Origin of the sequence: Mannheimia kashgarensis, assembly GCF_041807705.1 — a bacterium.
Classification (GTDB): Bacteria; Pseudomonadota; Gammaproteobacteria; order Enterobacterales; family Pasteurellaceae; genus Mannheimia.
This window is the reverse complement of sequence record NZ_JBGTYY010000012.1, coordinates 1-56,245: the sequence shown is the minus strand read 5'-3', so window position 1 is coordinate 56,245 and position 56,245 is coordinate 1. Positions and strand designations below refer to the sequence as shown.

The window sequence follows — 56,245 nt, the reverse complement described above, 5'->3', positions numbered from 1 at the left end:
CGAGCGGTTACGCCTGCTACAAACAGCTCTATGAGTTTATGTTGTTTGTACTGACTTAGACGACTTTTTCTCATAGGGTTATCTTAACCTAAATGGAAGTTTTAGTCGTTATCTAGGACAGCCCCCAATTTTTTGCAAATTAAAGGAAACAACGATGCTGAAATTTACAGGTGCAGGCTTAGGCTACCGCCGTGATTTGGCGGACGGATTTTTATCACTGACAGACCACAAAATTATTAACTTTATGGAAGTGTCGCCGGAGAACTGGCTGAAAATGGGTGGTCAGGCTCGTTATAACTTCGATAAAGCGGCTGAAAAAATCCCGGTGATTATTCACGGGTTATCTCTCTCACTCGGCGGCCAGGCTCCGTTGGATATGGAATTGCTGAAAGGGATTAAAACGATGCAACAGCAGTACAATTCGTTCTTCTTCTCAGACCATTTAAGCTACTGCGAATGCGAAGGTCATCTATACGACTTACTGCCAATGCCGTTTACCGATGAAGCGGTACATCACGTTGCAAATCGGATCAAACAGGTGCAAGATTATCTCGGTATGCAAATTTCGCTGGAAAATACCTCCTACTATCTGCATTCGCCAACCAGCACAATGAATGAAGTCGAGTTCTTAAATGCAATTGCCCAAGAAGCGGATTGCGGTATTCACCTCGATGTGAATAACATCTATGTTAATGGCGTAAATCACGGCTTGTTAGATCCGTTCGTATTCATCGATAAAGTAGATAAAAAACGGGTGAATTACATTCACATTGCCGGCCACGATGAAGATCACGGTGCGGCGGAAGAGGTGAAAATCACCGAAGGCGAATCCTTTAATATGGTGAAAGGCGAACTGCGTCATCTGCCGACTTTACTGGTTGATACACACGGTGAAGCGGTGCAAAAAACCGTGTGGGACTTGCTGGAATACACCTACGAACGCTTACCACATATTCCACCAACACTGCTTGAACGGGATTTTAACTTCCCTCCGTTCCAAGAGCTGATTGATGAAGTTCAGCACATTGCGAGCTTACAGCAAAAATATGCAAAAACGGGGCTACAAAATGCCGCTTAAATTGGTTGAAGAACATAAACCTTCACTCAAAGAGACCCAAGCGGAATTTGCCAACGCCATTCGCCACAACGATGTGAGCTTAATGAGCGGTAACATTTCGCCACAGCGATTAGGTGTCTATTCCCGTCTTGTGCGTAATAACACACTCGGTTTTATTGACCGCTGTTATGTGGAACTACCGCAACACATCAGCCGTGAAGAATGGACGGAAGTCAAAGAAAAATTTGTGCGGGAGGGCAAAGCTCACTCGCCGTTTTTCCAAGACATCGCCGGCGAATTTCTGCTGTTCTGCCGAGAAAATGGCTGTTTCGCCCCGCATCTGTTGGAGCTGATGGACTTTGAAAATGCTCAACTGCTGGCGGAAGTCTCAATGGCAACCGTGCCAAGTGAATTTGAGTGGGATAATGACACCGTAATGCAATTCTCTGGCACAGCCGAACTGCGTCAATATGCTACTAATTTTTTGCGTAGCGATTTCAAGCAGTTTGAAGAGGGCGAGACCAATGTGTTAGTCTGGCGGGACGCAGAGTTTGGGATTTACTACAACACGCTGGAAGAGCTGGATTTCTTCTTACTCAGCTCCTTGCAAGAGGGCGAAAATTCCCTCAATGGCTTGTTCGCCGAACTCAGTGAATTTCTCGACCAAAACCCCAGTTTGAAAGCCGTCTTGCGTCAGATTTGGGAAAAATGGGTGAATGCGGAAGTGATTTATCCAATCTCCCATTCAGAAGGCGAATTTGAAGATTAAGATGAGTGGATTTCCCTCTTTAAGAAAAGCGAGTTTAAGTTCTAAATAAATGAATAATGTTCGTGTGTAGGGGCGGGTCCAGTGCCCGCCCGTAAATTAATATCGTTTGTGGGTACTATATCTGTCCCTACTGGTATGATAGAACTTGACATCTTGCTTTACTAAAAGGGGAAGTTTTTTATACCTTATGATTACAAGCGGTTAATTTCCCCAAAATTTTTACAAAAGGACAACAATGACCGAACCCGTTTTACGGCAAATCCCACCGCAACAGTTGGAAGAAATTCGTCTGCAAATGGTGAAATTTGCCTTTTTACATTTAAAGCAAAGCGATCTCGCCGAAGATGTGGTGCAGGAAGCCTTTGTCAATGCGTATAAATATGCCGAAAGTTTTAAGGGCGACAGTGCATTAAAAACTTGGCTGTTTGCGATTTTGAAAAACAAGATTGTTGATCTACTGAAAGCCAAAGGCAAAATGGTGGCAGTTTCCGAACTGGTTGAGCAAGAAGAACAAGATCTCAGTGAAAAACTATTCCACGAGAACGGTATATGGGATCGTGATGCTTACGAATCTTCCGAATGGAAAAACACCGACAGTCAAGCCTATTCCGAGCAGTTCTGGCAAGTGTTCGACCTCTGTTTAAACCACCTGCCACCGAGCCAAGCCCGTGTATTTATGATGCGAACCCATTTGGAGATGGAGACAGAAGGGATCTGTCGAGAGTGCGAGATTTCCAGTGCCAACCTACATACCCTGCTCTATCGGGCGAGGTTACAACTGCAAGTCTGCTTAACGCAAAAATGGTTTGGAGAAAAATAAGATGTTAAATTGTAAGAAACATACCGAATTGATTTCGCTCTCTTGCGAACAAAAATTGACTTTTAAACAGCAATTACAGCTCAAAATTCATTTAATGATGTGTACTTGCTGTCGGGGATTTCAGAAGAATTGTCAAACGCTTGAAAAGATGATGAAAGAGTTTAAATAATATTGTGCGGTCAGAACTTAGCAAAGTTTGACCGCACTTTTTTATTTATTCTAAGATAGTTCCTTTACGGAAAGATGCTGAACTTTTCAAGGCTTTCATTAAAATGTAATAGCTTAAACCAGAAGGAATTAGACTTACATACCAAGAAAGATCAACTACGATTAATGAGCAAAGTGATCCGATTGCAATCGCAATTACCGCTGCCCAGTTGATACCTTTGAAAATCCCCTCTTTGTTATATAAATCATTCACGTTTAAGGTGCGTTTTCTTAAGATGTAGTAATCCACCACCATTACCGCAAAAATTGGGCCTAAGAACGCAGAGTAAATTTTTATGAAGAGTGATAATCCATCTGCTGATTCTGCTGTTACCAATTTCCAAGGCATTACACACATAGAAAGAATACCAACTAAAATTGTTGCGTGCGACCATTTCATTTTAAAGGCGTCCATTAAAATATATGATGGAGGAACAATATTATTCAACACATTTGTGGTTACCTGTGCGAAAGCGATGAATAATAAAGTGATGACGGTTAAGAATTTATTATCCATTGCGGTGGCAAATACTTCAATTGGGTCGCTATTACCTGTGGCTGCGGTAACTAATAAGCCGATTAAGCCCATAAATAGGGTCACAGGGAGAATCGATAGCACATAAATTACCCCTGTTGTGGTTGAGCTTGTGCCTTTTTTAACGTGACGTGAATAGTCTGAGGCATTTAATATCATTGTTGAATAAATACCCAAGAAAGCCGTCGTTGCCGCCCATAATGGCATTCCCCAAGAGCCCTCAATATTGGCAAAACGGTCGCCAATTTCAACTGAGAATTTGGTATTTACCACATATAGCATATAGGCAAGAATACCGATTAGGAACACGACCGAAACATTTTCTAGCCATTTAATCCCTTTAAAGCCATTAATAGATAGACCTACTTGTAATAAGGTGAATAGCACATAAATAACAGGTAAGTTATCAAAACCAAATAGCAGCTTTAAGCACATATTGATTGCACCTGCACCCACCCAGCTTTGGAAACCAAACCAAACGATTGCGGGAACGCCACGCAAAATCCCCGGAATTTTTACCCCAGTTACACCAAAAGAGCTACGCAGTTGAATCGGGAACGGAATACCATATTTATGACCGCCATTCCCAATCAGCACTAAGCCAATAACAATCACAATACAACCTATCGCCATCGCCAGAATAGCTTGGCTTACGGTCAAAGCCCCAATCAGACTTGCTCCCATTGAGAATGTACCGATAGACACACAACCGCCCAAGAAGCTTGCCCAATAGGAGAAGTTATCCATAATACGCTCTTGGGTTGGCTGAAGATCGACATTGACCTCTTTTGCCAGCTCAGGGCTGAGTTCTTTGTTATCCAACATAATTATGCTCCTTCTGTTTTACGAATGAATTTACCAAAACCTTTGCTATCGGTGAGCCTGCCATCTTGGGCGATCACTTTTCCTCTTACAATGGTATAAACAGGTAAACCTTTTCCTTTTTTGCCGATATACGCCGAGATTTTATTTACATATTGCAAATCTTCTGCTTTGATTTCCCACTCTTTGTTTGGATCGATAATGGTAAAATCTGCATCAAAACCCACTTGGATATCGCCTTTTTGACCGTAAATTCCGAATGCTTTAGCTGGCAGTTTCGCCATTGCATTAGCAAGCACGGTTGGCGATACACCACGTTCTACACAGCCTTCATAGAACGCCACTTGTACGCAGCTTTGAATGCCACTAATTCCGCCCCACACATCAAACACATTTTCAATTTTTTGACCTAAAATTTCATTGTACTTTTCATCGTAAGAACAAGGAGAATGGTCGCTGCCAATACCGCTGAATGTGCCATCAACCACATAATCCCATAAACGATCGACATCTGCTTTGCTCCGAAGTGGTGGAGCACATTTGAATAACGCACCTTTTTCAATCACATCATCTTCACTAAAACAGAGATAGTGGGCACAGGTTTCTGCGGTAATATCGTAGCCTTCTTGTTGGGCTTCTTTGATTTTTTGAGCAACGTCTGGGTGGCTAACGTGGCAGATGTGAGCTTTACAGCCGGTGGCTTTCGCAATTTCGATAATATTAATAGTGGCAAGCATTTCTGCAATAAGTGGGCGGGAGTCAAGGAAAGCTCTCCAGTCTAATCGACCTTCATTTTTCATTCGTTGCTCTTGCCATTTGATGGTAGAAAAATCTTCACAATGGAAGCCAGCACGTCCGCCGAATTTTTGGATAATTTCCATTGCTTCAACGGTTTGACCATAGTTGAGCGAAGCATAATCAGGCGAAACAGGGCCAATAAAGGATTTTAACGCCACACAGCCTTTATCATTTAATTCACTTAAATGCTCAAAATTACTTGGCACTAAGCCGCCCCAAAAGCAGTAATCCACATAAGCATTTGGCGATACTTTCGCAATTTTGGCATCAAAAATTTTACCGTCTGTTAAAGCTGGCTCATTTTGCAATGGCATATCAATAATGGTGGTATAGCCACCTACTGCAGCGGCTGCTGTGCCGTGAGCATAATCTTCACGCCATTCATAACCCGGATCGTTTAAGTGAGCGTGGGTATCTATCGCCCCCGGAAAAATGAAGTTGCCTTTCACATCAATTACTTCCTTGGCTTCAGGAACAGTGCCGTCTTCCAAAATCGCGGCAATTTTTCCTGCTTTGACCGCAATATTGCCGTCAAATACGGCATCGGATAAAGCTATCTTCCCATTTTTAAGAACGAGATCGTACATAGTCGAATACTCCTTGTAGTTATGGTTTTAGTAAAATTCTAAGCTCGTTAAACAGGAACAAGCGGTCAATTTTTTATAAAATTTTGCAACTTGTTCCTGTTTCACAACATTATTCGTCTAATAGTTTTTCCACCAACTCTTGTTGCAATACGGCAGCTTTGGCGAAGTAGTGATACTCGGTAAACTCGACCGGCGTATGGCTTCTGCCCTCTTTGCTTGGTACGAAAATCATTACCGTTGGGATTTTTTGCCCGATTTCTAATGAATCGTGCCCTGCTCCACTCGGCAAGCGTTTATAGCTAAATTGATATGCTTTGGTTGATTCTTCTAAAATATCCAGCATTTTTTCAGAGAGCTTGACCGGTTGAATAATCAATTTTGTCTCTTTATCAAAGGTTGAACCAATTTTTGCGGTTTCTTCGGCTAATGCAGCATCAATTTTTTCAGCAATATCTTCAATATTTGCCATATTTAATGAGCGGATATCCACACTAAAGATCACTTTTTCTGCCACAATGTTAATACCCCCCGGTAGAACGCTCATATAACCAACCGTTGCTACTGTGCCATCATCTTTCTCTCTTGCCCAATCTGCAATTTTAGAGATAACTTTGGTGGCAACATCAACCGCATCTAAACGCATATCCATTGGGGTTGTGCCAGCGTGATCCGCTCGCCCGTGAACGGTAAACATATGGCGGTGTAAGCCTACAATACCTGTTACTAAACCAATTTCAAGACCGTGATTTTCTAACACAGGGCCTTGCTCAATATGGGTTTCAATAAAATGACCGATTGAGCCCTCTTCCCATTTCGCATTTTGCACTTTTTCTGGATCTAAGCCGTAGTTACGCATTGCCTCGTAAATTGAGATGCCATCTTTATCTAAGAATTTTTTGCAATAATCCGCATCACGAAGCCCGAGCATTGCCCCCGAGCCGAAATACCCTGTGCCAAAACGCATACCTTCTTCATCATTAAAGCCTGCAACTACAAAGTTACGTTTAAATTTTTTACCGCTGTCTTTTAATAAACGAGCCGTTTCAAGTGCCGTAATTACACCTGCAATACCATCATAATCGCCACCGTGAAGTACACTATCATAGTGAGAGCCTGACATCACACAGGGTAAATCAGGTTGCTCCCCTTCTAATACCCCAAAAATATTGCCGGCTTCATCTTCTCTTACACGAAGCCCGGCTTCCACCATTAAATCTCTTAAATAATTGACCGCATTTCTTGCCTCAGGTGTAAAGGGTAAACGGGTACAACCATTACCCGGTGTAGCGGTAAATTGTTTTAATGTTTCTAAATTTTGCGTAATACGTTCTGTAATTTTTTCCATTTTATATTCCTTTTTTGATAGGCGAATAACAATTCGCGCTACGTTATTTTTTTCGATTGAGGATAAAAACATCAATAGGCGAATAAACCATCGCTGCCACCATTACTACAAATCCGATATGGATAAAGGTGTTATTAGCTTGGTCAATACCTAACATAATTAAGAAAAATGCCAATAGCGTTGCAATAAAAGCTAAGGTCATTTTGCCTGCTTTGGTTTTTAAAAATGAGTTTGCCATTTTTTATCCTCTCCTAAAGTGAAGCAAAATAGGCTACAACACCAATTAATAAAGTTGGTAGTAAGGTGATCCAGATGATCGTTTTCATTACATCGCCTTCTTTACCTAAAATATTCGCCGTTGTTGTTCCTAAAATAATTTTACTTGGGCTAATCGCACTCCCGATTGCGCCACCTGTGGTTTGAGCCCCCAAAATTGCCGCTGAATTTGCATTAAGTAATTTTGCTGTTGTCATTTGGAAATCACCAAATAAGATGTTTGAGCTCATATTACTGCCTGTCATAAATGTACCTAAGAAGCCTATAAATGGCGATAAAATCACATAAGATTTGCCTAATACGCTCGCCATTCCTTGAGCTAACACCGCCGTTTGCCCTGTTCCGCCCATAATTTTAGACATAATCACTAAGCCTACTACCGCAATGCCTGATGGCATTGTCATCGAGATAGATTTTGCAAAAATTGCTCTTGTTCCTGCTTTGGCTATCCAGCCCTTACGTTGGTAATAAATCAAGCCAATAATCGATGATACAAATAAGAATATACTTGCGTGAGTGAAAATAGCAATTGGTGAGTAAGATTCGTACGCCTTATTCACAAAACCATAACCTGTTACTGTTTCAGGGAATGCAAAGCCAAATTTAAATTGTGATAAGAACTGATTCACTGGCGTAATAACAAGAATTGCCAATGTCATTACTGATAGCACAATATACGGAATAAAGGCTTGCAGTAAATTCATATTTGGCAAGGATTCTTCATTTTCAGTGGTTTTGGTTCTATCCATAATTGGGCTATCTTCCACACGCCAGACTTCTTTATACATACTCATTTTGCTGATAAGCACAATCGCTAAAATCGACAAACACGCAGGAATAAAGGCAGAAATTGTGGTATTCACTTGGCTAAGTAACAATTCGCCACCACCTTGAATAGTGGCAATAATTAAGGTGGCTACTAAGCCTTTTTTCAGCGCTTTGCCTCTACCATAGAACCACGCAATGGCTAAGCCTGTTACTACAATCCAGAACCATAAAAAGGCAGCAGACCAAAGTGCGGTGAGGAAATAATCATCACTGCCAACTTCTAAACCTGCTGAAACGGCTAATGCGTCCCACGCTGCCGCTAAAGTACCGAAAGTATTACCCCAAGCCTGACCGAACAATGGCAATACTACCGCCCATAATGGACGAACACCAATCCCAATTAATAGTGGAGCACCCACCGCAACAGGCACACCAAAACCTGTGATACCTTGTAGGAAACTTTCAAAAATCCAGCCCATTGTCATCACAAGCAAGAGTTCATTTGGGAACAATTTACTCATTCCAGCACGAATGACTAAAAAAGCTTTTGCCCCATCGCTGACTTGGTACATCAGCACAGCCGTCCAGACGATCAAGAGAATCACTAATGCATTCCAAATGCCTTTTGCTGATTCAATAGCGATTAATGGAATATCCGCTTGATAAAGAAATAACCCCGTAAAAATGGTAATAAGCAAGCCAACAGGAGCAGCTTCTGTTGCTCCCCATTGGAATTTAACCATTAAAATAACCAATGTAATAATCGGCAATAACGCCATAAACCACATAAAAAAATTCACTGGAATATCCATTTTGTTTAAAACAACCTAATTACAAAAAAATTGAAAAAAATTACCGCTTGTTAATTGGAAATAGCACAAATTGCCGTAACAGGTAACAGTACCGTATCTGCAACTAAACTAAAAGGCATATCAACTATACCTAATGCAGTAAGAGCTGGACCATCTGGGCCAGGTTCAGACATCAGTTCAGCATTCGCTCTCACGCCTGAATAAGGGAAGCAATCTCCTACGCCGAATGATAAAAGTGTTCCACAGCCTGATAGAGAAGTCGCTAATAATGTGATTACCGCTAATTTTGTTAATTTCATAGTTGAACTCCAATGTTCTTATGTTTAAACAAGCTAATTGCAAAAAAAATGAAGAAAAATGACCGCTTGTCATTATATTTTGTAGGGGGCTAATTGCAATTAACCCCTACAAATTCATTCAAATTTACGAATAAATCACCGTACCTGTTTCGCCTGCAATACCTTCTGCCGCTTTATCTAACAATGTGATTAATGCTCTACGCCCTTCGCCACTTTCTGCGAATTTCAATGCAGCTTCCACCTTCGGCAGCATTGAGCCTTTCGCAAATTGTTCTTCTGCAATATATTGACGAGCCTGTTCCGTGCTTAAATCAGAAAGCCACTCTTGGTTTGGTTTACCCCAATTGATAGCCACTTTTTCCACAGCAGTTAAGATAACTAAATAGTCGGCATTAAGTTTTTCAGCCAATAGCGAGCTGGCGTTGTCTTTATCAATAACAGCATTTACACCCACTAATCGACCATTTTCATCAGCAACGACAGGAATACCGCCACCGCCACAAGTAATTACAATATGCCCTGCTTCCACTAATGTTTTAATAGTTTCCAGCTCACGGATACGTTTTGGTTTTGGCGAAGGCACCACAATACGATAGCCACGCCCAGCGTCTTCCATTGTGCGAATACCTTTTGCTTCTAGCTCGTCAGCTTCTTCTTTAGTTAAAAATCTGCCTATTGGTTTGTCTGGATTTTGGAATGCAGCATCTTTTGGATCAACCTCAATTTGCGACAAAATTGTACTGACTTTCTGCTCAATACCACGAGTAACCAATTCATACTTAATCGCATTTTGTAAATCAATGCCAATGTAACCTTGACTCATTGCAACACTGGTGGGTAATGGAATTTCATCGCCTGAACTCTTGGCGAAATCATCCATTGCTCGCTGGATCATCCCCACTTGCGGTCCATTACCGTGGGTAATCACAATATTTTTACCCTGTTGTAAGATATCCACAATCACTTTCGCTGTTTTTGCAACGGCTTCACGCTGCTCTACTAAATTATTGCCTAATGCATTACCGCCTAAGGCTAATACGATGGTTTGTTTTGACATTATTTCTCCTTTTTATCCCTACTACCCCATACGAGCCGTATGGGGTTCTATTATCCGAGCCACTTTGCGTCTCTAAAGTCCTGGAGGGACTTGGTTTATTAAACCTAGTACGGCTCGTGCTAGGTTAATACCAGATACTAGCCGTTAAACCCTAACTTTCTTGCATAGGCAAGCACAGCTTTTTCAAAACAAGCTAGTGGTGGGCGTACTGTGCCTGCACCTATTTGACCGAAACCAGCCACTTTGTGGGCAATACCTGTGTTGATTACAGGGGTAATGCCTTTTTCAACCACTAATCTTGCATCAATACCTAAGCAAGCCCCTTGGAAGTTCCAGTTCGGCACAATGTAGTTAGGGTTACGGTCGATACAAATTTCCATCATATCGTTACTGGTGCGAAGAGCATCTTCATAACCGCCAGCCCCCACAAAACGAGTTACCGCTGGTGCGGCGATCATAGCCAAACCACCCACACCTAAGGTTTCAGTAATGGCTGAGTCGCCAATATCCGGGCAAGCATCTTCGCCATCATAACCTGTGAAATATAAGCCTTGTGGTGTATTCACAGGGCCAACAAACCATTCATCGCCCATACCTGCAATACGAATACCAAAATGCACACCATTACGGCACATTGCGGTAACAATAGTCCCTTCAGTAATGGTTCTTGCACCGTCCATAATCGCTTTACTGGTTGCCATTATAATATTAAGGAAGAATTGGTCGGTATCCGCTAAGAATTTAATGACTTCATATTTATCATTTTCCGCTAAATCGCTCATTGCCGTAATGCGTGGAGCAACTTCTTTGAAGAATGACATTGAAGCCGCAATATTACGTTGATGGAATTCATCACCCATAGCAATTGCTTTTGCCACTAATGGATTAACCGCTAAGCCATTTTCCATTGAGCGGATTGCTTTACCAAGCGCTGGGCCTAGCACATCACGCATCCACTCTAAACGTTTAACCACCTCATCAGAATAAGCACCGAAACGCAATACCTTACCGATACCTTCGTTCATCGTACAGTAAGCAAAGTTACCGTCAGTTGCGTTCTCAACCATCCAAACAGGCATATTGGCGGTAGTAATACCGCCCATCGGGCCTACTGCATTAACGTGGTGGCACGGCATAAATTTAATTTCGCCACTTTCTAATAAGGCACGAGCTGAGGCTTCATCTGTTGCCCATTTTTCAAATAGTACCGCCCCAACGCAAGAACCTTGTACTGTGTTTGGCATATCTTTATATTGAATTGGTGGGCCAGCGTGTAAGATCACTTTGCCTTCATTAAGTTCTTTGATAACCGTTTTCGCTAATACGTTATCACGAATAATTGGTGCTGCAGCTACCACTTTTGCAATTACTTTACGGTTCGCTTCATCAATATCAACTGCTTCATATTCATTTAAGAAATTTAATGCTTTGATAAGTTGAATGTTACCGCCTGCCGGTGGTTGCCAGTTAAATTGCACCACTTGGCAGCCAAATTGTTCTGCCACATCTGCAAAACTCTTTAAGCCAATGTTGATGATCTTTGGTTTTTCTGACAATAAACGTAATAGCTGTTCAGAAGCAGGACGATTTTCACCTTGTACCACAGTTTTTGGCTGAACTGGTTTGGTTGGTTCATCAAATTGTAAACCTAATAATGCTAGGGATTTTTCTACTGCAATTTTATTGGTTTCGCACACGTCCACACCAGCTTCAACTAATTTACGCACGGTTTCATCATAGCCTTGATAATCTTTGCGTGTGCCACAAACTGTGGCGACAAATGCCACATCACGGTTTTGCGCTTTGGCTTTTTGTTGAAGCTCAGCAATAGTTGGAATTAAGGCTGACGCCATATCTTCGTGCGAGCCATAACTTAATACGATGTCGAATAAAATAACGCCTGTGCTTTCATCATCTACGGCTTCACGCATTGATTCAATACGTTTAGCAGGATCGATCATTGGGTGCGGTTTGCCTTGTGTATAAACATCATCGCCTAAATCGACCACAATGTGTCCGTCTTGCTTAAACATAAAGCCGTCAGCTTTTGCACCGCTGCCTTCAATGTTTAACGCATCTTTTAGCAACATTGCCGCTTCGCCTGCAAGCGTACCACCTGAATAATAGGCTTTTAAAGTTTTACCACAAGCGGTCGAATTTACACTATTTTTTGCAAATGCAGGAATTGGCTCATTACGCACTAAGGCAACGGCTAAGCGAGCAGCTTCATCTAGCGTGTAAGCGTGATAGAAATTCTCTTCGTGGAACTCAGGTTTTTCGCCTAAGAATAGCGTAATCACAGGCTTGGTGTAGCGGCTTAAACGAGCAGAAATTTTTTCACGCACTGCTTTTGCAGGTGGTTTAGAGATCACGATCAGCACTTTTACTTTCTCATTTTGCTCCATCGCCTCGATAGTATCTAGCATTGTGATACCACCGATATCTTCATAGAGATCACGACCACCTGTGCCAATCGCATTTTCAACACCTTCGCCTAAACGATCAATGATAGTTGTCAGTTCTTGAATACCCGTACCAGATGCACCAATAATGCCGATTGAACCCGGTGTTACGCTATTTGTAAAGGCAACTGGAACACCTTGAATAATCCCCGTTCCGCAGTCTGGGCCCATTACCACTAAACCTTTGCTATGCGCTTTTTCTTTGAGGGCTTTTTCATCTTCAACGCTGACATTATCACTAAACATAAACACATTTAAGCCTTCATCTAACGCTCGATTTGCTTCTAGTGCAGCATAAGCCCCGGGAATAGAAATTACTGCTAAATTGGCATCAGGCAATGCAGCGGTTGCTTTACTCCAAGATTTTACGGCTTCTTTTCCTGCTTGAGCTGAAGCTGCTTGCGATTTCTGTTTTAAAAATTCTTCTACTTTTTCCATTACTACGTTGATCACGTCTTCTTGCTCAACGTCTGCAACCACCACCATATCATTAGCCGTTGCTTCTAATAATTCTGGGGTATCTAACCCACTTTGGGCGAAAATATCTTTATTCGCAGGCGTTGCCATCATCACAGATACTTTTTTTACGCCTTCAAGCCCTGAAATTGCATTAGTAAGTAGCATCAATACCACAGAATCGTGGTAACTACCCTTTTTTACGACAGTTTTTAACATCTTTTATCCTTCCTATCTACAATCCCATACAAGCCATATGGGGTTCTATTATCCTAGCCGCTCTGCGACTACATAAGCCCCAAAGGGGCTTGATTTATTTAACCTAGCACGGCTTGTGCTAGGCAACAAGATTAATCCGCAAAACGGTTTTTGTGATCGTAACGGTCAAAATGGATATCATCGCTGATTAAATATTCATAGACCTTATCTACAATTTCAATGCCACCATTTGCGTAATATTTATCACGACGCATTTCTGCACGCTGTCCCGGATAATATACTTTATCATTGCCTGCAGCAGGCTGCATTGCATTAAGCTCATCGATAGATTGAGCCATATTTTCACGGAATTGCTCTGCTCCGCAGAAACGTGCCGGGTCAATCACTATGTGCATTTGCCCCAAGCGTCGGCCTTCTGATAAATCGTGGTACATTGAAGAAACGTGTTTGCCGAATGGAACGCCTAATAAGATACCGGAGAAAATATCCACCATCATCATTAAGCCGTAACCTTTCGCCCCTGCAATCGGCACTAAGGCATTCACTTTGTTCGGATCGGTTACCGGATTACCTTCAACATCTACCGCCCAATCTGGAGGAATAGATTCACCACGAGAACGTTTATCCAAAATTTTCCCCCAAGCTTGAACGGTGGTTGCCATATCAAATACCACATTTCTGCCTTCATCAGCAGGAGCAGCAAAAGAAATCGGGTTTGTACCGTAATAAGGCTCAGAACCGCCATAAGGCACAGCCATTGGGTCTGATTGGCAGAATGAAATAGAGAGTAATCCTTCTTTCGCAGCCATTTCTGTGTAATAACCAATCGCCCCACTATGCGAAATGTTACGAATACCAACAATCGCAATACCTGATTTTTTCGCCATTTCAATCGCTTTTTCCATTGCGAAAGTTGCCGCTACATAACCGCAGCCGTTATCCCCTTCAAAAACCGCTGAAGCAGGGCCTGTCTCTTTCCACTCAAATTTAGGATCGTGCGTAATACCGCCTTTAAAAATACGTTCGCAGTAATATTCCATACGAACTGCACCGTGAGAGTGATAGCCACGTTCATCAGACCACGTCAGAATTTCAGCGGTAATATCTGCGTGTTGATCGTTTAAACCCGCTTTCATTAATTTTGCTTTCATCAAGCCTTTTAATTCATCTCTTGATAGTTTCATTGTTCATTCCTTAACGTTAAATTAAAGTTCTACATCACGGTTGCACTCTTTCGAGTAGATATACACGAAATCTTCATCACCTACTGCATAACAGGCTTGCGGGCAGTAGGAATCCATAAACACATAATCATCTTTCTTCACAGGAATCCACTCATCATCTAAACGATACATTCCTTTTCCTGAAAGGAATAGCATTCCATGTTCTTGGAAATGGGTTTCGATATAGCCGTGCGAAGCACCTGGTTTGAATAACAAGATGTGCATATTCATATCAAAACCAAAATCGGTGGCTGAAGGGAGTAAATCTTTGATGAGGCAGGTTTTCATACCCTCATATTCAATGTAGTCAATTTCATTCACATTGCCTACATAAGTGGTTGCTTGATGCCCTTCTAACGGGGTATAACGGCGACGATGAATATAAATTTTAGTTGATTGTTCAGACTTATTCACAAAACTCAACACTTGGTCGGCAGGCGAGAAAATATAACCGCCACTTTCAAGGGTAATTTCAGTATCGCCATTTTTAACCGTAAGCTCGCCACTTACCGAATAAACAAACACCTCAATACCATTACCGCCCAATTGTGTGCAACCACCATTTGGGTGAACGATTGCACTGTAATCGGCAAAAGATGCACCCAGTGCTGGGGACGATAAAATACTAATATCACAATTATGGTAATTTGGAATACTGTTTTTCACCAAGCCATCAGTTTCCAAAATCACAAAGTTATTCTTACGAATTACCGAACGTGTTTCCAGCAACCCTTTACGATAACCTGTTTGACCATTCAAATATCCCATAATATTCTCCTTCTTTATGTGAGTATGATAAGTTGAATTAATTTGTACTATAATTCATACAAAAATCGAGGTTCATTATGTTGCAAACAACACAAATCACACTAAATACTGTTAAAATTGAAGATATGCCTCTAACTATTGAGGCAACGCTCTATCAAGATGATAACATCGCACCTAAAGCCAATCTTATCTACCTACACGGCGGTGGCTTACTTTACGGCACAAAAGAGGATTTACCTCAACTGCATATTGAAACCTTTACCCAAGCCGGTTTGCAAATTTTTGCGATAAATTACCCGCTTGCACCACAGGCTCAGATTGAAAATATTGTTAGTTCGATACTTAACTCTATTCAGCAGCTACAAACTCAATCGAATTTTACAGAACTCCCCTATTTTCTATTCGGTCGCTCTGCTGGAGCTTATCTTGCATTATTAACGGCTGCTAAACTAAACCAACAAGCCGACATTAAAAAGCCACAAGGCGTTATTTCTTATTATGGTTATGGCTTTTTAACTGATAGTTGGTTTGATAGCCCAAGCCCACACTATTTAAAATTACCATTAGTCAGTGAAAGCACTTTTCAATCACTAATAGCAACTCCAAAGCAAGCAGCAGATTTAAATACCCACTTTAGTTGCTATATTTACGCTCGCCAAACAGGCAAGTGGAAATCGTTAATTTATCAAGGTAGAGATAAATTTTTCTACCTTGATTACAGCTTACGTTTGGCGGAATTAAACTTACCTGTATTCGCTGCCCACGCAACGAATGATCCTGATGTGCCGTTTGCCGAGTTTCAAGCATTATGCGAAAAATTTAATCCAACCAAATTTGTCATTTCAGCCGATCTTCACGATTTTGACCGAGATGAACAGTCTGAATATACGAAAGAATTGCTTCAAGCAACTATAGATTTTATCGAAACCACCTAGCACGAGCCGTGCTAGGCTCAATAAACTAAGCCCCTTCAGGGCTTTTAGAGAGCCACAACGTGGCTCAGATTATCTAGTCCCATACGGCTCTATGGGGTTATAAGCTTATTTCTCCAAAATCGTGCCTTTTCTGAAACGTGCACTTGATGCCATATATTTCATACCAAAGTAATAAACCAATCCTGTTGGGATTGTCGCTGTTAGGAATGAAATATCAGCATTAAATAAACCGATAACCGCACCAACAGAGATAGCTAAAATCGCAGCCCAGTTTACCCCTCTGCGATTGCCGTTTTCATCATAAAGTTCAGCAATATCTACTTTCTGTTTGCGTAAAATATAGTAATCCACCAATAACACCGCAAAGATCGGACCGAAGAATACCGTGTAAGTTAATACGAAAATATCTACGCCTTTTGATGAAGCATCTGAGGTAATTAACCAAGGGCAAGTCGCAATCGCTAATAAGCCGATAAGCACTACCGAAGTTTTGTGCTTGATTTTGAATGCATCCATTAGCGCATATGCAGGTGGTACAACGTTACTTGCAAGGTTTGTTGTCATCTGTGCAAATAAAATAAAGAGTAAGGTAATAACCACTAAGAATTTATTATCGGCTGCTTGTGCAAACGCATTAATTGGGTTTGCGATACCTGTTGCTGAGGAGATCATTAAACCGATAATCCCCATAAATACCGTTGTTGGCACCATCGCTAAGAAATAAACGACACCACGTTTAGTAGTTGAATAACCGGCTTTTAACTCACGCACATAGTCACCAACATTAAGCATTACTAATACGTTTACGCCAAAGAATGCTACAATCGCACTCACAAATGGTAAGCCCCAAGTACCTTCTTTATTAATAAGGTTTTCTTCAATACGCCCACCAAATTTAGTCATACATACATAGAACATATAGGTAAGAGAGGCAATAATCACCATCGCACCAATGTTCTCTAACCATTTTAAACCGTGGAAACCTGTAGTAGAAATCCAAATTTGTAGCGCTTGGAATAATAAGAAATAAAGCACTAAATTATCATAACCAAATAATAAAATAGAGATTTGGTTAATTGCAGAACCGCCTAACCAACTTTGCACACCATACCAAACAATAGCCGGCACACCACGCAGCATAGCAGGTAAAATACCGCCTTTTGTCCCGAATGCACTTTTTAATTGAACGGCATAAGGCACACCACTTTTATAGCTCATTTGATCGTTTAAGCATAAACAGACAATCAATAACAGCGAGCCTATCAGCATTGCCACGAATGCTTGAATGAGATTTAACCCCTTCTCTAATTGCCCTGAACCTAACGCAAATGTACCGATAGATACACAGCCACCCAGCCATAGGAAAAGGTAAGACAATAAATCCATAATCCGTTTATTTTCTGGAATGGGTTGTAAGTTGGTATTTTCAGACATTGTGTCTCTCCTGTAATAACATTGTTTTATTTTTATGATAATAAAAGAGCGGTCATTTTTTCAGATATTTTTGAAAAATTGACCGCACTTAAATTCTAGCGTTTGACTGGACGAATAAACTCTCCATAGCCTATCGCATCTTGTTTGTACATACCGTTTTCCGCAACTAAACGACCACGAATAAAGGTATGGGTTGCTGCACCTTTTCCTTCTAATCCATCAAAGCAAGTAACGTGTCCTTTGGTAAAGAGTTTTTCCTGTTCTACTTTCCACGGTTTTTCCGGATCAACAATCACAATATCCGCATCAAAACCGATTTCAAAAGCCCCTTTACGACCATATAAACCAAATAGTTTTGCTGGATTCACACCCATTACTTTGGCAATTAAACTTGGACTGAGTTTACGTTGATGCACGACCATATCAAACATCATCGGCAGGAAAAACTGAATACCATTTAAACCACCCCAAGCCTCCCAAATATCGTGAGTGTCATTATTTTTTTCTTCATCGGCTGCTGGAGAGTGATCGCTACCCACGCAAGAAAGCGTACCATCAATCACATAATCCCACAGTTTTTCCATATCCTCTTTTTTACGAAGCGGCGGCGTACATTTCGCAGGGCCACCTTTTTCAAACACAAAATCTTCGGTAAAACCTAAATAATGTGGGCAAGTTTCACCAGACACTGGCAAACCTTCGTAAATCGCATCTTTAACCAACTGAGCCACCATTGGGTGTGTAACGTGGCAAATATGCACTCGTCCACCTGTGGCACGGGACATATCAATGATATTTTTTGTTGCCACATACTCTACCCACACATCGTGAGCATCTAAAAATTCACGGATTTTTTCCTGATTTGTTAAGCCTATTTTCGCTTTTGCCTCTTTCACACGCTCTTTTACTTGACCATATTCTTCACAGTGAAAGCCCGATAAGGCATTAAACGGCTTTAAGATCTCTAACGCTTTGCGTACGTTCCCTAAATTAACAGTTGGAAATAAATCCCCATTTGGGCAGGTAAATCCTTTAAAAGCAGCTACGCCGCAAGCTTCAAGCTCAACAAGATCAGAGGAATTACTTTTAATGGAGTTCGGGCTATCATCATAATCCCCCACAATCCCGCCCCAGAGGGCAAAATCAATAAAGGAATGTTTACTAACATTGGCGTGTTTAAGTTTGAAAACGTCTTTGTTTATTAAGGAAGGATCATTATTAAGAGGCATATCAATTAAGGTTGTACAACCTGCTGCTACAGCTGCACGAGAGCCTGTTTCAAAATCTTCACGATAATCAAAACCCGGTTCATTTAAGTGAGCGTGGCAATCGATAATACCCGGATAAACCAAATGCCCCTTTGCATCAACCACTTCTTTCGCTTGGATTTCAATGTCCGGCGCTAAAAAACCGGCAAATTTACCCTCTTTTACCGCAATAGTGGCAGGATAAATTCTATCAGGTGTAACTAATTGACCGTTTTTAACGATTAAATCATACATAATAAACCTTCTTTTTATTGACTTTTAACGGTTTGAAAGGAAAATACAGAATATAAAATCGCATTTCAAATTGAACCAATACTTAATCAATAAAATAATAAAAAATCAACAGGTATTTTTTAAAATGAGCATAAATGAGCAAATAATAAACATTCCTATTTCAATAACAAGCCAATATGCCCATCAAAAAGTAGGCGAATCTCCTACGATTTCAATCCATTCCATTTATAACAAAACCATTAACCTATTGATTAATAATGAACTTTTCTCTCTACAACCAATTGTGAGCGAACTCTCCCCTATCAGCTTAATTACAAATTTCACACAAACACAATTTGAACATTTGAAATTAGAGCCACATCAAACCTATCAACTTCACTTAAATTATCAAAATTGTGCAATTTTTTGTACAAAATTGACCGCTTGTAACTCTCATTTACACCATAAATTCAATGTTTGTACTGAACTTACTCAACAAATATTACAGCATTCAGATAAAAAAGGATTAAATCTTCTGTTTCAAGCACAAAATGATGACCTAATACTATCTGCTTTTAAGCAATATTTATCCCAAGTTGAACATTTTTATGCAATAAATGATGAGGAAAATGCTTGCCATATTTTGACTAAATTGATTGGATTAGGCATAGGGCTTACCCCAAGTGGCGATGATTTTCTCTGTGGATTACTCGCTTCGTTTCAATATTTCAATGCAACACAAAGCTCTTTTTATAAAAAGCTCACACACAAAATAAAACAAAACTTAGCGAATACTAACGCCATTAGCAGCAGATTTTTAGACTGTGCATTACAACAACAATTTTCTACTCCGGTACTGACTTTCTTTAAAAATATGAATAAAAAAAATGTAGAAATAGGGCAACTGAGTAAACTATTTGAAAATATTGGGCATTCATCAGGAATGGATACACTCTTTGGGATTTATTATGGGAGTAATTTATTATTAGAAGGACTAACATAATTAATTACAAATTTTTTATAAAAATTAACCGCTTATCTATTATAATATAAATTATTTTAATTTTATAATATAAATTATTTTAATTTATAACAGTATGGAGATTCAAATTATGTCTATATACGAAGCTTATTGTATTCAACTTAATAGAGTTGTATCTATTACAGAAGCAAGAACTGAATTTTTAAATCTTTATCCCTGCAAAAGATTCCAGTTTTTATGTTCAACAGAGTCTTGTCGTATAAAAGGGGTTAAAATTACTGGGATAAACTATGATCATTTTCCAGATGAAATAAAACAATCGCCCCATTTCAAATATCTATCTAAAAATAATATTGCACACTCAGCAGATTGCCAATGGAATCAAACCAAAATTGAACCTATTGCAGGAGAAAGTGATGAAGAATATAATCTCAGAAAAGTGCGTAGTAAATTACACGATTTTATAGATGAATTTCAATTACCAGAAGATGATATTGGACTACAAAGCGAAGTAACGAATTCCTTATCAACAACATCTCAATCTAAGGTAAATAAAATAATTTCAAATCAACACAATCAGGCTAAACGAAGATATATAAAAACAAATCAATTAATAAGGTTAGTTGAAGCATATTTAGATGCCAAGAAGAATTTATCAGAAAAAGAATTTTTAAATCTACCGCTTAAGGTAGCTAATTCAAACATACGCTATCTATACCAATATTTTCGCAGAACAGAGAAAGCCATTCAAAGGAAGCAAAAATGTGTGTGTATTGCTGAAGTAGAATATACGGAAACAGATAAATGGCTATATTTTAAATTACAAAAACCTTTTAAAGAAAATGAAAACTCTCCTGAAATCCCTATTTATTTAGGTATTAAGAAAATAGATTTAGAAAACTACCACTATCGCAGAATACTTTATGCTCACATTGAAAGCAATAAATATAAGAATAAATATTTCAAAATCTATTTTATTCCACAAGAAAAAGATTTTAATATCAAAAAGATGAAAAATAAAGATGGAAAAGAAATTGAGCTATATTTTTTTGAAATAAACAACCTCAATTTATTCTGTTTATTTAACTATAACTACTTGAGAAAGAAAAAACAATCTGTTTTATAAAATTATAAGCAATTACTATACCAAGCAATCGGTTGATCTTCACCTAAAATATTAGATATTTCTCCTAAAGCAAAAGTAACCAATTAAATATTCCTTTAGAGTAACTCTTTAAAGATATTATAGCTATTAGGATTGCGGTAGCCTGGCTCTATACTTTTAACGCCTTTTGTAATCTTCCTTGATTTTGAGCTAATAAACTTTCCGCTTCAGGCTTATCTAAATTGCCTAAAATCATCATAATCGCTAATTTTGCGTTATTTTCGGCTAATTTTAGGGTATTTTCAGCCACATCTCTTTCACACTCTGTCGCTTGCATTACAATACGGATTGCACGAGCTTTTAACTTTTCATTGGTGGCTTGCACGTCCACCATTAAATTTTGGTAGCATTTGCCGATTAAAATCATTGAAGCGGTTGTCAGCATATTCAGCACAAGCTTTTGTGCCGTGCCTGATTTCATACGGCTTGAGCCTGTCAGCACTTCTGCCCCCACAACCGTATCAATCGCAATATCTGCAATTTGTGCCATTGCAGAGTTCGGGTTGCTAGCAATCGAAACTGTCGTTGCACCAAGTGAATTAGCATATTCCATCGCCCCTAGCACATAAGGCGTTCTGCCACTGGCTGCAATCCCGACTAATACATCTTTTTGCGAAAAATTGACCGCTTGTAAATCTAGTTTGCCTTGCTCTCGGTTATCTTCCGCCCCTTCAATCGGGAAACGTAACGCTCTTTCGCCACCTGCAATTAACCCTACCACCATTTCAGGTTTTACTCCATAAGTGGGTGGACATTCTGAAGCATCAAGCACACCTAAACGCCCACTTGTGCCAGCACCAACGTAAACTAAACGCCCTCCTTGCTGAAAGGCTTGCACAATTTTTTCGACTGCCTTAGCAATCTGCGGTAAACATTTTTCTACTGCAAGTGGCACTTGTTTATCTTCATTATTGATAATCTGCACAATTTCTAGTGCAGACAGGCTATCAATATTCTTCGAATGAGGATTACGCTGTTCGGTAATCATCTGCCCTAAGGCATTAAGTAAATTCTTCTCTGTCATTTTTCTTTATTCCGCTGGGTAAATCACCCCTAAACTTACCGCTTTTTTTGCTCCTGTAACACTTGGCATATTACTTGGTAAATTATTCATTCGCTGATGAGCAAGCCACGCAAATGCAGCCGCTTCCACATAATCAATATCTAAACCGAATTCTGTTGTGGTTGTAACGTTCCAGTTTGGCAGTAAATCAGCTAAGCGTTCCATTAAGAGCGGATTTCTTGCTCCACCGCCACATACTAATAGCAGGCAAGGCAATTCAGTTTGAAGTGTGATTAATTCATTGGCGATACTTTTTGCAGTAAATTCTGCAAGCGTACGCTGCACATTTTCAGGCTTGCAAGCGGTGAAATTTTCTAATTTTTTTGCAAGCCACGTTAAATTAAATAGCTCTCGACCAGTGCTTTTAGGCGGCGTTTTACTAAAAAACGGCTCATCAAGTAAGCTCTCTAACAAGGCTTCATTCACCTTACCACTTATCGCCCATTCGCCGTTTTTGTCGTATCGTTTGCCTTGATGTTGCTCGATCCAGCTATCCATAAGCGTATTGCCAGCCCCTACATCATAGCCAATGGCCGGCGAATTTGGCTTCAACACTGAAATATTGCTGATTCCGCCAATATTCAGCACCACCGTTAAACGATTAGGCTCGCTAAAAACAGCTTGGTGAAATGCCGGCACAAGCGGAGCCCCCTGCCCACTAACCGCCATATCTTTACGGCGGAAATCGCCAATGGTAGTAATGCCTGTTTTAGCAGCAACTAAATTCATATCACCAATTTGGGTGGTAAAGGGATAGACTGCATCTGGCGAATGCCAAACTGTCTGCCCGTGGCAACCAATGGCTTGAATATCTTCCACCTTTAGCTGATTTTTCACTAAAAACACATTAATGGTTTGTGCATAAAGCAAGCCTAAACGATGGTCTATCTCCCCTAGTTTTTGGAGATTGGTTTCGCCCGTTTTAAGCAACGCGGAAATATCCGCTCGTAACTCCTCCGGCATTGGGAAGAAATCACAAGTGGTCATTTTTGGCGGATTTTTTGCAAAATCCATTAAGGCGATATCAACACCATCAAGGCTCGTGCCGGACATCACTCCGATGTAGTAATTTGGGCTATATTTATTCATCACAAAAATCAAAATCTGCTCTTTGTTACTTTTCTTTGCTTTGCCAAAGAAAAGTAACCAAAAGAAAGGCAACCCGAACTTCACCGCTATCCTCGCTTAGTTTGAATTGGCTTAACGGCAAATTTACATTCGCTCCGCTCAGAGTAAATTTACCTACCAATTCAAACACACTCAGGCGGTTCAGACGGAAATAAAAACAGTGAAATCATTGACGTGCCATTCGTCGATTTTCTGGCACACTTTCAAAATTCGACCTGAACGGATTAATATCTAACCCGCCACGTCTGGTGTAGCGTGCATATATGGTTAATTTTTCAGGCTGGGCAAATTGCATTAAATCGCAGAAAATGCGTTCTACACATTGCTCGTGGAACTCGTTGTGCTCACGGAATGACACTAAGTAACGCAATAATTTTTCACGGTTTAATTTTTTACCTTTGTAGCGAATTTGCACACTGCCCCAGTCTGGTTGTGAAGTGATTAAGCAGTTAGATTTGAGCAAATGACTGACTAAGGTTTCTTCCACCATTTCATCTTCGGCTATACTCTCTAAATAGTGGGTTGAAAATGCGTAGCTGTCGATGTGAATATCTTGTTCATCGATGCAATCGCCCTCAAAATCCACAATCGGTTGTTGCGTGTAGTGCGACAATGTGTAAATTTTTACCAAAACTTGACCGCTTGCACAGGTGGCTAAATCTTTTTGGAGGGTCTTTTCCACCTCTTCAATAGAATCAAATTTAGTTTGGTTAAAACTGTTTAAATAGAGCTTGAAACTTTTGGACTCGATTAAATTTTCGCTATTGAAATCAATGGCAACATCAGCAATCGCCACTTGCGGTAAGCCGTTTTTGTTTAGCCACGAAAGTTCATAGCACGTCCACACATCAGCCCCTTGAGTAAACGGCTGAGATTGCGTAATCCCTAATCCATCACGATTCAATTTACGAGGAACAGGTTGTAAAAGTGAAGCGTCATATTCGCTTTTATATTCGGTTTTTTGCCCCAATTTTAGGGCATCAAGAGATTTATCGTTGTAGTTCATTTCAATTCTTATTTAATATATCTAACTAAATCCACAAGGCTGTCTAGTACTAAATCTGCTTTTGCTTCGCCTTCGGCTGTAACGGCCTTGCCAGTTCGCACCAATACTTTGGTTTTCACACCTGCCTTTTCGGCTGCCAGTAAGTCTTCTAATTTATCGCCTACCATATAGGATTGAGTAGAGTCGATATTCAGATCTTTAATTGCTTGCTCAAACATTCCCGCTTTCGGTTTGCGGCAATCGCAATCTTCACGATATTCGCCATTGCCCTCTGGGTGATGTGGGCAGTAGTAAATGCCATCAAGCACCACACCGTAATCTTCATCGAGCGACCAATCCATCCATTCAGTAAGTTGCATAAATTGATCTTCGCTGAAATAACCACGAGCAATGCCGGATTGATTGGTAACCAGCACAAGCAAATAGCCTTTATCTTGAAGCTGTTTTAACGCTTTGCCAACACCTTCGATGAACTGGAAATCATCAATTTTATGCACATAACCGTGATCGATATTAATTGTGCCATCACGATCAAGAAAAATTGCTTTTTTAGCCATCAATTTGATCCTTTAATAAAATCGACCACCATTTGATGATGTTCGCTTGTTTTGAATTTATCAAAAACCTGTTCGATCACACCTTGTTCATTCACTAAAAAACTGATGCGATGAATGCCTTCATAGGTTTTGCCCATAAATTTCTTCTCGCCCCATACACCGAAAGCCTCTGCAACTTGGTGGTCAGGGTCTGATAACAAGGTGAAATTAAGCTTTTTTTTCTCGACAAATTGAGCTAATTTTTTCGGTAAATCAGGGCTAATGCCAAGTACCACTACATTTAGCTCGTCTAGTTCTGATTTGCTATCACGCAGTCCGCACGCTTGTGTAGTACAGCCTGGAGTAAGAGCCTTGGGGTAGAAATAAACTAACACTTTTTTGCCCGCAAATTGGGAAAGTGAAACCGCTTCATCAGCCTGATTTTGAAGGGTAAATTGAGGGGCTTTCTCGCCTGCTTTTAAGATATTCATTTGTAATTTTTCCATAAAAAATAACCGCTTGTATTGTACTACAAGCAGTCAAATCTTAAAATTTTTTTGCAAATTATTCTAAAAATCCTTCCAGCAATTCATTTAAAAACAGCTTGCCGTGTTGGGTAATTTGCCAATGGGTTGAGGTTTCAGAAATATAATTTTGGTTTAGTGCCCAATCCATTGTTGAACGAACAATATTTCTATCTAGCCCTGTAAAGTATTCAAATTCTTGTTTTGGTGTGGCTTCAAGCAAGCGGAAACGGTTCATAAAGAATTCGAATGGACGGTCATCTAGCTCAATCAAATCTTGGCTGTAGCGATATTCGCCTCGCATATAGCCTTTCGGGTGCTTGGTTTTGCTAAAGCGATAAATTTCGCCTGTCGGATACGAAATTTTGCCGTGAGCCCCGCAACCAATCGCTAAATAATCACCAAACCGCCAGTAATTGAGGTTGTGTTTGCATTGGTAGCCTTTTTTCGCATAGGCGGAAGTTTCGTATTGCTCGTAACCTGCATTGGTGAGTAATTGATGTCCTTGCTCGAAAATATCCCATAATTCGTCATCATCGGGTAAGATTGGCTTGCGGTAATAGAACATCGTATTTGGCTCAATAGTGAGCTGATACCACGATAAATGCGGCGGATTAAGGGCTATCCCCTGTTCTAAATCACTTAACGCCTGTTTTACCGATTGATTAGGTAATCCGTGCATTAAGTCTATGTTAAAGCTGTTCAAACCAAATTTTGCAGAATTTTGGGCAAAAACGATCGCTTGTTTTGCCTCTTGGCTATCGTGAATACGCCCGAGCTTGAGCAGTTTTTCTGGCTCAAAACTTTGAACCCCCATTGAAATGCGGTTTACCCCACCTTGAACATAACCGATAAATCGCTCTGCTTCCGCCGTTCCCGGGTTAGCTTCCAACGTAATTTCAATATTCGGCTCAAAAGCAATTCGCTTTTCCACTTCTTTTAATAAATAAGCAATACCGTCTGCGGAAAAGAGGCTGGGTGTGCCGCCACCAATAAAGATAGAATGTAATTTACGTTCGCCGATTGCCGCTTTATAAGCAGTTAAATCTTGCGATAAATCTGCAAGGAGATGTTCGATATATTCTTGTTCAGGAATGAACCCTTTTTGAGCGTGGGAGTTGAAATCGCAGTAAGGACATTTTTGCACACACCAAGGAATATGGATATAAAGGCTTAGAGGAGGTAAAATGAGTTTCACGTTAAATATTTCGTTGTGTTTAAGAGGCGTAAATAATAACGAAAAGCAAATAAAGTGGGAAGTAGAGATTTTTTCGTGAGCTAGATCACAAATTCAAAAATTACCGCTTTACCACTTTGTTGTTAATGATATGATGATTTCGTTTCAAAAAATTAATATGTTTTGATAAATTCACTTCATATTAAAAACAAACTATCCAATATAGCGACCTTAAGGAGCTTACTATGACTAAACAATTTGAACACAACGAATCACGTCGTGGTTTTATGAAATTAATGGCTGGTGTGGGTGCAGGTTTTGCATTCAGCAGTACATTAGGCACATTTTCAGCACCGGCTGCAGCGGCAACAGCTCCAGCAAAAGGTTCTGTGATTGAAGCCGGTATTTCGTACTCTCTTTCCACAGGGTTCGATCCCTTGCGTACTACCGGAGCAACACCAATGGCGGCAAACCTGCATATTTTTGAAGCACTCGTGGACTTACACCCAGCCACACGTGAGCCATATTTAGGCTTAGCTGCGGCAATGCCTGAAAAAGTGGACGATACAACCTATCGCATTACTCTGCGTGATGGTGCAATCTTCCACGACGGTAAACCGGTTACAACCGCTGATGTGGTATTCTCTTTTGAGCGTGTATTAAACCCTGATAACAAATCATTATTCGCTGGTTTCGTACCATTTATCGACAGCGTAAAAGCAGTTGATGACAAAGTAGTTGAGTTCAAACTCAAATACCCGTTTGCCTTATTTGCTGAGCGTTTAATGATTGTGCGTATTGTGCCAAAACACGTTGTTGAAGCAGTCGGTGAAAGTGCCTTTGATGCAAACCCTGTAGGTTCTGGTCCATACAAATTTGTATCCGCAGTGAAAGATGACAAAATCGTATTTGAAGCATTTGAAGGCTACAACGGTATTTACCCGGCAAAAGCAGAGAAAATGGTTTGGGCATTATTATCAGATGATGCTGCGCGTGTAACAGCTCAAGAATCTAAACGTGTTCAAGCGATTGAATCTGTACCATATCTTGATATTCAACGCTTAAAATCGAAAAAACAATCTGTTGAGTCTGTTCAATCATTTGGCTTACTGTTCTTAATGTTTAACTGTGCTGAAGCTCCGTTTAATAATCCGAAAGTACGTCAAGCATTCCACTATGGCTTAGATACACAAAAAATGATCGATATCGTGTTCTTAGGTAATGCTCGTGCAGCAACATCTTACTTACAAGAAACTCACCCTGATTATGTGAAAGCGGCAACTCAGTACGATTACGACAAAGAAAAAGCCGCTGCATTATTAAAAGAAGCAGGTATCGATAAGCTAGAGTTTGAATTACTTGCAACAGATACTTCTTGGGTTAAAGAGTGTGCTCCGTTAATTCTTGAATCTTGGAATGCAATTCCGGGTGTGAAAGTAACCTTACGCCACTTACAATCAAGTGCGTTATATGGTGAGTTTATCGCATCAGGTAACTTCAAAGTCGTTGTAGCACCGGGCGATCCGTCTGTATTCGGTAACGATGTGGACTTATTATTAAGCTGGTTCTATCGTGGCGACGGTTGGGCGAAAAACCGTTATCGTTGGTCTGACACACCAGAGTATGCAGAAGTGCAAAAACTCTTAGATGCTGCAGTGGCTGCTAAGTCACACGATGAAGCAAAAGTGGAATGGTCGAAAGTGTTCAATATTATTGCTGAACAAGTGCCACTCTACCCGCTAATTCACCGTAAATTGCCAACAGCGTGGGACGAAAAAGCATTAACTGACTTCCAACCATTACCAACCACAGGTATGTCTTTCTTAGGTGTTGGACGTAAATAAGCCTTGATACACGGCTAAACAAGCGGTCGGTTTTAGGAAAATTTTGCAAAAGATCGACCAAAACCTACCGCTTGTGACTTTCGATTTATTCCCAAGTTTTTCCGTGTTTTCTATATAGCATAGAGAGTGCGTTTTACGCACTATGACAAATCAATTCAGTGTATTCGCACTCAACCTTCCACTAATGTTTTATAGTCGGAGATAAAAATGGAAATTGTACTTCGCCTGTTATTCCGCCGTTTATTAGCATTACCAGTAATGATTATCGGGGTAACAGCATTAGTTTTTATTATTTTACAATTCACGCCGGGCGATGCCGCAACGGTTGCATTAGGTGATGCAGCCAGCGATGAAGCTAAACATTTATGGCGTGAACAACGTGGGTTAAATGATCCATTATTTGTTCAATACTTCCGTTTTCTCGGAAATCTTCTCGTGTTAGATTTAGGGGTAACTACACCACCTGAATTGCCGATTTCATCAATGATTGCTAAAGCCTTCCCAATCACACTGCAATTAACTTTTATTGGTGTAATCCTCGCCGCAATCATTTCATTCACCTTAGGGGTATTTGCCGCACTTCATCGTGATCGCCTTGCTGACCAAATTATTCGTTTATTCTCGGTAGCAGCGGTTGCAACACCTTCTTTCTGGCTCGGTATTTTATTAATCCAATACTTCTCTCTAGAACTTGATTGGTTACCATCTGGTGGCTATGTGCCATTTAGTGAAAGTCCAAAAGAATGGGCTATCTCAATAGTTCTTCCATCACTTGCATTGGCTATTCCTGTTTGTGCCTCTCTTATTCGAGTAGTACGTACCGCAATGGTAGAAGAGATGGATAAAGATTATGTACGTACAGCAATTGGCAACGGCGTACCATACTCAACTGTTATTCGCCGTAATGTATTACGTAATGCATTAATTACACCAGTCACCGTACTTGGCTTACGTGTTGGTTACTTGCTTGGTGGCGCAGTCGTTATTGAGCAGATTTTTGACTTACCAGGAATGGGTAAACTGATTTTCAACGGAATTACGAATGTAGACCTAAACTTAGTACAAGGCGTGGTACTCACCATTGCATTGACGTTTGTATTAGTAAACATCATCGTTGATATTCTTTATCTGATTATTAACCCTAAAATTCGGAGTCTATAATGTTTCGTCAAGGATTAGCAGACAGACTTGCTTCTGGCGGGGCAAGATTCAAAGCATTATCAACCGCCTCCAAAATTGCCTTAATCTTCTTGATTTTTATGGCTCTTGTGGCAATTTTCGCACCATTGGTTGCACCTTATGATCCACTGCAAACCCTGCGCCCAGTGCAAGCTCCAGGTTCAGAATATTGGTTCGGTACAGACCGTTTAGGACGTGATATTTTCTCTCGTATCGTTTACGGAGCTAGAACCTCTCTCTTTATCGGCTTAGGTGCAGTAGCCTGTGCAATCGTATTCGGTAGTATTTTAGGTGCAACGGCTGCAACGGCTGATAAATTCGGTAACGAAGTGATTATGCGTCTGATGGATATTCTAATGGCATTCCCTGGCATCGCACTTGCTGCTGTATTATTAGCGACTTTCGGCAACTCTTCACCGATTATTATCTTAACAATTGCGATTGTTTACACGCCACAATTAGCTCGTGTTGTTCGTGCAAACGTGGTTTCACAATGGGAAGAGGACTATGTGCGTGCTGAGCGTGTAATTGGTGGTAGCCGTACTTATATCTTATTAAAACACGTTGTGCGTAATACCGCAGCACCTGTTTTAGTATTCGCAACAGTAATGGTTGCTGATGCAATTATTCTTGAAGCATCACTTTCTTTCTTAGGTGCAGGGGTTCAGCCACCACATCCGTCTTGGGGTAATATCTTATCTGAAGGTCGTAACTTAGTATTAAGCGGCTTCTGGTGGGCAACGACATTCTCAGGTTTATGCGTACTTTTAACGGTATTATCATTAAATATTCTTTCAGAAGGTTTAACTGATGCGTTAGCCAATCCAAAAACCAAGAAAAGTCCAACAGCCGCAAAAAGCGATGTGTCAAAACCGCTTTCAACAGACGTTCAAGAAGCAATGGCAGAAAGCTTGGCATTAAAACGCTATTTGTTAAAATTAAACCAAGCAGAAACCGTACGTACTGACCGTATGCAACTTAACCCAAATGCAAAACCGATTTTGCAAGTGAAAAACTTATCTATCCGTTTCCCGAACCGTTATGGTGAAACACCATTGGTAGATAACATCAGCTTTACCGTACACGAAGGCGAAACAATGGGCTTAGTAGGTGAATCTGGTTGTGGTAAATCAATTTCTGCCTTCTCAATTATGGGCTTATTACCAAAAACAGCCAAAATCACCGGGGAAATTTTGTTTACTGACCGTGCGGGCAATCAACACGATTTATTAAAAACTGACAAGTTGAACGATCTTCGTGGTCACGAAATCTCGATGATTTATCAAGATGCGTTAAGTGCGTTAAATCCATCAATGCGTATTCGTGAACAAATGGAGCAGTTAATCAGTCGTGGCGGTAAACAGTCCGCAGAGACATTACTCAAATGGGTACATCTTGATCCTGAAAAAACGCTCAACCGTTATCCACACGAACTTTCAGGTGGTCAGCGTCAGCGTGTGTTAATTGCAATGGCATTGGCTCGTGAACCGAAATTATTAATTGCGGACGAACCAACCACTGCATTAGACGTAACCGTTCAAGCAGAAGTGATTAAACTTCTTAACGAATTGCGTGAAAAACTCGGCTTTGCAATGGTGTTTGTGAGCCACGATTTAGCCTTAGTTGCTCAAATTGCTCACCACATCACGGTTATGTATGCAGGTCAAGTGGTCGAAGCATCACCAACCCGTGACTTACTAATGCACCCAACGCACGAATATACACGAGGCTTATTAGGCTCAGTGCTTTCAACCGAGTGCCGAGCAGAACGCTTATATCAAATTCCAGGTAGCGTGCCTTCTCCGTTTGACTTTGCAGACGGTGACCGTTTCGCCAGCCGCTCATTGCGCCCTGATGCGAATCCAAAACAACGCTTGAAACTTGTTCCAACTGGAGAACACCCACAACACATTTGGGCATCTCACTTAGAAGAAAATCAGGGAGCTAAACTATGAGTATGAAACCCATTAAAGAGCAGCCAATTATTGAGCTGAGAGATATTGTTGTCGAGTTTCGCTCCCGTGATGGAACGCTATTCAACCCGAAAAAATTCCGTGCTGTTAATGGTGTAAGTTTAGATATTCACGCAGGTGAAACAGTGGGTATTGTAGGGCAATCAGGTTGCGGTAAATCAACATTAGCAAGCGTAATCATCGGTTTACAAAAACCAACTTCGGGTACGGTAAAATTCAATGGATTACAGATGAAATACGGTAGTGCCGAAGCTCGTAAACAGTTTGGTCGTCAAGTATCGGTTATCTTCCAAGATCCCGCAACCGCACTTAACCCTCGTATGCGTGTGTTAGATATTTTGAAAGACCCAATGGATATTCACAATGTATTAGTGCCAAGCGAGCGTGAAAAACGTGTTTATGAACTCTTGAACCGTGTAGGCTTACCGCGTTCTGCTGCCTTAGTTGAGCCAACTCGCTTATCAGGTGGTCAAAAACAACGTGTGGCAATTGCTCGTGCATTGGCTCTTAATCCAAGTTTGATAGTAGCAGATGAGCCGACTTCTGCACTGGATGTATCCGTTCGAGCTCAAGTTCTGAACTTACTTGCCGATCTGAAAAAAGAGTTAAACCTTGCAATGGTATTTATCTCTCATGATTTGCAAACTGTTCGTCAAGTGTCTGACCGTATTGTGGTAATGAATGGCGGTAAAATCATCGAGCAAGGTGAAGCAGCACGAGTGTTCGATAGTCCGCAAGATGAATACACCCGTATTCTATTAGACGCAGCTCCATCATTGTTATAATTGTGATTTAAGGCTACAAGCGGTAAAATTTGGTAAAAATTTGACCGCTTGTTTTTTATTTCTATGATCAAAATTACCCAAACCATAAATACAGATTTACTTATTGTCGGCTCTGGCATTGCTGGGCTTTCTGCCGCAGTTGAGGCAAAAAGTAAAGGGTTAAATCCGTTATTGATTAGCAAATCAACGATTGGTTCGGGAGCCAGTTATTTTCCGCTGAAAGCAACTCTTGGCATTCAAGTGACGGGCGATGAAAACGACTATTCGCTTTTTAGAGAAGATATTGAACATATCGGTAAGGGCAAAATCAACCCAAATGTGGTACAGGCTTATATTGAAGATTCGCCGAATGCCATTAAGTTATTAAACCGTATCGGCTTTAAACCTTGGAAACGGAATGATAACCGCCCTGCTTGTTTTGCTAAATATGCTCGCCCAATTTATTTAATTAAAGATTGGCGAGAGGCTGCCCTACGTGCGAAACAAATTTTGCAAGAACAGCAAATTAACTTCTATGAAGATGCAACCCTTTTACACATCGTAACAGACAATAATCAGGTACAAGGAGCGGTATTTTCACTGCTTACAAGCGATCAAATTTCGTATATTTTTTGCAAAACCAATCATATTATTTTAGCCGCTGGCGGCATTGCCGGGCTTTATAAAGATAACCTTTACCCTGCTGATGTAATAGGTTCGCTCCACTCTGTTGCCGAGCGAGCTGGAGCAACATTAGTCAATCTTGCATTTATTCAATTTATTCCTGCCTTTGTTGAGCCGAAATACAAAGTTTTATTTGGCGAACATACGTTGAAATATGTAACGGAAATTACAGACTCTAACGGCAAAAATCTGTTTCCTCATTTAAGCCAATCACAATTTAGCAAAATGATGCTTGAACGTAGCCATTATGCCCCGTTCAGTTTGGATTTTGACTGCGTAGAATTTGACTTAGTGATGAAGAAGCATCTGCTAGAAAATCCAAATGAAAAAGGGATTTACCTTAAATACAGCCCAAAACTTTATGAAGATACCGAAGAGTTTTACACCGTCTATTTAAATTGGCTAAAAAATGAAGTGGGGATTGATTTAATCAAGAATAAAATTGCAATAACACCTTTTGCTCACAGTTGCAATGGCGGTATTCAAATTAATGAATGGGGCGAAAGTACGGTAAAAGGCTTATTTGCGATTGGCGAGATTGCTCATTGCATTGAAGGAGCAAACCGTATGGGCGGAAATTCAGTCGGCGGTGGCTTGGTGTTTGCCAAACGTGCGGTATCAGAAATTGTTCGTTCACTAAAACAGAATAATTTGCAAAAAAATCCAAAAATTTCACCGCTTGTAATAGCAGAAAGAGCCTTAAATCAGCTTGCTAACTCAACTGCTAATCTCGAATTAACAGCCAGCGAAGTGCTTTCCACTATTCGAGAGAAAATGGCGTTGTATGCGAATGTTTATCGTACTCGAGGCAATCTTCAACTTCTACTCGATGAATTGAACCGCTTGGAACAGCAATTTGACCCAATCCATCACGCTCAATATCAAGGTATTGAAGTTTACAATGCGTTAAAAACCGTTCAATTAGTGGTAAAAAATATGCTTAATGAGAAGAGTTTGGGGGCACACTACTTAGATGAACAAAATTAGTCTATAATAATCCTCTTTCATAAAGAATAATAAATATTAGGAGTATAAATGAATAACTACCTACTTACACTAAAACCGAGAACAGCCATCATACTTTCGCTTTTAACGGTATTCATCTTAGGTTTTACGATGATTGGGCTTGGCTGGGTGCCGCAAATTTCAATTCTAGCGGTTATTATTATGCTGTTGCTTTTCGGGCTAATGAATAAAATCCCGTTTAAAAATATGCAAGATGGTATGGCAAATGGGCTGGTGTCTGGTATTGGTGCCGTTTACTTGTTCTTTTTCATTGGGTTATTAGTTTCAGCACTAATGATGTCTGGGGCAATTCCGACCTTGATGTATTATGGTTTAAGTGTGATTTCGCCTGAATTATTTTACATCTCTGCTTTTGCCTTAAGCTCTGTGGTAGGTATTGCTTTAGGTAGTAGTTTAACCACAACTGCCACCATCGGTGTTGCCTTTATTGGTATGGCTTCTGCATTTGGTGCTAATCCAGCCATTGTAGCGGGTGCGGTTGTTTCAGGAGCATTTTTTGGCGACAAAACCTCCCCACTTTCAGACACTACCACGATTGCCGCTTCTGTTGTGGGTATTGATATGTTCGCTCATATCCGCAATATGCTTTATACCACTATTCCTGCGTGGATTTTAACAGCGCTTATCCTTTGGTTTTTAACCGAACCTACTGATGCTCAAAATTTAGCAAATATTGAGAGCCTACGAACCAATTTACAAGAAACAGGATTAATACACGGCTATTCATTACTACCTTTTGTTACGTTAATTTTAATGGCAATGAAACGCGTTAATTCCATTTATATTATTGTCACTACGGTAACACTCGCTCTGATTATTACCTATATTCACAGCTCACCAACCCTTGAACAATTAGGCAATTATTTCTTTACCGGCTATAAACCCGTTGAAGGCGTAGATTTAGGCGAAGTGGCATCATTAGTTTCTCGTGGCGGTATTAATAGTATGTTCTTTACCATTACGATTGTGCTATTAGCCCTAAGTTTAGGTGGCTTATTACAAATCCTCGGCATTTTACCGGCACTACTTAACGGCATTAGTAGCTTTTTAACCAACACAGGACGTGTTACTTTTGTCGTAGCAAGCACCGCTGTTGGTATCAACGTATTAATCGGCGAGCAATATTTAAGTTTATTATTATCAGGTAATACTTTCCGTTCAACGTATGAACGTTTAGGTTTAGAGCTGAAAAATTTATCTCGCACTATTGAAGATGCAGGTACAGTAATCAACCCATTAGTGCCTTGGAGCGTGTGTGGTGTGTTTATCAGCAGCGTACTCAATGTGCCTGTTTTAGATTATTTACCTTATGCGTTCTTCTGCTACCTCTGCTTAATCCTTACCTTAATTTTTGGATTTACCGGGGTAACTATCAGTAAAAAAGCAAACTAATAGATGAAAAATGCCTACAAATTTGTAGGCATTTTCTTTTTATTAGAGTTGAATAACGGCTTGTTTTGCTAACTCTCTGGCAAATTTATCAATATGCAATACATCTGCAATTTCTTTCACTTGAACTGGGGCGATATTTTCCACAACTGTTCTATTCACATTCACAATATCAGTAAAGCGAATTTGTTCATTTAAAAACGCCTCAACAGCAATTTCATTGGCTGCGTTCATTGCAGTGGTTGCATACTGCCCTCCTGCAAAAGCCTCAATCGCTAATTTCAAGTTTGGATAACGAGCAAAATCAGGCTCAATAAAAGTCAGCTCTTTTAATTTAAAGAAATCAAGGGGCAGCACACCTGCATTGATTCGATTTGGATATGCCATAGTGTGTGCAATCGGCGTACACATATCAGGATTACCCATTTGAGCAATCACTGAACCATCAATATATCGTACCATTGAGTGAATGATTGATTGTGGATGAATAATAATTTCCATCTCCTCTGCCGTTGCATTAAATAACCAGCGAGCCTCTATGTACTCCAAACCTTTATTCATCATTGTGGCAGAATCAACGGAGATCTTTTTCCCCATCGACCAATTAGGGTGTGCCACAGCTTGAGCGGGTGTAATCGCGTCAAACTCATTTAACGGCTTAGTGCGGAACGGCCCACCCGACCCAGTTAAAATAATTTTGCTTACCCCTAATTCTGCAAGAGGGCAAAAACCGACTTTTTCTTGGGCTTCAGGTGGTAGCGATTGGAAAATTGCATTGTGTTCACTATCTACAGGCAATAATTTTGCACCTGATTTACGAGCTTCATCAATGAAAATCTGTCCGCAGGTAACAAGGGATTCTTTGTTTGCCAATAATACGGTTTTCCCTACTTTTACTGCTGAAAGTGTCGGTAATAAACCTGCAGCACCAACGATTGCCGCCATTACCATATCCACATCAGCGTGAGCAGAAAGCTCGCAAATCGCTTTTTGCCCTGCCAGTACTTCGGTTTTTAAACCTAAATTTGTTAATGCAGTTTTTAATTCTTGAGCAGCATTTTCATCATCCATTGCCGCAAAAGTCGGTTGATATTGCTGGCATTGTTCTGCCATTAATGCCACATTTTTTCCGCCGACTAAGGCAAATACTTCATATTGTTCTTTATTATGCTCAACCACCGATAAGGTACTTTTACCGATTGAACCTGTTGAGCCTAAAATCACTAATTTTTTCATTCTATTTCTCTATATTGAATAGGAATAATAAGGGCGAAAGATTTTTCGCCCCCTACATTTTAATTATGTAGATCACCTATCCTTGATTGTAAAATTTTTCCGCTTGTATTTAACTTGAAAGCCGTTTTGCCTCAATCACATCGTCTAATTGTGATACTCTGGCTAATAGTTTATTTAAAATCGCAACATTATTGAGCTGAATTTCCATATCAATGGTTGCGAGGCTTCGTTTGATATCAGTTCGGCTCGAAACACCTAACACATTTACTTTTTCATTTGCCATAATCGCACTCACATCTCGTAATAAACCGTTGCGGTCATTGGCAATCACACGAATAGTCAAACTCAAGCCTGAAACATAACCCTCGCCCCAATCTGCTTCAACCACACGCTCCGGATTGACATTGAGCAACTCGTGTAATTGCTCACAATCGGCACGATGGATAGAAATTCCTCGTCCTTGCGTGATATAGCCTAAAATTTCATCGCCCGGAATTGGCTGGCAACAGCGAGCGATAGAGTGCATTAAGTTCCCCACGCCCTCAACAATTACATAACCTTTACTTTGTTTAGGTGGGTTATTACTGTTTTTATTAACTTGCTTTAGAATTGCCTCATCTTCCTGCTCAGCGGTTGGCTTAATCAATTTTGATTGCAAATAGTGCATTAACTGGTGCAAGCGAATATCGCCGCCGCCAATGCCTGCGTATAGATCATCAAATTGCTTTAAATTATAGCGAGGCAGTGCGTATTCTTCGATTTGTCTGAGCGTGAAACCAAATTTTTCCATCTCTGCTTCAAGGGCTTCTTTACCAATCGGAATATGCTTTTCACGGTCTAATTTCTTAAACCACGCAATAATTTTTGAGCGAGCTTTGCTGGTATTGACGAACCCTGCATTCGGATTGAGCCAATCTCGACTTGGGTTTGGCTCTTTTTGCGTAATAATTTCAACCTGATCTCCCATCTGTAAATGGTAAGTAAACGGTACAATTCGCCCTGCGACTTTTGCTCCAATACAACGATGCCCAATTTCACTATGAATTGCATAAGCAAAATCCAACGGCGTGGCTTTTTGCGGCAGATCGATTACCTCGCCTCTTGGCGTAAAGACATAAACACGGTCATCAAAAATTTGTGTCCGCATTTCTGCCACCATATCGCTAGAATCGGCAAGATCGTTTTGCCACTCAAGGAGTTTACGCAGCCAGACAATTTTTTCTTCGTAGCCCGAACGCCCTGCAGTTGCTCCCTCTTTGTATTTCCAATGAGCCGCCACGCCAAGCTCGGCATCATCGTGCATTTGCTGGGTACGAATTTGCACTTCAATAGTCTTATCGCCTTCGCCTAATACCACCGTATGTAATGATTGATAGCCGTTAGGTTTCGGGTTAGCAATATAATCATCAAAATGTTCAGGCAAGTGAGTATATTTAGTATGAATAATGCCTAATGCGGTATAACAATCTTCAAGCGTTGGCACAATCACTCGTACTGCTCGCACATCAAAAAGTTGATTGAATTTTAAACGCTTTTTCTGCATTTTTTTCCAAATGCTGTAGATATGTTTCGGGCGACCGTAAATTTGAACGTTGTCTATTTCATCGGCTAAACAAGCGGTCAAATCTTCAATAAAATTTGCAATGTAGCGTTCACGATCAACACGGCGTTCACCTAAATCAAACTTCGCAATTTGGGTGTAAGAGACAGGGTGTAAAATACGGAAGCAGTAATCTTCCAACTCCCATTTGAGCTGCCCAATGCCTAAGCGGTTGGCAAGCGGTGCATAAACGTGGGAGCATTCTTTGGCTGCTAATACAGTATCTTCTTCGGAATGTTTTTTGCTATCACGCAAATAAGCGATTCGCTCGGCAAGTTTAATTACCACACAGCGGAAATCGTCTACCATTGCAAGCAACATACGGCGGATATTATCGATTTGTAAATCAGACACATTGTGAGCGGAAAGCTGGCGGATATTTTCCATTTCCAACACACCTTTCACAAGGTTTTTGATGTGATTATTGAAATCTTCTTTTAACTGAACCAGATCAATAATGTTATGTTTTACAAGCGGGAATAAAAGTGCTGCAACAAGGCTGTCATCGTCCATATTCAAGCCGTGTAGCACTTCAACCATCTCAATGCCATACCACATCAAACTGTAATCGGTATCAAGTTTTTCTTTCGCATAATCCCAAGCGTGTTGAATGCGATCAAATGTAGCAGGAGACATATTCAGGCTCGTACACCAGCTTGCTAATTCAAAATTATTCGGATCAAGTTGGTGGGAATAACGAATTGCTACCATAAAGCCTCCTTGTAAATTTTTGTCAAAATCAGACCGCTTGTTATCGCTTGATATGGAGTGTAATTATACGTCTAATTTCAGAAAAAATTTACCCTTTTTATAAAAATTTAGCATAGAGCTTACCACTTAAATTACTCCTTAAGAGGTATCAACCTTGTGATAAATCAAACCTATTAACACAATCATTTGCACGAGCTCACGCTCTTGATTAAAATGACTGCGTTTTTATTTTTAAATTTTATCTTTTCTGTGGGAAACAATGACAATTTTAGCTTTAGGAATCAATCATAAAACCGCTTCTGTGGGTTTAAGAGAGAAAGTTGCATTTGTTGATAACAAACGTGATCTTGCTCTTACCCAAATTCAAGAAAGTGGATTAGCCGAAAGCGTTGTTATTCTTTCTACTTGTAACCGCACCGAACTCTATTTCCACCAACCTAATATTTCGCCTCGTGAAGAGAGCGAGGAAAATATTCAATGGCGTGAACAATGTTTCCAATGGTTTGCTCAAATTCATCAGCTTGATGAAAATGAATTGCGTGAATGCCTCTATTTCAAACAAAATTTAGAAGCCGCCAACCATTTAATGAAAGTGGCAAGTGGTTTAGATTCTCTTATTTTAGGCGAGCCGCAAATTTTAGGGCAGGTAAAACAGGCTTATCAATATAGCGAAGATTTTTACCAGCAGAATCACAAAGCGATGTCCACAAAGCTCTCTCGCTTATTTCAACGCACCTTTGCGACTGCAAAACGTGTTCGTTCGGAAACCGAAATCGGCAGCCAAGCGGTCTCTGTTGCCTATGCCGCTTGCGGTTTAGCCCGTCAAATTTTTGATAATTTCGGCAAATTACGCTTTTTGCTGGTTGGAGCGGGCGAAACTATTGAATTAGTGGCTCGTTATTTAATTCAGCACGGTGCAAAAAACATTATGGTGGCAAACCGTACCCATATTCGAGCAGAAATATTGGCAGAAAAGCTAAACGCACCAATGCAAATTCTCTCTTTAAGTGCATTACAACTTGGCTTAAACCAAGCCGATGTGGTGATTAGTTCAACAGGCAGCCCTGATATGCTGATTACTAAAGAGATGGTCGAGCTTGCTCAGAAACAACGTCAATTTGATCCTCTATTGCTTATTGATATTGCCGTTCCTCGTGATATTGATGAAAAAGCAGGCGAATTAGATGGGGTTTACTCATACAGCGTTGATGATTTACAAAATATCATTCAGCGTAATATGGCTCAACGTGAAGAAGCAGCTAAGCAAGCAGCTGAAATCGTGAAAGAAGAGAGCAAAGCCTTCTTTGAGTGGTTAAAACAGCAGCAGTCGAGCGATCTCATTAAACGCTATCGCCAAGATGCGGAGCAAATCCGCCAAGAGTTGTTAGAAAAAGCTCTACAAGCAATAAATCAAGGGCAAGATAGCCAACGTGTTTTGAGCGAACTAAGCTACAAACTCACAAATCAGCTACTTCACGCCCCAACCCAAGCGTTGCAATCTATGGCGAAGAGCGGTAATTCAACAGGCTTACAAAGTTTTTCTAAAGCACTTAGATTAGAAGACTAATTTTCTCTAACGATAATACGGACAGGCACAGGACCTGTCCCTACGTCAATCTATTCTTTATACATATCTTTTCTTCCAATTTTAACTTTCCCCAAATTTCCGCTATAATAAGCCAATTTTTGCAACGCATTGCAAATCACTCAATTTAGAGGATAAAAAATGACTCCTGTTGTTGCCCTAGTAGGCAGACCAAACGTAGGTAAATCCACCTTATTTAACCGCTTAACCCGCACTCGAGATGCCTTAGTGGCAGACTTTCCCGGCTTAACCCGAGACCGTAAATATGGGCACGCTAACATTGCCGGCTATGATTTTATTGTAATCGACACAGGCGGTATTGACGGCACAGAAGAGGGCGTGGAAGAGAAAATGGCAGAACAATCGCTCCTTGCGATTGAAGAAGCTGATGTTGTGCTTTTCTTAGTTGATGCCCGTGCCGGCTTATTACCCGCCGATGTTGGCATTGCTCAATACTTACGCCAACGTGAAAAAACCACTGTTGTGGTAGCAAATAAAACCGATGGTATTGATGCAGACTCTCACTGTGCAGAGTTTTATCAACTTGGCTTGGGCGAAGTGGAGCAAATTGCTGCAGCTCAAGGGCGTGGCGTTACTCAACTTATCGAGCAAGTTCTTGCCCCTATCGGTGAACAATTAAATGCCGATCAAGCGGTCGATTCTGATGAAAATTCTGCAAATGATGAAGAAGCAAATGAATGGGATACTGATTTCGACTTTGATAACGAAGAAGATACCGCATTATTAGATGAAGCCTTAGAAGAAGATGCGGAAGAGTCAATTGAAGATAAAAATATCAAGATTGCTATTGTCGGTCGCCCAAATGTGGGTAAATCAACCTTGACTAACCGTATTTTAGGCGAAGATCGTGTAGTTGTTTATGATATGCCCGGCACAACCCGTGATTCTATCTACATTCCAATGGAACGTGATGGTCAGCAATACACTATTATTGATACCGCTGGTGTGCGTAAGCGTGGTAAAGTGAATTTAGCGGTTGAAAAATTTTCGGTTATCAAAACACTACAGGCGATTCAAGATGCGAACGTAGTGCTTTTAACCATTGATGCTCGTGAAGGGATTTCAGATCAAGACTTATCACTACTCGGCTTTATTTTAAATGCAGGCCGTTCACTTGTGATTGTCGTGAATAAATGGGACGGTTTATCGCAAGATATTAAAGATCAAGTAAAATCTGAGCTTGATCGCCGCCTAGATTTTATTGATTTTGCCCGTGTGCATTTTATTTCAGCTTTACACGGTTCTGGTGTGGGGAATTTATTTGATTCGGTTAAAGAAGCCTATGCTTGTGCAACCCAAAAAACCTCGACGTCAATGCTAACGCGTATTTTACGTATGGCAGCAGACGAACACCAACCGCCATTGGTAAATGGTCGCCGAGTAAAATTAAAATATGCTCACCCGGGTGGTTATAATCCGCCAATTATTGTGATTCACGGTAACCAAGTAGAAAAATTAGCGGATTCTTACAAACGCTATTTGAGTAACTATTTCCGTAAGAGTTTAAAAATTATCGGCTCGCCAATTCGCATTTTATTCCAAGAAGGGAATAACCCATTTGCGGGTAAAAAAAATAAACTTACGCCGAACCAATTACGCAAACGTAAGCGTTTGATGAAGTTTATTAAGAAAGCGAAGAAATAACATCTAACGATAGCACAAGTGCCCCTGCCTGTGCTAAAACATCCTGATATTGGCACAAGCGTGGACGCTTGCGCCATCATTAATTTGAGATATTAACTATGATGATGCAATACTCTCCAAAATTTAATAATGCTAAAGTGTTAGTACTAGGCGATGTAATGTTAGACCGTTACTGGTTTGGTGCAACAAATCGAATTTCTCCGGAAGCCCCTGTGCCTGTTGTTAAGGTGCAAGATATTGAAGAACGTGCTGGTGGTGCGGCAAACGTGGCAATGAATATTGCAAGTCTTGGTGTGCCTGTTACCCTTCACGGTTTAATTGGTCAAGACGATGCAGGGCGTGCGTTAGATACATTACTTAATTCACACAATATTCAAAATCATTGTGTGGCAATTAATTCACATCCAACCATTACTAAATTGCGAATTTTATCTCGTCATCAGCAGTTATTACGTTTAGATTTTGAAGAAGGTTTTCATAATGTTGATTCAACGGATCTACTTGCAAAACTTTCGCAAGAAATAACCGCTTACGGAGCATTAATCTTATCAGATTACGGTAAAGGCACTCTTGAATCGGTGCAACAAATGATCCAAATTGCACGCAAAGCGAATGTGCCTGTATTAATCGATCCGAAAGGCACTGATTTTGAACGCTATCGTGGGGCAACCTTACTCACGCCAAATATGTCGGAATTTGAAGCCGTTGTTGGGCATTGTAAAGATGACGATGAAATCGTAACTAAAGGCTTAAAAATGATTGCGGATTTTGAGCTTTCTGCCCTACTCGTTACTCGCTCAGAGAAAGGAATGACGTTACTTCGCCCAAATCAAGAAGCTTATCACTTACCGACTCAAGCAAAAGAAGTTTATGATGTAACCGGTGCGGGCGATACGGTAATTAGCGTGTTAGCAACTGCTATTGCAGATGGTAGAGCTTATGAAGAGGCTTGCTATTTAGCGAATGCAGCCGCTGGTGTTGTAGTTGGTAAACTAGGTACATCAACGGTTAGCCCTGTTGAGTTAGAAAATGCTATTCATCAGCGTGCAACAACAGGGTTTGGTGTTGTATCGGAAGATGAGCTTAAAGCGATTGTATTGGAAGCAAAAAAACGTGGCGAGAAAATTGTAATGACAAACGGTTGTTTTGATATTCTCCACCCGGGACACGTTTCTTATTTAGAAAATGCTCGCAAACTAGGCGACCGCTTAATTGTCGCCGTTAATACCGATAATTCCGTTAAACGCTTAAAAGGCGAATCTCGCCCAATTAATGATTTAGATGCACGAATGGCGGTGCTTGCAGGGCTTGCCTCTGTAGATTGGGTTGTACCTTTTGATGAAGATACACCACAACGCTTAATTGGCGAAATCCTACCTGATTTATTAGTAAAAGGGGGGGATTATAAACCTGAAGAGATCGCAGGTAGCCAAGAAGTTTGGGCAAACGGCGGAGAAGTTCAAGTGCTAAACTTTGAAAACGGCTGCTCTACCACCAATGTGATTAAGAAAATTCAATCATTATAGTATGGAAAAAATCATTATTGATACAGAACAATTTCAGCGAATGATTTCTCGTATTTCTCATCAAATTATTGAAAAACACGGGGATTTGCAAAATGTTGTGATTGTAGGTATTAAACGCCGAGGCGCTGAAATTGCGGAATTAATTCAAAAACGCATTGTAGAACTATCACAAATCCAATTACCTAGTATGGCACTGGATATTACGTTCTATCGTGATGATTTGGATTTAATCTACCAAGATCCTGTGTTTAAAGGGGCTGATAATCAAATTAATATCAATGGCAAAAAGGTCATTTTAGTTGATGATGTATTATTTACGGGCAGAACGATTCGTGCAGCATTAGATGCCTTGCTTGATTTTGGTAGAGCTGCCAGAATTGAATTGGTTATTTTAGTGGATCGGGGTCATCGAGAATTGCCCATTCGAGCTGATTATGTGGGAAAAAATATCCCTACAGCGAAGAATGAGCAGATCAAAGTTCATACTTTAAGTTATGATGGGGTAAATCAAGTGGTCTTAGCTCCTGCAACGGATAAAGAAAGTGCTTAATTTAAGTGAACCTTTTCGATAAACTTAGCTCTAAGAAAAGGATTACTTATTTATTTCCATTAGGATTGTTATAAAAATGAAATTCGTAAAATCATTATTTGCTGTTGCAGTTGCAACAATAAGTCTTACCCAAACTGCCCACACCTTTGAAGAGCGTGTGGTTGCGTTAGTAAACGACATCCCTGTAATGCAAAGCCAAGTTAAACGTGTACTTGGCAAAAAGAAAGTAACAGAAGCCTCTCATCGTGCAGCAGTCGATCAAGTCATTGACGATATGCTAATACAACAAGCAATGAAAGAAGCTAATGTAAAAGTTAGCCCTGCGGCAGTTGATCAAGCAGTTGAAAATGTAGCTATTCAAAATGGCATTACCTACGGTCAATTATTAGATGCATTAGATTACCAAGGCATTACCTTAGAACAATTTAAACGTAATATTGCTAATCAAATGGCTATGGAGCAAGTTCGTCATTTTAGCATTGGTCAATCAATCCAAGTCTCCCCGCAACAAGTTCAATCTTTAGCAAAAGAGTTAATGGCAAAAGATAAAGCAGCGGGTAAATTAAAAACCGTAACGGGTAAAGAACATCGTGTTAGCCATATTTTGCTAAAAACCAACCCAATTTTAAATGATGCTCAAGCCAAAGCAAAATTAAACAGCTTAATTGCGGATATTAATTCAGGTAAAATAACTTTTGAAGAAGCCGCAAAAATCAACTCTGTAGATTATGCTTCAGGTGCAGATGGCGGTGATTTAGGTTTTAACTTTTTAGAAATCTACGATCCTGCATTTACAAAAGTAGCCTCTAGGATGAAAACCAATCAAATTTCTGCGCCATTTAAATCACAATTTGGTTGGCATATTCTAAAAGTAACTGATATTCGTGATAGCGACAGAACTGAAGATGCTTACCATCAACGAGCTTATCAGCAACTTGTAAATAAACAAGCCGAAGAAGCATCTAAAGATTGGGTAAAAGCATTAAGAAAAACAGCAAATATCCAATATGTTGGTCAATAATTAAAAATTTTATAAGAACCTCGCCTAGCGGGGTTCTTTTCTTATTTCGGAAAGGATAACAATGAGTTCACAAAATTCAAAAAAACATTTAGGTCATACCGCTCGTAAGCGTTTCGGACAAAACTTTTTGCACGATATGAATGTCATTCACAGCATTGTTTCTGCTATTAACCCGAAAAAAGACGAATTTCTATTAGAAATCGGTCCGGGTTTAGCGGCATTAACCGAACCTGTTGCAGAATTAGTTGATAAACTAACTGTGGTTGAAATTGACCGTGATTTGGCTGAACGCTTACGTCATCATCCATTCTTAAGTCAAAAACTAACCGTTATTGAGCAAGATGCATTACGTTTTAATTTCCGTGAATATTTTGAAAGCCAAAATGTCGAAAAAGATACCGTGAGAGTTTTTGGTAATTTACCTTATAACATCTCTACGCCATTGATTTTCCATTTATTGACCTTCCACGATCTGATTAAAGATATGCACTTTATGTTGCAAAAAGAGGTGGTAAAACGTTTATGTGCCGCACCAAATAGCAAAGCATACGGCAGATTAACCATTATGGCACAATATTACTGCCAAGTCATTCCTGTGCTTGAAGTACCGCCAAGTGCTTTCAAACCTGCACCAAAAGTGGACTCTGCCGTTGTGCGCTTAGTGCCTTATAATCAATTACCGTACCCAGCGAAAGATATTTACTGGTTAAACCGTGTTACAACACAAGCCTTTAACCAACGCCGTAAAACGTTACGCAATGCTCTTTCAACGTTATTTACTGCAGAGCAATTAGAAGCATTAGGCATTGATTTAACAGCCCGTGCAGAAAATTTGACTATTGCTGATTATGTTCGATTAGCTAACTGGCTCTATGAAAATCCACCAGCTATTGATACATCAGAAGAATTGGTTGATGAAGATTATTAAAAAGTAAAACAACAAGCGGTCATATTTGGTAAACAATTTACAAAATATAACCGCTTGTATTTTATATGAAAATTAAAAAACTATTTCGTACCGAAAATTTTATCGCCTGCATCACCTAAGCCCGGAATGATATAGCCTTTTTCGTTTAAGTGGCTGTCGATTGAAGCAGTATAAAGCTCTACATCTGGATGAGCTTCTTCTAACACTTTAATCCCTTCGGGAGCGGCAACCAATACCAATACTTTAATATGTTTACAACCTGCTTTTTTCAGTAGATCAATAGTTGCAACCATTGAACCGCCTGTTGCTAACATTGGGTCTGTGATAATCGCCAAACGCTCATCTACATCATTTGCTAACTTTGAAAAGTATGGCACAGGTTTTAGCGTTTCTTCATCACGGTAAATCCCTACTACACTAATTCTCGCACTTGGAATGTGTTCCAATACACCGTCCATCATACCCAAACCAGCACGTAGAATTGGCACAACCGTTACTTTTTTTCCTTTGATACGCTCAACAGGGATTTTATTTCCGCTCCAGCCGTTGATCTCTACAGTTTCCATTTCAAGATCTTTGGTCGCTTCATAAGTGAGTAGGCTGCCAACTTCATTGGCTAATTCACGGAAATCTTTGGTGCTGATTTCAGCTTCACGCATTAAACCTAATTTATGTTTTACAAGCGGGTGTTTTACTTCAACAATTTTCATTTTAAGCTCCTTAATTATTCAAATTTAGCTCTTATTTACTTGTGATTTAGCCAGTTCTTCATCTCTTAATACTCGGCGAAGAATTTTACCAACATTACTTTTTGGTAGCTCATCACGGAATTCAATATCTCTTGGGATTTTATAGCCTGTTAAGAATTGACGGCAGTAAGTACGAAGCTCATCACGAGTTAGGCTTTCATCTTTTTTCGTTACAAAAATTTTAATGCTTTCGCCCGAAGCCTCACTCGGCACGCCAATCGCAACAACCTCATTTACTTTTGGATTTTGCGAAATAACTTCCTCAATTTCAGTTGGGTAAACATTAAAGCCTGAGACGATAATCATATCTTTTTTACGATCAACAATGCGTAAATTCAGATCTTCTCCCATCACAACAATATCGCCTGTTGCCATCCAACCATCTTTTAACACTTCTGTGGTGTCTTTAGGGCGATTCCAATAACCCTGCATCACTTGAGGACCTTTAACCACTAGTTCCCCTCGCTCGCCTAATGGCACATCGTTTCCTTCATCATCAACAATACGAATATCTGTATTTGGCACAGGTACACCAATCGAGCCTGAATACTCTACCGAATCACTTCGTGTGGCAGAAATAAGTGGCGAACATTCTGTCATTCCATAGCCTTCTATAATGTGAACACCTGTTAAATCGTGCCAACATTTAGCAACACTTGATTGAATCGCCGCACCACCACCAACACTTAATTTTAAGTGAGAAAAATCGACTTCTTTCAAACTTTCATTATTAAGTAGGGCATTAAATAAGGTATTAACGCCGGTAATAACAGATACTCTGTATTTTTTGAGTTCTTTAATAAAGCCCGGGATATCTCGTGGATTTGTGATTAATAACCCTGTCAACCCTAACTCAATAAAGAGCAAACAGTTCAATGAAAGGGCTAAAACGTGGTATAGCGGTAATGGTACAAGGCCAATCAACCCCGTTGCATTACCTAATAAAGGTTCAACAATCCATCTGGCTTGCATCATATTCGCAATCAAGTTTTGATGAGTGAGCATCGCCCCTTTCGCTACACCTGTTGTGCCACCTGTGTATTGTAAAAAGGCAAGGTCAGAGCTTACTATTGTAGGTTTTACATATTGTCTTTGTTTACCGATACTTAAAACCTCTCTAAAACTCACAGCATGGGGCAACTTATATTTAGGCACTAATTTTTTCACATACTTCACAACAAAGTTTACTAAAGTACGCTTTCCGAATGAGAGCTGATCGCCCATTCTGGTTAAAATAACGTGTTTAATATTTGTGTTGAACACCACTTTTTCTAAAGTAGCCGCAAAGTTCGATACAATAACAATCGCTTTTGCCCCACTATCATTTAGCTGATGTTCTAATTCACGTGGAGTGTAAAGCGGATTAACGTTGACTACGACTAAACCTGCACGCAACGCACCGAATAATGCTATCGGATATTGCAATAGATTTGGCATCATTAAGGCAATACGGTCGCCTTTTTGTAAACGTAATTCATTTTGTAAATAGGCGGCGAAAGATCGGCTACGCTCTTCTAATTTACGATAGGTTAGAATTTGCCCCATATTAATATAAGCTGGAATATCCGGGTGGCGTTTTATCGCCGCTTCAAACATCTCTACTAACGATTCATATTGATTTGTTTCTATTGTTTTTGGTGAATAAGGGGGATAATTGTTAAACCATACTTTTTCCATTTTAGTCTCCTAAACCTTGCCTAAAAAGATAGGCGAAAAATGTACTTGCCGGCTGTATTTGTTAATCCATTTTCTAACAGCCCAAAATGAGATGCCTGTAAACAGCAATATTGCGAATAATACTATAAGTTCATTTGCAAAAAATTGAGAAAATCCGACCGCTGTTACCACTAATACAAAAAGTGGAATGCCATAAATTAAAAAAACACTTTTGAGTAAGGTATTTTCCGATAGCCCTAATTTGACTTTATCACCGACATTTAAAGGCTCATCAACTGCAATACTAAAACGGGGCGCTATTTTTTCTCCGGCTAACGCTGATAATGCTTTTGTACCACAAGCTGCTTTTGTTACACAACCATCACAGCCACTTTTTGCATAGCATTGCACAATAGCGATACCATTACGATATTCCACAACGGTCGCTTCTTCTATCATCATTGAGAATCTCCTTCTCTAAACTGAATATTTGTTAAAATGTGCTTAGCCGTCTCTAACGGCACATTGCCAATAATCACAATATCCCTATTATTAATTGTTTGATTCAAAATAGTTAATTTACCTTGTTGCCAAGCATAGTTGTCAAAATTAACACCTTGAACTGGCATAACATAAATAGTAAAACTCGATAGACCATCACTATATAAACGACTATCAACATACTCACTATCAAATTGATAAGCAGTTCCACTTACTGTTTGGCTCTGCACTAATCGAAAACCTATTGGTAGCTCATTCACCTCCCAATTATAAGGCGATGCCATCTTGTATTTTTGAGTGGAAGTTAATGTGGGAAGCATTAAAGCATCAATTGCATTAGCAATCATCGCAATTTCCTGAGATTGATAAAGTTGTAACACCCGAAATTCTTCTAAGACCACACTATCTTCATTTTGTAGCTGGCTTTTTAACAATAAATTGGTCTCTTCATCAATCCAAAGTGTGTAAGAATAGCGGAAATTATCTTTAGGTAAAATGCGAATAACTTTTGCTATCCTATCTGAAATACGATCTTTACCGGCATCTAAAAAGATATAGCCTTTTAAGTGGTGATAATCAGCATAAATAACATTAGGTAGGTTATCTAAAATATGGAGGCTACTTAAACTAAAAGGGCGGAAGTTGTATCCTAAATAACTAACATTGTTCTCTTTCAGGATAATTTCTTCTCGATTGTGATCAAGATTGAGTAATTGAGCATACTCTTTATCATTCACAAATGCGTGACGGAAACGGAAAGATTCAACGCTGGTATCTTGCTGAAGAATATAGAACAATTCGTAATTTGATTTTTTATGAGCTTCAGTCATTGAGGATAAATACAGCAAAGGCGTTTTAATTCCTGTGTCCGCCAATGCAAAAGTAGAACAAACGAAAATAGCAATGAGCATCAAAAAATATTTTCTTATCTTAATAAACATATTTATTCTCAAACCAAATTAAACTGATTTATTCTATCAAAAATTTTAGACTATTTCGCTATTTGCAAGTAATTTCTTGTTTTTTCGCTACATTTACATACAAAAAGCCACATAATTAATTGTTAATTATGTGGCTTCTCTTGTTATCTGAATCTATCTTATTTTTGCTGTTCTACTTGATTTGAAGAAGTTCTCGCTTTCTGCTTTTCCTCTTCTGATAAGGTTACACCTTGTACCGTATTTGTACGACGTTGTAACTCATAATTTTCTAATAACGCATTGATTTTACGTTGTTGAAGTTCAAGCTGTTCAGCAGTCGGCTGCTCTTTCTCAGGTCCATTATAGCTTACCGCTTCAACCGAATTACTGAAAGGTAATGTTTGCAATACCGGCTGAGTTTGAGCCACATCCTCACTAGTATTAAATGAATTTACACCAAATACAACAACTAAGCAGACTGAAGCAGCAATACCTGCCTGCATAATTGGCGTTCCCCAACGTTTGAGTTTAAGCAATAAACCTCTTGATTTTTCCACATTCTCTTGAGATTCAATTTCTTCATTTTCAAGTAGTGCTTCCATTTTGGTAGAAAAATCTACACCTAAGATAGCTTCATCGCCCTGCATCACGCTGCGAATAGTATGATAGCTTGCCCATTTTTGCTGTAATTCAGGGCTATTAATTAAGGTTTCTACAAACTCTTTATCAACATTCTGCCCGTCCATATAAGCAGAAAGGTATTCGTGTTGAGTAATGCGTTGTTGCATAATCGGCTCCAATGATTTCTGAGATTTTTTTAAAACTATTTTATTTCTATTTGACTTACTGCATAAGAGGCTGGACTTTTGCATCAATTGCTTCCCTTGCACGGAAAATACGTGAACGTACTGTTCCTACTGGGCATTCCATCACTTCTGCGATTTCTTCATAACTTAAACCTTCTAGCTCTCTTAAACGAATAGCGGTTCTAAGCTCATCAGGTAAATTTTCAATCGTATCAAAGACAACTTTCTTTAACTCTTCGGATAGCACCAAATTTTCAGGTGTATCACTTTCACGAAGCTGCGTACCAACATCGTAGCTTTCAGCATCTTCGGCTAAAATATCTTCTTTAGGCGGTCTTCTACCTAACGAAGTTAAATGATTTTTTGCGGTATTAACCGCAATACGGTAAAGCCAGGTATAGAATGCACTTTCCCCACGAAACGATTCTAAGGAACGGTAGGCTTTAATAAAAGATTCTTGCACAATGTCAGGAATATCGTCTCTTGCAACATAACGAGTGAGTAAACCTGCTACTCTGTTTTGATAACGTACTACAAGTAAATTAAATGCTTTTTTATCACCTTTTTGTGCTTTTTCGACTAATTCTTGGTCGGTGATCTGCTCGCTCAACTGCGGACTCTCCTAATAATAATGTGTCAATACCATTGCACACTTCTTTAGTGTGTGCTTTTTTCTAAAAGTTCCAATTAATTGGTAAATTTTTTTAACCTTTTTATTTTTTAATAAAACAAATAATAAGCGGTCGGATTTTAACGAAATTTTGCAAAAATTTCAAAAAATCTGACCGCTTGTATTGCCTTGAAAATAACAAATTATAATTTATTATTTCTTCCCTTTTATATCCGCCACTTTTTGTGAGCGATAAATTGCATTGATGGCATGAATTAATGCTCGTGCAGAACTTTCTACGATGTCTGTAGCTAAACCAACACCGTGAAATTTTCTGCCTTCATATTCCACTACAATATCCACTTGTCCTAAGGCTTCTGCACCCTCGCCTTTTGCTGTAAGGTTGTAGTGAGACATTTTAAGTTCCATACCCACAATGTTCATAATGGCATTGTAAGTGGCATCCACTGGTCCATTTCCTCCTTGAGAAGTAGCACTTTGGCGAACACCGTCTAACTCTACTTGTACAAATGCAGAAGCAGGTAAACCGCTAATTAATTGGGTTGTAATCACATCTAGTTTTAGTCTATCCTCTTCTCCTTGTTGCATATCAATGAATGCTAGAGCTTCTAGATCATAGTCAAATACCTGCCCTTTTTTATCTGCAAGCTGTAGGAAAGCCTCATAGAGTTTATCTAAATCGTAATCCGCTTCGGTATAGCCCATATCCGCCATATGTCCTTTCACTGCCGCACGACCTGAACGAGCAGTTAAGTTTAGCTTCTCTTTCTTCAAGCCAATAGTTTCTGGCGACATAATCTCGTAGGTATTTTTATTTTTCAGCATACCATCTTGGTGAATACCTGATGAGTGAGCAAACGCATTACTACCTACAATCGCTTTATTTGGTTGAATCGGCATATTGCAAAGCTGGCTCACCATTTGGCTGATACGGTGAATTTCTTGAGTATTAATGCGAGTATCAACGCCCATAAACTCTTGGCGGGTTTTAATTGCCATCACCACTTCTTCTAATGCCGTATTACCTGCACGTTCGCCAATACCATTAATGGTACATTCAATCTGTCTCGCCCCGTTTTGTACTGCCGTTAAAGAATTAGCAGTTGCCATTCCTAAATCGTTATGGCAATGTACAGAAACAATCGCTTTATCAATATTTGGCACACGGTTCATTACTTGATGAATAATATTGCCATATTCATTCGGTAAGCAGAAACCAACGGTATCAGGAATATTAACTGTCGTTGCTCCTGCATCGATTGCCGCTTCTACAATACGGCAAATGTTATCAATCCCTGTACGACCGGCATCTTCACACGAAAATTCAACATCATCCGTATAGCCTCTGGCACGTTTTACCGCTGTGACTGCCATTTCTACCACATCATCAAATGAACGTTTTAATTTAGCTTCAACGTGCAACGCTGAACTTGCGATAAAGGTATGGATACGAAATGCTTCTGCGACTTTTAAGGCTTCATAAGCAGCATCAATATCTTTTGCCACCGCACGGGAAAGTGCCGCCACACGACTGTTTTTGATATGACGAGCAATTGTTTGTACCGATTCAAAATCCCCCGCCGAAGAAACAGGAAAACCTACCTCCATTACATCAACACCTAAACGCTCTAAAGCAAGAGCAATTTGTAATTTTTCTTTTACGGTTAAACTTGCTTTTAGAGATTGTTCGCCATCACGCAATGTTGTATCAAAAATAATAATGTTATTGTTGCTCATAATAAAACCTTCATTTTATTGGATAAAAAAGCCCGCATTTTTAAGTGCGGGCAAGAATGTGGATAGTCCATTTACTTTTTCCAACCAATCTTTATCCTCGCACAGAATACGATAATAGAGATAATCGGAGTAAGGTAAATTTTTCCATATGTTGTGTTGTGTGTTTATGTTTGCATTGTTATTTGGTAAGTGTGTGTATATTATCGGCATCCCACTCAAAGTCAATAGCATTTTTCACTTTGCGCAACCGTTTACACCCCACTTAAAACTGGTCTAATTAGATTATTTTATTGAAAAAATCTTATTTTTTAGTGAAAAAATCTATCCAGCTACAAAGGTATAATACAAAGCATTAATTTTAATAAAAAAACAGTATTTAACATTTCATCAAAAATTTTATAAAAAAATGTAAATTTTTTAGTTTCCTTTGAAGTTTAAGATTAAATTTGATAGCCTTTCTTCCAATTTTTATATAAAGGATAGCAAGATGACCCTACCATTTCGTGCCATTATTTCCGATCTCGATGGTACGCTATTAAATGCACATCATAAAATTGGCAATTTTACGATTGAGACATTAGAAAAATTATCGCAAAAAGGCGTAGATATCTTTTTTGCCACAGGCAGGAATTACCCTGATGTTTCTCATATTATCAACAAAGTAAATGTTAAAAATGCAATGCTGGTTACCTCAAATGGGGCAAGAGCAAACAATTTGGAGGGTAAAAAAATTGTTAGCCACTACTTACCAGAAGATATCGCTGTTGAGTTAATGAATATTGAATTTGACGATAAAAATGTTTGCCTAAACAGCTATCAAGGCGATGAATGGTTTATTAATAAAGAAATTCCAGAGCTAAAACATTTCCACCAAGAATCCGGTTTTGGCTACCAAGTAGCGGATTTTTCTAACCATCACGGCAGAGAAACAGAAAAAGTCTTTTTTATCGGTAAAACGGCTGAAGCCTTAATCCCGATTGAAAATTACATTCAAGAAACCTATGGCAGCTGTGTACAGATGACTTATTCCGCACTACTCTGCCTTGAAGTAATGGCTAAAGGTGTATGCAAAGCAAATGCATTAGAAGAGTTAGTGAAACTGCGTGGATATACATTAAAAGATTGTATCGCCTTTGGCGATGGTATGAATGACGTAGAAATGTTAAACTTAGCGGGCAAAGGCTGTCTAATGGCAAATGCCGATCCTCGTTTAAAATTAGCATTACCAAACAATGAAGTGATTGGTTTCAATAAAGATGAGGCTGTCGCTAGTTATATCCGTGAAATCTTTGATATCATCTAAAATTGCAAATTTTTCTAAAAAAACGACCGCTTGTAGCACAACATATCACAAAGGAAAAGTATGAAACGTAAAACATTAGCCACGTTGGTGCTAATTGTCGCTATCGGAATAGGAGGATATTTTTACTACAATCAGCAAAATAATGAACAACAAATTCATTATATTACTGAGGCAGTTGCTCGAGCTGAAATCAATAAAAATGTACTTGCCACAGGTTCAGTGCGAGCCAGCAAACGCACAGAGGTTGGGGCTCAAGTTTCAGGTAAAATCCAAAAACTCTATGTAGAATTAGGACAAGCAGTTAAACAAGGTGATTTAATTGCCGATATTGACTCAAGTAACCAAAGCAATAATTTAAGCACCGCTCAAGCCCAACTCGCCTCATACAAAGCGCAGCTTACTTCTGCACAAGTTGCCCTTGAAGTGGCTCAATCTAATTACAATCGATTAAGCAAATTATATAAAGCAAACAGCACGTCTTTAACCGAATTGGAAACGGCGAAAAATACGCTTGCCTCAGCCAAAGCAACGGTTGATAACATCAAAGCACAGTTAAAATCGGCAGAAATTTCAGTTAATGATGCTCAAACCAATTTAAATTATACTCAAATCATCTCGCCAATGGACGGAGTGATTGTCTCTGTACCTGTTTCTGTTGGGCAAACAGTTAATTCTAATCAAACTTCGCCAACAATTGTGCAAGTGGCTGATTTATCTAAAATGTTGATTAAACTTGAGATTTCAGAAGGTGATATTGCTCAGGTTAAAGTTGGGCAACAAGTTAAATTTACTATCCTTGCTGAGCCTAATCGAGAATATTTAGCAACAATTGATTCTGTTGATCCTGCTCTCACAACCCTTACTGATAACAACTACACCGAACAGTCAGGAAATACGGAAGCGATTTATTACTATGCCAATGTATCGATTGATAATACCGATAAGAGCCTACGCATTGGAATGACAACCCAAGCTCAAATTACCATTGATAAGCGAGAACAGGTTTTAGTTGTTCCCACCAATGTGATTAAAAAACGTGGAAAAGAAAATTATGTATTGGTACTAGAGAATGGGAAATCCGTTGAAAAACCAATAGAAATCGGTATTTCAGATACTCAAAACACCGAAGTGCTATCAGGATTAAGTGAGAACGAGGCTATAATTGTTACACAAAGAGGAGAGAATGAACAAGTAAGCTCTACTAGAAGAGCAAGAATATTTTAGCATATAGGGCAAAATAGTTGGTCTTTTTGAACTTTATGCTCTATAAAATAAGCCCTTGCTTTTGGCAATGGCTTATTTTTTGTTATCGCTCTTGTAATGCTTGCTTCATTCTCGTTATCGGCCTAATTAAAGGGGCTGTAGTAGATTAGCCCTAAATCTCACACCATTTTCGCAACGTTTTGAGCTGTTCTTTTGGTGTATCAAAGTTAAACCGAAATTCACATTCCTTCAAGAATAAAGGGAAATTTTTTCGGTTAATTCCGTTATATTTTCGGAGTACTCGCTTCGCTTGATTCCAAAAATTTTCAATGCCATTGATATGGTTT

48 protein-coding genes and 2 pseudogenes are annotated in these 56,245 nt (G+C 39.7%); 21 read left to right on the top strand and 29 right to left on the bottom strand.

The window, feature by feature from the left end; translation table 11 throughout:
- Nucleotides 1-74 (bottom strand): annotated as a pseudogene (locus tag ACERCF_RS06770) (IS1595 family transposase); the annotation flags it as partial.
- A gap of 83 nt (nt 75-157) precedes the next feature.
- Here ACERCF_RS06770 and ACERCF_RS06765 point away from each other — a divergent pair.
- The 4 genes from ACERCF_RS06765 (at nt 158) to ACERCF_RS12530 (ending at nt 2,815) form a co-directional block, all read left to right on the top strand.
- On the top strand, nt 158-1,078 hold the full coding sequence (locus ACERCF_RS06765) for an HvfB family MNIO-type RiPP peptide maturase (protein ID WP_472853091.1): 921 nt from the start codon (nt 158-160) through the stop codon (nt 1,076-1,078).
- Nucleotides 1,068-1,826, top strand: coding sequence for an HvfC family RiPP maturation protein (locus tag ACERCF_RS06760; RefSeq protein ID WP_373625075.1), 759 nt, complete (start codon nt 1,068-1,070; stop codon nt 1,824-1,826). The genes ACERCF_RS06765 and ACERCF_RS06760 overlap by 11 nt, the downstream gene beginning before the upstream one ends.
- Nucleotides 1,827-2,061: 235 nt before the next feature.
- Complete coding sequence (locus tag ACERCF_RS06755; protein WP_373625074.1) at nt 2,062-2,646, top strand: sigma-70 family RNA polymerase sigma factor; 585 nt, start codon at nt 2,062-2,064, stop codon at nt 2,644-2,646.
- A 1-nt stretch (nt 2,647) separates the two neighbouring features.
- Nucleotides 2,648-2,815, top strand: coding sequence for an anti-sigma factor family protein (locus tag ACERCF_RS12530; RefSeq protein WP_472853090.1), 168 nt, complete (start codon nt 2,648-2,650; stop codon nt 2,813-2,815).
- A 45-nt stretch (nt 2,816-2,860) separates the two neighbouring features.
- Here ACERCF_RS12530 and ACERCF_RS06750 read toward each other — a convergent pair whose 3' ends face one another.
- From ACERCF_RS06750 to allE, 10 genes are all read right to left on the bottom strand, one after another.
- On the bottom strand, nt 2,861-4,213 hold the full coding sequence (locus tag ACERCF_RS06750) for an NCS1 family transporter (RefSeq protein ID WP_373625073.1): 1,353 nt from the start codon (nt 4,211-4,213) through the stop codon (nt 2,861-2,863).
- A 2-nt stretch (nt 4,214-4,215) separates the two neighbouring features.
- The gene (allB, locus tag ACERCF_RS06745) at nt 4,216-5,595 is read right to left on the bottom strand and encodes an allantoinase AllB (RefSeq protein ID WP_373625072.1); all 1,380 of its coding nucleotides are present in this window, start codon (nt 5,593-5,595) and stop codon (nt 4,216-4,218) included.
- 109 nt (nt 5,596-5,704) lie between these two features.
- Complete coding sequence (locus ACERCF_RS06740) at nt 5,705-6,940, bottom strand: M20 family metallo-hydrolase (protein ID WP_373611674.1); 1,236 nt, start codon at nt 6,938-6,940, stop codon at nt 5,705-5,707.
- 43 nt (nt 6,941-6,983) lie between these two features.
- Complete coding sequence (locus ACERCF_RS06735) at nt 6,984-7,178, bottom strand: hypothetical protein (RefSeq protein WP_373611673.1); 195 nt, start codon at nt 7,176-7,178, stop codon at nt 6,984-6,986.
- Nucleotides 7,179-7,191: 13 nt separating this feature from the next.
- Nucleotides 7,192-8,784: an L-lactate permease gene (locus ACERCF_RS06730; RefSeq protein WP_373611672.1), complete on the bottom strand. Its 1,593-nt coding sequence runs from the start codon at nt 8,782-8,784 to the stop codon at nt 7,192-7,194.
- 62 nt (nt 8,785-8,846) lie between these two features.
- Complete coding sequence (locus ACERCF_RS06725) at nt 8,847-9,095, bottom strand: YceK/YidQ family lipoprotein (RefSeq protein ID WP_373625071.1); 249 nt, start codon at nt 9,093-9,095, stop codon at nt 8,847-8,849.
- A 124-nt stretch (nt 9,096-9,219) separates the two neighbouring features.
- Nucleotides 9,220-10,152 carry a carbamate kinase gene (gene arcC, locus ACERCF_RS06720; RefSeq protein ID WP_373625070.1) on the bottom strand — a complete coding sequence of 311 codons (933 nt, stop codon included), beginning with the start codon at nt 10,150-10,152 and terminating at the stop codon, nt 9,220-9,222.
- A 137-nt stretch (nt 10,153-10,289) separates the two neighbouring features.
- The gene (locus ACERCF_RS06715; RefSeq protein ID WP_373625069.1) at nt 10,290-13,289 is read right to left on the bottom strand and encodes a bifunctional FdrA/YlbE family protein; all 3,000 of its coding nucleotides are present in this window, start codon (nt 13,287-13,289) and stop codon (nt 10,290-10,292) included.
- 131 nt (nt 13,290-13,420) lie between these two features.
- Entirely contained in the window at nt 13,421-14,473 is a 1,053-nt protein-coding gene (gene allD / locus ACERCF_RS06710) for an ureidoglycolate dehydrogenase (protein WP_373611667.1), read from the bottom strand.
- A 21-nt stretch (nt 14,474-14,494) separates the two neighbouring features.
- Nucleotides 14,495-15,280, bottom strand: a complete 786-nt coding sequence (gene allE, locus ACERCF_RS06705; RefSeq protein WP_373625068.1) for a (S)-ureidoglycine aminohydrolase — start codon at nt 15,278-15,280, stop codon at nt 14,495-14,497.
- Between the two features lie 77 nt (nt 15,281-15,357).
- Between allE and ACERCF_RS06700 the strand changes: the two genes are divergently transcribed.
- Nucleotides 15,358-16,215 (top strand): alpha/beta hydrolase, encoded by an 858-nt coding sequence (locus ACERCF_RS06700; protein ID WP_373625067.1) that lies wholly within the window; start codon nt 15,358-15,360, stop codon nt 16,213-16,215.
- A gap of 105 nt (nt 16,216-16,320) precedes the next feature.
- Here ACERCF_RS06700 and ACERCF_RS06695 read toward each other — a convergent pair whose 3' ends face one another.
- Together ACERCF_RS06695 and allB (ACERCF_RS06690) are read right to left on the bottom strand one after the other, a co-directional pair.
- Nucleotides 16,321-17,649, bottom strand: coding sequence for an NCS1 family transporter (locus tag ACERCF_RS06695; RefSeq protein WP_373625066.1), 1,329 nt, complete (start codon nt 17,647-17,649; stop codon nt 16,321-16,323).
- Nucleotides 17,650-17,744: 95 nt separating this feature from the next.
- Nucleotides 17,745-19,151, bottom strand: a complete 1,407-nt coding sequence (allB, locus tag ACERCF_RS06690) for an allantoinase AllB (RefSeq protein ID WP_373625065.1) — start codon at nt 19,149-19,151, stop codon at nt 17,745-17,747.
- Nucleotides 19,152-19,275: 124 nt separating this feature from the next.
- Here allB (ACERCF_RS06690) and ACERCF_RS06685 point away from each other — a divergent pair, with 124 nt between their 5' ends.
- Together ACERCF_RS06685 and ACERCF_RS06680 are read left to right on the top strand one after the other, a co-directional pair.
- Complete coding sequence (locus ACERCF_RS06685) at nt 19,276-20,133, top strand: oxamate carbamoyltransferase subunit AllH family protein (RefSeq protein ID WP_373625064.1); 858 nt, start codon at nt 19,276-19,278, stop codon at nt 20,131-20,133.
- Nucleotides 20,134-20,242: 109 nt separating this feature from the next.
- On the top strand, nt 20,243-21,238 hold the full coding sequence (locus tag ACERCF_RS06680; protein WP_373625063.1) for a hypothetical protein: 996 nt from the start codon (nt 20,243-20,245) through the stop codon (nt 21,236-21,238).
- A gap of 148 nt (nt 21,239-21,386) precedes the next feature.
- Here the strand turns inward: ACERCF_RS06680 and murQ are convergent, their stop codons facing one another.
- The 6 genes from murQ to hemW form a co-directional block, all read right to left on the bottom strand.
- Nucleotides 21,387-22,301 carry an N-acetylmuramic acid 6-phosphate etherase gene (gene murQ, locus ACERCF_RS06675; protein ID WP_373611657.1) on the bottom strand — a complete coding sequence of 305 codons (915 nt, stop codon included), beginning with the start codon at nt 22,299-22,301 and terminating at the stop codon, nt 21,387-21,389.
- Nucleotides 22,302-22,307: 6 nt separating this feature from the next.
- Complete coding sequence (locus ACERCF_RS06670) at nt 22,308-23,429, bottom strand: anhydro-N-acetylmuramic acid kinase (RefSeq protein ID WP_373625078.1); 1,122 nt, start codon at nt 23,427-23,429, stop codon at nt 22,308-22,310.
- A 205-nt stretch (nt 23,430-23,634) separates the two neighbouring features.
- Complete coding sequence (gene queF, locus ACERCF_RS06665; protein WP_373625062.1) at nt 23,635-24,474, bottom strand: NADPH-dependent 7-cyano-7-deazaguanine reductase QueF; 840 nt, start codon at nt 24,472-24,474, stop codon at nt 23,635-23,637.
- Nucleotides 24,475-24,482: 8 nt separating this feature from the next.
- Entirely contained in the window at nt 24,483-25,031 is a 549-nt protein-coding gene (gene gmhB / locus ACERCF_RS06660) for a D-glycero-beta-D-manno-heptose 1,7-bisphosphate 7-phosphatase (protein WP_373611655.1), read from the bottom strand.
- The gene (gene bcp / locus ACERCF_RS06655) at nt 25,031-25,501 is read right to left on the bottom strand and encodes a thioredoxin-dependent thiol peroxidase (RefSeq protein WP_373625077.1); all 471 of its coding nucleotides are present in this window, start codon (nt 25,499-25,501) and stop codon (nt 25,031-25,033) included. Before bcp ends, gmhB begins: the two co-directional genes overlap by 1 nt.
- A gap of 73 nt (nt 25,502-25,574) precedes the next feature.
- Nucleotides 25,575-26,732 (bottom strand): radical SAM family heme chaperone HemW, encoded by a 1,158-nt coding sequence (gene hemW, locus ACERCF_RS06650; protein WP_373625061.1) that lies wholly within the window; start codon nt 26,730-26,732, stop codon nt 25,575-25,577.
- 224 nt (nt 26,733-26,956) lie between these two features.
- Between hemW and ACERCF_RS06645 the strand changes: the two genes are divergently transcribed.
- The 6 genes from ACERCF_RS06645 to nhaC all read left to right on the top strand — a co-directional run bounded on the left by ACERCF_RS06645 (nt 26,957) and on the right by nhaC (nt 35,573).
- Complete coding sequence (locus tag ACERCF_RS06645) at nt 26,957-28,555, top strand: ABC transporter substrate-binding protein (RefSeq protein WP_373611653.1); 1,599 nt, start codon at nt 26,957-26,959, stop codon at nt 28,553-28,555.
- 207 nt (nt 28,556-28,762) lie between these two features.
- Nucleotides 28,763-29,716, top strand: a complete 954-nt coding sequence (locus tag ACERCF_RS06640) for an ABC transporter permease (RefSeq protein WP_373625060.1) — start codon at nt 28,763-28,765, stop codon at nt 29,714-29,716.
- Nucleotides 29,716-31,689, top strand: coding sequence for a dipeptide/oligopeptide/nickel ABC transporter permease/ATP-binding protein (locus ACERCF_RS06635; protein ID WP_373625059.1), 1,974 nt, complete (start codon nt 29,716-29,718; stop codon nt 31,687-31,689). Before ACERCF_RS06640 ends, ACERCF_RS06635 begins: the two co-directional genes overlap by 1 nt.
- Nucleotides 31,686-32,492, top strand: coding sequence for an ABC transporter ATP-binding protein (locus ACERCF_RS06630; RefSeq protein ID WP_373611648.1), 807 nt, complete (start codon nt 31,686-31,688; stop codon nt 32,490-32,492). Before ACERCF_RS06635 ends, ACERCF_RS06630 begins: the two co-directional genes overlap by 4 nt.
- 57 nt (nt 32,493-32,549) lie before the next feature.
- Nucleotides 32,550-34,142 (top strand): FAD-binding protein, encoded by a 1,593-nt coding sequence (locus ACERCF_RS06625; RefSeq protein WP_373625076.1) that lies wholly within the window; start codon nt 32,550-32,552, stop codon nt 34,140-34,142.
- A gap of 48 nt (nt 34,143-34,190) precedes the next feature.
- Nucleotides 34,191-35,573, top strand: a complete 1,383-nt coding sequence (gene nhaC, locus ACERCF_RS06620; RefSeq protein ID WP_373625058.1) for a Na+/H+ antiporter NhaC — start codon at nt 34,191-34,193, stop codon at nt 35,571-35,573.
- A gap of 42 nt (nt 35,574-35,615) precedes the next feature.
- On the opposite strand, the gene ispC is transcribed toward nhaC, so the two are convergent.
- Entirely contained in the window at nt 35,616-36,806 is a 1,191-nt protein-coding gene (gene ispC / locus ACERCF_RS06615; protein ID WP_373625057.1) for a 1-deoxy-D-xylulose-5-phosphate reductoisomerase, read from the bottom strand.
- A 109-nt stretch (nt 36,807-36,915) separates the two neighbouring features.
- Nucleotides 36,916-39,117, bottom strand: a complete 2,202-nt coding sequence (gene relA / locus ACERCF_RS06610) for a GTP diphosphokinase (protein ID WP_373625056.1) — start codon at nt 39,115-39,117, stop codon at nt 36,916-36,918.
- 259 nt (nt 39,118-39,376) lie between these two features.
- Here relA and hemA point away from each other — a divergent pair, with 259 nt between their 5' ends.
- From hemA to rsmA, 6 genes are all read left to right on the top strand, one after another.
- Complete coding sequence (gene hemA, locus ACERCF_RS06605; RefSeq protein WP_373611324.1) at nt 39,377-40,684, top strand: glutamyl-tRNA reductase; 1,308 nt, start codon at nt 39,377-39,379, stop codon at nt 40,682-40,684.
- A gap of 159 nt (nt 40,685-40,843) precedes the next feature.
- Nucleotides 40,844-42,367: a ribosome biogenesis GTPase Der gene (gene der / locus ACERCF_RS06600; protein WP_373625055.1), complete on the top strand. Its 1,524-nt coding sequence runs from the start codon at nt 40,844-40,846 to the stop codon at nt 42,365-42,367.
- Nucleotides 42,368-42,465: 98 nt separating this feature from the next.
- Complete coding sequence (gene hldE, locus ACERCF_RS06595; RefSeq protein ID WP_373625054.1) at nt 42,466-43,893, top strand: bifunctional D-glycero-beta-D-manno-heptose-7-phosphate kinase/D-glycero-beta-D-manno-heptose 1-phosphate adenylyltransferase HldE; 1,428 nt, start codon at nt 42,466-42,468, stop codon at nt 43,891-43,893.
- 1 nt (nt 43,894) lies between these two features.
- Nucleotides 43,895-44,443, top strand: a complete 549-nt coding sequence (gene pyrR / locus ACERCF_RS06590) for a bifunctional pyr operon transcriptional regulator/uracil phosphoribosyltransferase PyrR (RefSeq protein ID WP_373625053.1) — start codon at nt 43,895-43,897, stop codon at nt 44,441-44,443.
- 76 nt (nt 44,444-44,519) lie between these two features.
- Nucleotides 44,520-45,464: a peptidylprolyl isomerase gene (locus tag ACERCF_RS06585; protein ID WP_373625052.1), complete on the top strand. Its 945-nt coding sequence runs from the start codon at nt 44,520-44,522 to the stop codon at nt 45,462-45,464.
- Nucleotides 45,465-45,525: 61 nt separating this feature from the next.
- Nucleotides 45,526-46,392 carry a 16S rRNA (adenine(1518)-N(6)/adenine(1519)-N(6))-dimethyltransferase RsmA gene (gene rsmA / locus ACERCF_RS06580; RefSeq protein ID WP_373611319.1) on the top strand — a complete coding sequence of 289 codons (867 nt, stop codon included), beginning with the start codon at nt 45,526-45,528 and terminating at the stop codon, nt 46,390-46,392.
- An 80-nt stretch (nt 46,393-46,472) separates the two neighbouring features.
- On the opposite strand, the gene upp is transcribed toward rsmA, so the two are convergent.
- The 7 genes from upp to leuA all read right to left on the bottom strand — a co-directional run bounded on the left by upp (nt 46,473) and on the right by leuA (nt 53,392).
- Nucleotides 46,473-47,102 carry a uracil phosphoribosyltransferase gene (gene upp / locus ACERCF_RS06575; RefSeq protein ID WP_373611318.1) on the bottom strand — a complete coding sequence of 210 codons (630 nt, stop codon included), beginning with the start codon at nt 47,100-47,102 and terminating at the stop codon, nt 46,473-46,475.
- Nucleotides 47,103-47,126: 24 nt separating this feature from the next.
- A complete protein-coding gene (gene fadD / locus ACERCF_RS06570) occupies nt 47,127-48,818 on the bottom strand; it encodes a long-chain-fatty-acid--CoA ligase FadD (protein WP_373625051.1) in 1,692 nt (563 codons plus the stop codon).
- Nucleotides 48,819-48,827: 9 nt separating this feature from the next.
- Complete coding sequence (locus ACERCF_RS06565) at nt 48,828-49,259, bottom strand: SoxR reducing system RseC family protein (protein WP_373625050.1); 432 nt, start codon at nt 49,257-49,259, stop codon at nt 48,828-48,830.
- Complete coding sequence (locus ACERCF_RS06560) at nt 49,256-50,239, bottom strand: MucB/RseB C-terminal domain-containing protein (protein ID WP_373625049.1); 984 nt, start codon at nt 50,237-50,239, stop codon at nt 49,256-49,258. The genes ACERCF_RS06565 and ACERCF_RS06560 overlap by 4 nt, the downstream gene beginning before the upstream one ends.
- 158 nt (nt 50,240-50,397) lie before the next feature.
- Nucleotides 50,398-51,006 carry a sigma-E factor negative regulatory protein gene (locus ACERCF_RS06555; protein ID WP_373625048.1) on the bottom strand — a complete coding sequence of 203 codons (609 nt, stop codon included), beginning with the start codon at nt 51,004-51,006 and terminating at the stop codon, nt 50,398-50,400.
- Between the two features lie 55 nt (nt 51,007-51,061).
- Nucleotides 51,062-51,634 (bottom strand): RNA polymerase sigma factor RpoE, encoded by a 573-nt coding sequence (gene rpoE, locus ACERCF_RS06550; protein WP_373611313.1) that lies wholly within the window; start codon nt 51,632-51,634, stop codon nt 51,062-51,064.
- Between the two features lie 213 nt (nt 51,635-51,847).
- Nucleotides 51,848-53,392, bottom strand: coding sequence for a 2-isopropylmalate synthase (gene leuA / locus ACERCF_RS06545; protein ID WP_373625047.1), 1,545 nt, complete (start codon nt 53,390-53,392; stop codon nt 51,848-51,850).
- Nucleotides 53,393-53,879: 487 nt separating this feature from the next.
- Here leuA and ACERCF_RS06540 point away from each other — a divergent pair, with 487 nt between their 5' ends.
- Both ACERCF_RS06540 and ACERCF_RS06535 read left to right on the top strand, forming a co-directional pair.
- Nucleotides 53,880-54,695 (top strand): Cof-type HAD-IIB family hydrolase, encoded by an 816-nt coding sequence (locus ACERCF_RS06540; protein WP_373625046.1) that lies wholly within the window; start codon nt 53,880-53,882, stop codon nt 54,693-54,695.
- Between the two features lie 60 nt (nt 54,696-54,755).
- A complete protein-coding gene (locus ACERCF_RS06535) occupies nt 54,756-55,919 on the top strand; it encodes an efflux RND transporter periplasmic adaptor subunit (RefSeq protein ID WP_373625045.1) in 1,164 nt (387 codons plus the stop codon).
- 151 nt (nt 55,920-56,070) lie between these two features.
- On the opposite strand, the pseudogene ACERCF_RS06530 reads toward ACERCF_RS06535, so the two are convergent.
- Nucleotides 56,071-56,245 (bottom strand): annotated as a pseudogene (locus tag ACERCF_RS06530) (IS1595 family transposase); the annotation flags it as partial.

What these genes read in the sequence shown, in the direction of transcription:
- ACERCF_RS06760 (WP_373625075.1), top strand. Translation starts at nt 1,068, where the DNA reads ATGCCGCTTAAATTGGTTGAAGAACATAAACCTTCACTCAAAGAGACC.
- ACERCF_RS06755 (WP_373625074.1), top strand. Translation starts at nt 2,062, where the DNA reads ATGACCGAACCCGTTTTACGGCAAATCCCACCGCAACAGTTGGAAGAA.
- ACERCF_RS12530 (WP_472853090.1), top strand. Translation starts at nt 2,648, where the DNA reads ATGTTAAATTGTAAGAAACATACCGAATTGATTTCGCTCTCTTGCGAA.
- ACERCF_RS06750 (WP_373625073.1), bottom strand. Translation starts at nt 4,213, where the DNA reads ATGTTGGATAACAAAGAACTCAGCCCTGAGCTGGCAAAAGAGGTCAAT.
- allB (WP_373625072.1), bottom strand. Translation starts at nt 5,595, where the DNA reads ATGTACGATCTCGTTCTTAAAAATGGGAAGATAGCTTTATCCGATGCC.
- ACERCF_RS06740 (WP_373611674.1), bottom strand. Translation starts at nt 6,940, where the DNA reads ATGGAAAAAATTACAGAACGTATTACGCAAAATTTAGAAACATTAAAA.
- ACERCF_RS06735 (WP_373611673.1), bottom strand. Translation starts at nt 7,178, where the DNA reads ATGGCAAACTCATTTTTAAAAACCAAAGCAGGCAAAATGACCTTAGCT.
- ACERCF_RS06725 (WP_373625071.1), bottom strand. Translation starts at nt 9,095, where the DNA reads ATGAAATTAACAAAATTAGCGGTAATCACATTATTAGCGACTTCTCTA.
- arcC (WP_373625070.1), bottom strand. Translation starts at nt 10,152, where the DNA reads ATGTCAAAACAAACCATCGTATTAGCCTTAGGCGGTAATGCATTAGGC.
- ACERCF_RS06715 (WP_373625069.1), bottom strand. Translation starts at nt 13,289, where the DNA reads ATGTTAAAAACTGTCGTAAAAAAGGGTAGTTACCACGATTCTGTGGTA.
- allD (WP_373611667.1), bottom strand. Translation starts at nt 14,473, where the DNA reads ATGAAACTATCAAGAGATGAATTAAAAGGCTTGATGAAAGCAAAATTA.
- allE (WP_373625068.1), bottom strand. Translation starts at nt 15,280, where the DNA reads ATGGGATATTTGAATGGTCAAACAGGTTATCGTAAAGGGTTGCTGGAA.
- ACERCF_RS06700 (WP_373625067.1), top strand. Translation starts at nt 15,358, where the DNA reads ATGTTGCAAACAACACAAATCACACTAAATACTGTTAAAATTGAAGAT.
- ACERCF_RS06695 (WP_373625066.1), bottom strand. Translation starts at nt 17,649, where the DNA reads ATGTCTGAAAATACCAACTTACAACCCATTCCAGAAAATAAACGGATT.
- allB (WP_373625065.1), bottom strand. Translation starts at nt 19,151, where the DNA reads ATGTATGATTTAATCGTTAAAAACGGTCAATTAGTTACACCTGATAGA.
- ACERCF_RS06685 (WP_373625064.1), top strand. Translation starts at nt 19,276, where the DNA reads ATGAGCATAAATGAGCAAATAATAAACATTCCTATTTCAATAACAAGC.
- ACERCF_RS06680 (WP_373625063.1), top strand. Translation starts at nt 20,243, where the DNA reads ATGTCTATATACGAAGCTTATTGTATTCAACTTAATAGAGTTGTATCT.
- murQ (WP_373611657.1), bottom strand. Translation starts at nt 22,301, where the DNA reads ATGACAGAGAAGAATTTACTTAATGCCTTAGGGCAGATGATTACCGAA.
- ACERCF_RS06670 (WP_373625078.1), bottom strand. Translation starts at nt 23,429, where the DNA reads ATGAATAAATATAGCCCAAATTACTACATCGGAGTGATGTCCGGCACG.
- queF (WP_373625062.1), bottom strand. Translation starts at nt 24,474, where the DNA reads ATGAACTACAACGATAAATCTCTTGATGCCCTAAAATTGGGGCAAAAA.
- gmhB (WP_373611655.1), bottom strand. Translation starts at nt 25,031, where the DNA reads ATGGCTAAAAAAGCAATTTTTCTTGATCGTGATGGCACAATTAATATC.
- bcp (WP_373625077.1), bottom strand. Translation starts at nt 25,501, where the DNA reads ATGAATATCTTAAAAGCAGGCGAGAAAGCCCCTCAATTTACCCTTCAA.
- ACERCF_RS06645 (WP_373611653.1), top strand. Translation starts at nt 26,957, where the DNA reads ATGACTAAACAATTTGAACACAACGAATCACGTCGTGGTTTTATGAAA.
- ACERCF_RS06640 (WP_373625060.1), top strand. Translation starts at nt 28,763, where the DNA reads ATGGAAATTGTACTTCGCCTGTTATTCCGCCGTTTATTAGCATTACCA.
- ACERCF_RS06635 (WP_373625059.1), top strand. Translation starts at nt 29,716, where the DNA reads ATGTTTCGTCAAGGATTAGCAGACAGACTTGCTTCTGGCGGGGCAAGA.
- ACERCF_RS06630 (WP_373611648.1), top strand. Translation starts at nt 31,686, where the DNA reads ATGAGTATGAAACCCATTAAAGAGCAGCCAATTATTGAGCTGAGAGAT.
- nhaC (WP_373625058.1), top strand. Translation starts at nt 34,191, where the DNA reads ATGAATAACTACCTACTTACACTAAAACCGAGAACAGCCATCATACTT.
- ispC (WP_373625057.1), bottom strand. Translation starts at nt 36,806, where the DNA reads ATGAAAAAATTAGTGATTTTAGGCTCAACAGGTTCAATCGGTAAAAGT.
- relA (WP_373625056.1), bottom strand. Translation starts at nt 39,117, where the DNA reads ATGGTAGCAATTCGTTATTCCCACCAACTTGATCCGAATAATTTTGAA.
- hemA (WP_373611324.1), top strand. Translation starts at nt 39,377, where the DNA reads ATGACAATTTTAGCTTTAGGAATCAATCATAAAACCGCTTCTGTGGGT.
- der (WP_373625055.1), top strand. Translation starts at nt 40,844, where the DNA reads ATGACTCCTGTTGTTGCCCTAGTAGGCAGACCAAACGTAGGTAAATCC.
- hldE (WP_373625054.1), top strand. Translation starts at nt 42,466, where the DNA reads ATGATGATGCAATACTCTCCAAAATTTAATAATGCTAAAGTGTTAGTA.
- pyrR (WP_373625053.1), top strand. Translation starts at nt 43,895, where the DNA reads ATGGAAAAAATCATTATTGATACAGAACAATTTCAGCGAATGATTTCT.
- ACERCF_RS06585 (WP_373625052.1), top strand. Translation starts at nt 44,520, where the DNA reads ATGAAATTCGTAAAATCATTATTTGCTGTTGCAGTTGCAACAATAAGT.
- rsmA (WP_373611319.1), top strand. Translation starts at nt 45,526, where the DNA reads ATGAGTTCACAAAATTCAAAAAAACATTTAGGTCATACCGCTCGTAAG.
- upp (WP_373611318.1), bottom strand. Translation starts at nt 47,102, where the DNA reads ATGAAAATTGTTGAAGTAAAACACCCGCTTGTAAAACATAAATTAGGT.
- fadD (WP_373625051.1), bottom strand. Translation starts at nt 48,818, where the DNA reads ATGGAAAAAGTATGGTTTAACAATTATCCCCCTTATTCACCAAAAACA.
- ACERCF_RS06565 (WP_373625050.1), bottom strand. Translation starts at nt 49,259, where the DNA reads ATGATGATAGAAGAAGCGACCGTTGTGGAATATCGTAATGGTATCGCT.
- ACERCF_RS06560 (WP_373625049.1), bottom strand. Translation starts at nt 50,239, where the DNA reads ATGTTTATTAAGATAAGAAAATATTTTTTGATGCTCATTGCTATTTTC.
- ACERCF_RS06555 (WP_373625048.1), bottom strand. Translation starts at nt 51,006, where the DNA reads ATGCAACAACGCATTACTCAACACGAATACCTTTCTGCTTATATGGAC.
- leuA (WP_373625047.1), bottom strand. Translation starts at nt 53,392, where the DNA reads ATGAGCAACAATAACATTATTATTTTTGATACAACATTGCGTGATGGC.
- ACERCF_RS06540 (WP_373625046.1), top strand. Translation starts at nt 53,880, where the DNA reads ATGACCCTACCATTTCGTGCCATTATTTCCGATCTCGATGGTACGCTA.
- ACERCF_RS06535 (WP_373625045.1), top strand. Translation starts at nt 54,756, where the DNA reads ATGAAACGTAAAACATTAGCCACGTTGGTGCTAATTGTCGCTATCGGA.